This window comes from Aeromonas aquatilis (assembly GCF_054052405.1).
In genome coordinates this window covers 1-42,846 of record NZ_JBSTYP010000041.1, presented here as the reverse complement: position 1 = coordinate 42,846, position 42,846 = coordinate 1, and the positions used below count along the sequence as shown (strand labels likewise).

45 protein-coding genes and 2 pseudogenes are annotated in these 42,846 nt (G+C 50.9%); 23 read left to right on the top strand and 24 right to left on the bottom strand.

The window, feature by feature from the left end; all coding sequences use genetic code 11:
- Nucleotides 1-258 precede the first annotated feature (258 nt).
- Genes deoC through rbsK form a run of 4 tightly spaced genes read right to left on the bottom strand, consistent with a single transcriptional unit; the run spans nt 259 to nt 4,385 of the window.
- A complete protein-coding gene (gene deoC / locus ACW5W8_RS16215) occupies nt 259-1,023 on the bottom strand; it encodes a deoxyribose-phosphate aldolase (protein ID WP_498628755.1) in 765 nt (254 codons plus the stop codon).
- 54 nt (nt 1,024-1,077) lie between these two features.
- Nucleotides 1,078-2,091 carry an aldose 1-epimerase family protein gene (locus ACW5W8_RS16210; protein ID WP_498628753.1) on the bottom strand — a complete coding sequence of 338 codons (1,014 nt, stop codon included), beginning with the start codon at nt 2,089-2,091 and terminating at the stop codon, nt 1,078-1,080.
- Between the two features lie 9 nt (nt 2,092-2,100).
- Nucleotides 2,101-3,420, bottom strand: a complete 1,320-nt coding sequence (gene fucP / locus ACW5W8_RS16205; protein ID WP_040096526.1) for an L-fucose:H+ symporter permease — start codon at nt 3,418-3,420, stop codon at nt 2,101-2,103.
- Nucleotides 3,421-3,434: 14 nt separating this feature from the next.
- Nucleotides 3,435-4,385, bottom strand: a complete 951-nt coding sequence (rbsK, locus tag ACW5W8_RS16200; protein ID WP_498628751.1) for a ribokinase — start codon at nt 4,383-4,385, stop codon at nt 3,435-3,437.
- Nucleotides 4,386-4,733: 348 nt separating this feature from the next.
- Between rbsK and ACW5W8_RS16195 the strand changes: the two are divergent.
- A pseudogene (locus ACW5W8_RS16195) lies at nt 4,734-4,991 on the top strand (hypothetical protein); the annotation flags it as partial.
- Between the two features lie 42 nt (nt 4,992-5,033).
- Here ACW5W8_RS16195 and ACW5W8_RS16190 read toward each other — a convergent pair.
- Together ACW5W8_RS16190 and ACW5W8_RS16185 are read right to left on the bottom strand one after the other, a co-directional pair.
- Nucleotides 5,034-5,264, bottom strand: a pseudogene (locus tag ACW5W8_RS16190) (YqaJ viral recombinase family protein); the annotation flags it as partial.
- Nucleotides 5,265-5,357: 93 nt separating this feature from the next.
- Complete coding sequence (locus tag ACW5W8_RS16185; RefSeq protein ID WP_107682477.1) at nt 5,358-6,308, bottom strand: DUF932 domain-containing protein; 951 nt, start codon at nt 6,306-6,308, stop codon at nt 5,358-5,360.
- Between the two features lie 446 nt (nt 6,309-6,754).
- Between ACW5W8_RS16185 and ACW5W8_RS16180 the strand changes: the two genes are divergently transcribed.
- A complete protein-coding gene (locus ACW5W8_RS16180; RefSeq protein ID WP_498628748.1) occupies nt 6,755-8,032 on the top strand; it encodes a tyrosine-type recombinase/integrase in 1,278 nt (425 codons plus the stop codon).
- 76 nt (nt 8,033-8,108) lie between these two features.
- On the top strand, nt 8,109-9,128 hold the full coding sequence (locus tag ACW5W8_RS16175; RefSeq protein WP_498628746.1) for a Fic family protein: 1,020 nt from the start codon (nt 8,109-8,111) through the stop codon (nt 9,126-9,128).
- Between the two features lie 45 nt (nt 9,129-9,173).
- Here the strand turns inward: ACW5W8_RS16175 and ACW5W8_RS16170 are convergent, their stop codons facing one another.
- The 3 genes from ACW5W8_RS16170 to ACW5W8_RS16160 all read right to left on the bottom strand — a co-directional run bounded on the left by ACW5W8_RS16170 (nt 9,174) and on the right by ACW5W8_RS16160 (nt 10,419).
- Nucleotides 9,174-9,254, bottom strand: coding sequence for an SEC-C metal-binding domain-containing protein (locus ACW5W8_RS16170; protein ID WP_429041771.1), 81 nt, complete (start codon nt 9,252-9,254; stop codon nt 9,174-9,176).
- A 123-nt stretch (nt 9,255-9,377) separates the two neighbouring features.
- Nucleotides 9,378-9,821 (bottom strand): hypothetical protein, encoded by a 444-nt coding sequence (locus ACW5W8_RS16165; RefSeq protein WP_498628744.1) that lies wholly within the window; start codon nt 9,819-9,821, stop codon nt 9,378-9,380.
- A complete protein-coding gene (locus ACW5W8_RS16160) occupies nt 9,772-10,419 on the bottom strand; it encodes a winged helix-turn-helix domain-containing protein (RefSeq protein WP_498628743.1) in 648 nt (215 codons plus the stop codon). Before ACW5W8_RS16160 ends, ACW5W8_RS16165 begins: the two co-directional genes overlap by 50 nt.
- A gap of 902 nt (nt 10,420-11,321) precedes the next feature.
- Between ACW5W8_RS16160 and ACW5W8_RS16155 the strand changes: the two genes are divergently transcribed.
- The 20 genes from ACW5W8_RS16155 (at nt 11,322) to ACW5W8_RS16060 (ending at nt 36,409) form a co-directional block, all read left to right on the top strand.
- Complete coding sequence (locus ACW5W8_RS16155) at nt 11,322-12,107, top strand: ABC transporter permease (RefSeq protein WP_498628741.1); 786 nt, start codon at nt 11,322-11,324, stop codon at nt 12,105-12,107.
- A 3-nt stretch (nt 12,108-12,110) separates the two neighbouring features.
- Nucleotides 12,111-12,761: an ABC transporter ATP-binding protein gene (locus ACW5W8_RS16150; RefSeq protein WP_498628739.1), complete on the top strand. Its 651-nt coding sequence runs from the start codon at nt 12,111-12,113 to the stop codon at nt 12,759-12,761.
- A gap of 93 nt (nt 12,762-12,854) precedes the next feature.
- A complete protein-coding gene (locus ACW5W8_RS16145; protein WP_498628737.1) occupies nt 12,855-14,048 on the top strand; it encodes a KpsE/RkpR family capsule polysaccharide export protein in 1,194 nt (397 codons plus the stop codon).
- Nucleotides 14,049-14,260: 212 nt separating this feature from the next.
- Nucleotides 14,261-15,850 (top strand): polysaccharide biosynthesis/export family protein, encoded by a 1,590-nt coding sequence (locus tag ACW5W8_RS16140; protein WP_498628759.1) that lies wholly within the window; start codon nt 14,261-14,263, stop codon nt 15,848-15,850.
- 58 nt (nt 15,851-15,908) lie between these two features.
- Nucleotides 15,909-18,155, top strand: a complete 2,247-nt coding sequence (locus tag ACW5W8_RS16135) for a hypothetical protein (RefSeq protein WP_498628735.1) — start codon at nt 15,909-15,911, stop codon at nt 18,153-18,155.
- Nucleotides 18,156-18,185: 30 nt separating this feature from the next.
- Entirely contained in the window at nt 18,186-20,357 is a 2,172-nt protein-coding gene (locus ACW5W8_RS16130; protein ID WP_498628733.1) for a glycosyltransferase family 2 protein, read from the top strand.
- A gap of 4 nt (nt 20,358-20,361) precedes the next feature.
- Nucleotides 20,362-21,234, top strand: a complete 873-nt coding sequence (locus ACW5W8_RS16125; protein WP_498628731.1) for a glycosyltransferase — start codon at nt 20,362-20,364, stop codon at nt 21,232-21,234.
- Nucleotides 21,235-21,508: 274 nt separating this feature from the next.
- Nucleotides 21,509-23,521: a glycosyltransferase gene (locus ACW5W8_RS16120; RefSeq protein ID WP_498628729.1), complete on the top strand. Its 2,013-nt coding sequence runs from the start codon at nt 21,509-21,511 to the stop codon at nt 23,519-23,521.
- A 143-nt stretch (nt 23,522-23,664) separates the two neighbouring features.
- The gene (locus tag ACW5W8_RS16115) at nt 23,665-24,831 is read left to right on the top strand and encodes a nucleotide sugar dehydrogenase (RefSeq protein WP_498628727.1); all 1,167 of its coding nucleotides are present in this window, start codon (nt 23,665-23,667) and stop codon (nt 24,829-24,831) included.
- Between the two features lie 65 nt (nt 24,832-24,896).
- On the top strand, nt 24,897-25,487 hold the full coding sequence (locus tag ACW5W8_RS16110; protein ID WP_498628726.1) for a hypothetical protein: 591 nt from the start codon (nt 24,897-24,899) through the stop codon (nt 25,485-25,487).
- A 12-nt stretch (nt 25,488-25,499) separates the two neighbouring features.
- Nucleotides 25,500-27,716: a glycosyltransferase family 2 protein gene (locus tag ACW5W8_RS16105; protein WP_498628724.1), complete on the top strand. Its 2,217-nt coding sequence runs from the start codon at nt 25,500-25,502 to the stop codon at nt 27,714-27,716.
- A 7-nt stretch (nt 27,717-27,723) separates the two neighbouring features.
- Complete coding sequence (locus ACW5W8_RS16100) at nt 27,724-28,311, top strand: ATP-binding cassette domain-containing protein (RefSeq protein WP_498628722.1); 588 nt, start codon at nt 27,724-27,726, stop codon at nt 28,309-28,311.
- Between the two features lie 17 nt (nt 28,312-28,328).
- Nucleotides 28,329-29,342, top strand: a complete 1,014-nt coding sequence (locus ACW5W8_RS16095) for a hypothetical protein (protein WP_498628720.1) — start codon at nt 28,329-28,331, stop codon at nt 29,340-29,342.
- 65 nt (nt 29,343-29,407) lie between these two features.
- On the top strand, nt 29,408-30,295 hold the full coding sequence (rfbD, locus tag ACW5W8_RS16090) for a dTDP-4-dehydrorhamnose reductase (RefSeq protein ID WP_498628718.1): 888 nt from the start codon (nt 29,408-29,410) through the stop codon (nt 30,293-30,295).
- 68 nt (nt 30,296-30,363) lie between these two features.
- Nucleotides 30,364-31,242, top strand: a complete 879-nt coding sequence (gene rfbA / locus ACW5W8_RS16085) for a glucose-1-phosphate thymidylyltransferase RfbA (RefSeq protein WP_498628716.1) — start codon at nt 30,364-30,366, stop codon at nt 31,240-31,242.
- A gap of 63 nt (nt 31,243-31,305) precedes the next feature.
- Nucleotides 31,306-31,857 carry a dTDP-4-dehydrorhamnose 3,5-epimerase gene (rfbC, locus tag ACW5W8_RS16080; protein ID WP_498628714.1) on the top strand — a complete coding sequence of 184 codons (552 nt, stop codon included), beginning with the start codon at nt 31,306-31,308 and terminating at the stop codon, nt 31,855-31,857.
- 194 nt (nt 31,858-32,051) lie between these two features.
- Complete coding sequence (locus ACW5W8_RS16075) at nt 32,052-32,345, top strand: hypothetical protein (protein WP_159157245.1); 294 nt, start codon at nt 32,052-32,054, stop codon at nt 32,343-32,345.
- 90 nt (nt 32,346-32,435) lie between these two features.
- On the top strand, nt 32,436-34,535 hold the full coding sequence (locus ACW5W8_RS16070; protein ID WP_498628712.1) for a capsule polysaccharide biogenesis protein: 2,100 nt from the start codon (nt 32,436-32,438) through the stop codon (nt 34,533-34,535).
- 14 nt (nt 34,536-34,549) lie between these two features.
- On the top strand, nt 34,550-35,794 hold the full coding sequence (locus tag ACW5W8_RS16065; RefSeq protein WP_498628710.1) for a capsule polysaccharide biogenesis protein: 1,245 nt from the start codon (nt 34,550-34,552) through the stop codon (nt 35,792-35,794).
- A 111-nt stretch (nt 35,795-35,905) separates the two neighbouring features.
- Nucleotides 35,906-36,409, top strand: coding sequence for a hypothetical protein (locus tag ACW5W8_RS16060; protein WP_498628708.1), 504 nt, complete (start codon nt 35,906-35,908; stop codon nt 36,407-36,409).
- Between the two features lie 173 nt (nt 36,410-36,582).
- Here the strand turns inward: ACW5W8_RS16060 and ACW5W8_RS16055 are convergent, their stop codons facing one another.
- From ACW5W8_RS16055 to ACW5W8_RS15985, 15 genes are all read right to left on the bottom strand, one after another.
- Complete coding sequence (locus ACW5W8_RS16055; RefSeq protein WP_498628707.1) at nt 36,583-36,963, bottom strand: type IV toxin-antitoxin system YeeU family antitoxin; 381 nt, start codon at nt 36,961-36,963, stop codon at nt 36,583-36,585.
- Between the two features lie 2 nt (nt 36,964-36,965).
- On the bottom strand, nt 36,966-37,280 hold the full coding sequence (locus tag ACW5W8_RS16050) for a hypothetical protein (protein ID WP_408842377.1): 315 nt from the start codon (nt 37,278-37,280) through the stop codon (nt 36,966-36,968).
- A gap of 84 nt (nt 37,281-37,364) precedes the next feature.
- Nucleotides 37,365-37,721 carry a hypothetical protein gene (locus tag ACW5W8_RS16045; protein WP_498628705.1) on the bottom strand — a complete coding sequence of 119 codons (357 nt, stop codon included), beginning with the start codon at nt 37,719-37,721 and terminating at the stop codon, nt 37,365-37,367.
- A 1-nt stretch (nt 37,722) separates the two neighbouring features.
- Nucleotides 37,723-38,265: a hypothetical protein gene (locus tag ACW5W8_RS16040; RefSeq protein ID WP_498628703.1), complete on the bottom strand. Its 543-nt coding sequence runs from the start codon at nt 38,263-38,265 to the stop codon at nt 37,723-37,725.
- Nucleotides 38,266-38,347: 82 nt separating this feature from the next.
- Nucleotides 38,348-38,611 carry a hypothetical protein gene (locus tag ACW5W8_RS16035; protein WP_498628702.1) on the bottom strand — a complete coding sequence of 88 codons (264 nt, stop codon included), beginning with the start codon at nt 38,609-38,611 and terminating at the stop codon, nt 38,348-38,350.
- A 20-nt stretch (nt 38,612-38,631) separates the two neighbouring features.
- Nucleotides 38,632-38,994 (bottom strand): hypothetical protein, encoded by a 363-nt coding sequence (locus ACW5W8_RS16030; RefSeq protein WP_498628700.1) that lies wholly within the window; start codon nt 38,992-38,994, stop codon nt 38,632-38,634.
- Nucleotides 38,991-39,206 carry a hypothetical protein gene (locus ACW5W8_RS16025; RefSeq protein WP_498628698.1) on the bottom strand — a complete coding sequence of 72 codons (216 nt, stop codon included), beginning with the start codon at nt 39,204-39,206 and terminating at the stop codon, nt 38,991-38,993. The genes ACW5W8_RS16030 and ACW5W8_RS16025 overlap by 4 nt, the downstream gene beginning before the upstream one ends.
- Nucleotides 39,206-39,712, bottom strand: coding sequence for a hypothetical protein (locus tag ACW5W8_RS16020; protein ID WP_498628696.1), 507 nt, complete (start codon nt 39,710-39,712; stop codon nt 39,206-39,208). The genes ACW5W8_RS16025 and ACW5W8_RS16020 overlap by 1 nt, the downstream gene beginning before the upstream one ends.
- A gap of 74 nt (nt 39,713-39,786) precedes the next feature.
- Nucleotides 39,787-40,155, bottom strand: coding sequence for a hypothetical protein (locus ACW5W8_RS16015; protein WP_498628694.1), 369 nt, complete (start codon nt 40,153-40,155; stop codon nt 39,787-39,789).
- A 24-nt stretch (nt 40,156-40,179) separates the two neighbouring features.
- The gene (locus tag ACW5W8_RS16010; RefSeq protein WP_498628692.1) at nt 40,180-40,377 is read right to left on the bottom strand and encodes a hypothetical protein; all 198 of its coding nucleotides are present in this window, start codon (nt 40,375-40,377) and stop codon (nt 40,180-40,182) included.
- Nucleotides 40,374-40,871 (bottom strand): RadC family protein, encoded by a 498-nt coding sequence (gene radC / locus ACW5W8_RS16005; RefSeq protein ID WP_231721612.1) that lies wholly within the window; start codon nt 40,869-40,871, stop codon nt 40,374-40,376. Before radC ends, ACW5W8_RS16010 begins: the two co-directional genes overlap by 4 nt.
- Before the next feature lie 90 nt (nt 40,872-40,961).
- Entirely contained in the window at nt 40,962-41,264 is a 303-nt protein-coding gene (locus ACW5W8_RS16000; RefSeq protein ID WP_498628690.1) for a hypothetical protein, read from the bottom strand.
- Nucleotides 41,239-41,667: a hypothetical protein gene (locus ACW5W8_RS15995; protein WP_498628688.1), complete on the bottom strand. Its 429-nt coding sequence runs from the start codon at nt 41,665-41,667 to the stop codon at nt 41,239-41,241. The genes ACW5W8_RS16000 and ACW5W8_RS15995 overlap by 26 nt, the downstream gene beginning before the upstream one ends.
- A 10-nt stretch (nt 41,668-41,677) precedes the next feature.
- Nucleotides 41,678-42,103 carry a DUF2787 family protein gene (locus ACW5W8_RS15990; protein ID WP_498628757.1) on the bottom strand — a complete coding sequence of 142 codons (426 nt, stop codon included), beginning with the start codon at nt 42,101-42,103 and terminating at the stop codon, nt 41,678-41,680.
- Nucleotides 42,104-42,138: 35 nt separating this feature from the next.
- Complete coding sequence (locus tag ACW5W8_RS15985; RefSeq protein WP_498628686.1) at nt 42,139-42,702, bottom strand: lecithin retinol acyltransferase family protein; 564 nt, start codon at nt 42,700-42,702, stop codon at nt 42,139-42,141.
- Between the last annotated feature and the right edge of the window lie 144 nt (nt 42,703-42,846).

The following is a 42,846-nucleotide window of genomic DNA, read 5'->3' as shown; positions in this document are numbered from 1 at the left end:
AATGTCAGCCCGGCGGAGTTTAACAAGAGGTATTGGAGAACTGCTCAGGCTGCTTGATCCGGGACTGTCCGATCTTGTCAGGACACCTCATACAGTTATAAAAAAAAGAGTAAATAATTCAATACGCTAATAGTAAGTAAAGATAAGACTGGTAAGGACCCTGTAACCTAGCGAGATCCTCTGCTAGGCTGGTACTTTTGTTACCATAAGCAAACAGGCTGCGGAGGGCAGCCTGTTTGTTGAATAGCATTATGTTATTCAGTAGTCCCCCAGTACCTCTAACTTCTCACCGAGGTCAGTAAGCAGACTGCCGAGCAGACTGGATGCCCCAAACCGATAACGATCAACGGATACCCAGTTTGGCCCCATGATCTCATCGGCCATAGCCAAATAGCACGCCGCATCTTCTGCTGTTTTGACTCCTCCAGCGGCTTTAAAACCGACAGTATCCTGAACACCCATCTCTCGAATGACCTCCAGCATCGCACGTGCACTTTCTGGTGTGGCATTCACTTTGACCTTTCCTGTGGATGTTTTTATAAAATCAGCCCCCGCATTGATCGCGATAGAGGAGGCTAGGCGTATGAGGTGCTCTGACTGTAATTCTCCCGATTCAATGATGACTTTCAGCGTCACCGCGGCAGTCTCGCAGACTTCCTTACAAGCACGGACCAATTCAAATCCAATTTTCTCATTTCTCTTCATTAAGGCTCGATAAGGAAAAACCACATCGACCTCATCGGCACCATAGGCAATTGCTGCACGTGTTTCTGCAACGGCAATCTCGATGTCATCGTTCCCATTGGGAAAGTTGGTCACGGTCGCAATCCGGATATCAGGTGTGCCCTGTTCTTGCAGAGCTTTGCGTGCAACGGGGATAAAACGGGGGAAGATACAGATGGCGGCGGTGTTGCCAAAACGGGTCTTGGCCTGCTGACAAAGCTCAATGACCTTGGCGTCAGTATCATCCTCGTTGAGGGTGGTGAGATCCATCAAGGTAAGGGCACGAATACTGCTGTTCATACTTCTCTCCAAAAATATAAGGGTGGGACTTCCCACCCTTCTTACTTATTAGTCTTAGGCAATGCCGGTCGTAACTTTGAAGACTTTCGTTTCGTTTGGTGCAAGCTTAATCAGGGTGCCATTCAGATTTGCGGCCTTAAACCCTTCTGGGCGGCAGGTCGCTGGCAGCACAAAGGCCGTGACCTTCTGATCATCATTGTGCAATATCCAGCGGGTGGCATAATTGAACTCAGTGCTACTGAACCGGGTGAGAAAGGTCGTACCATCGGGTGCGGTCATGGTGAATTCCGGCTCGGCGGTATAGCAGTCCAGCTCATCGGCAAAGAACACGATCTCGGGGTCATAACACTCAGGCTGGTTCAAGCAATCCAACGTCACCCGACCATTCTGTATGGCTTGATTGAACACCGTCCATGTCGGTGTTGGTGTTACATGGGCTGGGATTGACTCACGCAAACGCCAGGCTTCAGCCGGGATGTTCTGGCCGAATGTTGCACCCGCCACATAGGCATAATTCATGTGACACATATACTGTAGCGGCATGTTGACCGAGGCCAGATTGGTGACTGACATGGAAATTTCAAAGAGTGCGCTGTCTTTATGCAGGGTAACACTGGGTTCGGCCCGGTAATGATGTCCGAATCCCATCACATACTCGATACGGCCACACAACGTCAGGGTATCCTCCGTCAGTTCTATCCAAGCCTCATCCATGGGAGCGCAGGGCATTTCACCGTGTAATGGATGGGTATCATCCGGTGCTGGGCAGCCATTTGCCAACAGTCCCGAATGATAGGCAAAGCATCCATAAGTCCCGATCACTTCGTTCACCGGCTTGGGTTGAGTAAACATATTTTTCATGGTTAGGTTGTGACCATCAAACTCTGCTCCCCATATCATCTGGCCCATCCAAGGCAAAACGATAAGATTCCCCCGTGAGTTCTTGATCTCCAGAGCCTCCACACCACTGGGATAACGACTAGCGGTGACCTGGAATGCGTCGTTTTTAAGGAGCAGATGTGGTAGTTGGGTGAACAACTCACGCCACAATGGGATATTAGTGTTCATAGCAACTCCTTACGCATTGGCACGAGTGGCTGTGGAATCTACGGCAATCTTCATTTTGTGTTCGCCGTAGAAATACATACCGACATAGACAAAGCAGCACATCGAGACCAAGAAGGACGCTTGCAGAGAGCCTACCGTATCGGCAACCAAACCCTGTATGGCAGGCACCACTGCTGCCCCCACGATGGCCATTACAATCACAGCCCCCGCCATCTCTGTGTGCTCATTGTCTACTGTGTCAAGAGTCCCAGCATAAATAGTTGCCCAGCAAGGGCCGAACAGAATCGAGACAAATACCGCCATGTAGACAGCACTAAAGTCCGGAACTAAGGCTACATAAGCTAAGGTGAAGACGCCGATAACAGCGTACAGTGCTAACACTTTTTCCGGGCTGAACTTTGTCATCAAAATGTTGGCTACAAATTTACCGACGAAGAAGCAGATGAAGCTGTACACCATGAAGTTTGACGCATCACGCTCGTTGATATTACCCAGTTCCAAGGCCAGACGGATGGTGAATGACCAAACCGCCACTTGCATACCAACATAAAGGAACTGCGCGATAATACCCTTACGGAAGCGCTTGTTAGTAGACAGGTAGCGCAGAGTGTCGGTAGCGGATGGGCGCTTACGACTAGCCGTTTGCTCAACCTTGCATTTCGGGAACTTGGTTGTAGCGAACAGAATAAACACTACCATCAGCACCATAATCATATATTTATAGGGTTCTAGAGTTTTTTCCAGCATTGCCAACTTGAAGTTGTGCAACTCCGCTCCATTCAGACTCATCATGGTAGCTTCCAAGCTATCACCGTCATGGAACACCAAGTATTTACCTAGCAGGATACCTGCAATGGCACCGATTGGGTAAAATGTCTGACTGATATTAAGGCGCAGTATGGCTGTTTCTTTCGGGCCAATCATGGAGCTATAAGTATTAGCCGCTGTTTCTAGGAAGCTTAGGCCGATCGCGATGGCAAATATGGCTGCAAGAAACATGGTATAGGTAGCCATGTGCGAGGCAGGGAAGAACATCGTACAGCCGCCAATGTAAAGTGTCAGTCCCACAAGGATGGCAAATTTATAGGTGTTCTTTTTAATTACTAGTGACGCTGGGATAGCGATCAGGAAATAACCGCCATAAAAGGCGCTCTGGACCAATGCTGAGGCAAAGTTACTAAGTTCAAACACGCTTTTGAACTGAGTAATAAGAATGTCATTTAAGGATGCCGCGCAGCCCCAAAGTGGGAATAGGCAGGACAGTAAAATGAATTGAAATATTGGTGTTTTATTGAGATAACCGTCTGGTAACTGAATAACTTTGTTCATTTGTTTATGCCTTTTTATTCATGAAGTTGGAGAAAATCATAGAATTTTTCAATCGATGGATAGGAAGCCTGCGTACCCTTTCCCATCACGCTATAGGCGGCATATAGAGATGCTTTTCTCATGGCGGTTTCAATATCACCGATATTGACATAGTAGTGGGAAAAACAGCCTATAAAAGCGTCGCCAGCACCACTTGTATCAACGGCATTCACGCGGGGAGCCGGGACATGCAATTCGGAATCCTGAGTCATCCAGAGTGACCCTTGCTGGCCAAGAGTGACAATGATGTTCTTTAATCCCTTTTTTATCAGTGTCTTGGCCGCATTTCTCACATTGTCTATACTGTTGATCGCCATGCCTGTCATGATCTCTAGTTCTGATTCATTAGGCACAAAGAAATCACACTTACAGGCATAGTTAATATCGAGGTTTTTCAAGGCTGGTGCAGGATTAAGCAAAACCTGGATGCCATGCTTATTGCCAAATTCGATTGCGTGATATACCGTCTCTAGCTTTATTTCTAGTTGAAGTACAATTAATTTACAGCGTTTCAGATCCTCGGCTGCTCTATCGATATCTTCTGGTAAGAGATAGTTGTTGGCACCTTTAATAATCAGAATGCTGTTGCTCGAGCTAGGATTGACAAAGATCGGTGCAACACCACTACTAGTGCCTTTTACTTTTTCTACATACTTTGTTTCGATACCAAATGACTCCAGGTTACGTATTGTATTATCAGCAAAAACATCATCGCCAACTTTAGTTAGCATCATGACATTCGAGCCCAGCTTTGCTGCTGCAACAGCTTGATTTGCACCCTTACCACCACATCCTAATTTGAAATCTGGCGCCTCAAGTGTTTCCCCTTCTTTTGGCATTGTATGGGTGTACGTGATCAGGTCGACCATATTTGAGCCAATAACAGCGATCATTTTTTTCTCTCTAAATATATTAATGTTCAACACGTAAAAATCTTATCAGAATAAGGATGTCGTCTTTAGTGATGGAACTCACAAACAAAGCAATTGAAAAAGAAAATGGAGATATGTGAAATTGCTGATAATCCATTGTTGCAAAAGATATGTGGGAATAAATTAATTAACATAAATAAGCGGAATAGCTACAAATAATTAAATAAAGAGACGCTTTTATATTTAAATAGGTTCTCTTTTCATCTCACAGTAACTCAGCTCGAACATATTCAGCTTTATTTAGGCTTTGTTCCGGTGTTGTTTTCCAAATCAGAGTGACCTGAATTGAACTTATGGTGGAGACGGTGATCTGATCACCAAATCCCTCTTCAAATCAGTATCATGGTCAAGTCGCTTCACGCCATATCCAACTGGTCACAGTACAACCGTTCCCTGGTCAAACGCGGCTCGCTGTTTGTGCCGCTGTGTGCACCCGACTACAGCTGCGTCAACAATCGCACCAGTACAGTGAAGGTGGCATACCGCCAGCCACCCAAGGGCAAGGTTACCGATTTGGTTATATCAATGCAGAGGAATGGCCGGCCTGCTGGCCCGAGTGAAACACTTCATGGATACCGAGTCTCCTTTCCCGGGGAATGGCTATGGGACAGCGAAGGTGTATCACTATTGGGATCAGTTATTTAGCTCAATGCCCCACAGCACCGCTTCCTTGTGGGAGATATCCTCCGGTTCCTTGCGGCCAGTCTTCTCCAACCACAGGCTGAGCGGGCATTTGTAGGGGGAGAGCCCCACTGCGACGGCGGCATCGGAGGAACCAATGCCGAGTTTACGGACAGCGAGCCACTGCTCGCGGGTTAACTGGGTAGTAGAGGCTAGCCGCAGGGCTTGGCCATATTTGGCTTTTGCTTTCATGACTATTCCTTGTTGACGGCATAACGACCTCGCCCGGATTGGCTTGCGCCAGTCCGGGTGAGGTCGTTATGCGGTTTGAATGGGGAAGCGTAATTACTGCAGCAGAGTGAGTGCCTGATTCAAGGCTTGAGATTTGAGTTGGGAGCCCTGACCAAACCAGGCGGAGTCGAGCCGGTGATCCTGGCTGCGGGCACGGCGGTGGTGATCCACGTATTCAGTGACCGCATTGACCAGCCCCCAGGCGGTATTGCGGGAGCTCGCAAGTTCTGAGCCCATGCCTGCGCCCTGATAGAGCTCATGCAGTCGTTGTACCGGCTTGGTGAGAATGATGTTCTCCTCATCGAGCGGTTGCGCCAGCAAGTCGCTGAAAAAGCGCAGCGCCTCTTCGGGGGCGACGGGCCGTTGTGCCAATTCCTTAGTCTGGACTTTGAACTCATCCCAATGGGAGAGCCCCAGTCCGAGCGACTCTTTGACGGTCGCCGCATCGAACTGAGTGGAGTGGGGTACCTTGATGGCGCCGGTAGCGCCACGCAGTGCCATCTGCAGGGTGTTATTGCAGACCACCCGCAGCGAGGTGAACTGCGCCGTGGTGCAGAGCGTGCCGTCGCAGCTGGTTGCCAGCAGCAGATAGGATTTTACCAAGTCATTACCTTTGAGCTTTAGATCCTGGCCGGTCTTAGCCAGTGCCCACAGTTTGCGGCCACCTTTGAGCGAGCCTGCGGTTTCTAGCTCAAAGCCACCGGCTTCCACTAGGTCTTGATAGAAGTGCAGCACCTCGTGAGGCTGTACCACGTTGTAGCGGCTTGAGACCACCGACAGAGGGGTGAGGGTATCGGAGCGATACAGCACCTTGCTATCGCTGTAGGGACGGATATGCAGTGCATCGGAGGCGACGTTAAACATCACGTCGCTCTGCTCGATGGTCCAATCCATCCCGGCTGCCTGCAGCCAGATATCGAGAGATTGTTGCGGGGGCAAGACATTGCCAAGGCCATGCCAAGGGGTTTGGCCGGTGTAGGCCATGGTGTCGATCAGGTGAGCCATATCTCCTCCAGGAATTGTGAAATGCAGACATTCAGCCTGCTAACTCATGTAGGTGATGTAGGTTTGAAAGTTTATTGAATAGGATGTATTTATGATTAAATTCTCATTTTTAAGGGGGGCGTTACAGCATGATTGTGTTGTGCAATGAACTGCATTGGAGGGGTACGGAGAGGGGTACGGGGCCAAAAACGACCAAGGGGTTGGCATCGTGATGATGCCAACCCCTTGTTTTATATGGCGCTCCCGACTGGAGTCGAACCAGTGGCCTGTCCCTTAGGAGGGGCGCGCCAACCTGTTTTATGCTGTCTAAAGTCATCTGTCAATTTTATTTTAAATCATTATTTATCAGTTATTTATGGGTTTTACCATCCAAGGCTGTACAAATTAATTTATCCTTATAGGATGCTAAACAAGTACGCCAGTAAGTACGCCAGATTGGAGTTTTGATGCTTAACCAAGACCGAGAGATTGCGGCCCTTACTCCACCAGAGGGGAAGGACCGGATTGTTTGTGCAGTGAAGTCTCGCTATGGCTCCGGCCTGTCCGTTGAGGCCAGGTTTGGTAGACCAACCAAGAGCTGGCTTTATCGCTATTACATCGCCGGTAAGCAGCAAAAAATGACTCTCGGAAATTATCCGGCAATGAGTTTGGCAGAAGCAAGACAAGCTCATAAAGATGCCATCGCGCTGGTGGACAGAGGGATTGATCCAAGGCTTCAGAAAGCTGAAGAAAAAGCGGCTAACGAAGCCGTGTTAACGGTCGGAGTGGTGGTGGAACGCTGGTTGGATTTTCGCGAAGAAACTGGTGATTTGAAACCCCTGACCTTGCTGCGTCACCGCCAGCGCTGGGAGCGACATCTCAAGAAGCATCTTGAGAATGTACGCCTTTCTGATCTCACTACTGCTCATCTGGCCCAAGCTTTGGAATTGGCTAGAAGGGGATCCAAGCCAGCATCAGGGAAAGCACCCAAAAGCCGTGGAGAAGAGATCCGCAAAGCACTCACGACGATCAGTCTAGCCCTCGATTATGCGAGAATTCACCATCTCATCCCGAATAATCCGGCTCGCTTATTACGGCCCAAAGATTTCAATATCGAGGCTCGGACCCGCGAACGTTGGTTGACCATCTCTGAACTGCGGCAGTTGTGGCAAGCCATTGATGGAGAGCTTGCGAATCAATCAGCGGTTGAAGGGGCCAAGCGGTTTAATCTCATCTCTCCATCCGCAGCGGCTGCGATCAAGTTGCTCATCCTGACGGGAGCACGACGTGGGGAAGTAGCTCAGATGCAACGTTCACAAGTAGTGAATGGTGTCTGGACTATTCCTGAAACCAAAAATGGCAGAGCTCACACCGTGTACCTGAGCCAACTGGCGCTAGATATCATCCAGACGCAGTGGAGTGGGGAGTTTGTGTTTGAATCAGTCAGAACCCCTGACAAACCGATATTGGAAGACTCGATCACCAGAGCACTGAGGAGACTGCATGCTAGATTGCTGCCCGATATGGAACCTTTCACCGTGCACGATCTGAGGCGTAGTGCAGCAACGAATTGGGCTGAGCGGCTTGGTGCTGAAGAACGGATAATTGAAGTCTGTCTGAATCATCAGCCGGTAAACAAGCTGGTGAGGATCTACCACCGTTCAAAGCATGAAGAGAAGACTCGGGCACTGTGGTTGCGCTGGGGAGAGCTTGTCGCCTGCGAGATAGCAAGTAGCTCTGTCTAAGCATTACGATGTGCAGGCGTCTATTCCACGCTCTGTTAAGCTACCCCTCATTTATCGTCGTATCACGGAGTCTCTCATGGCAGCTTATTCCCCCCCCTTTACCCTGACCCATGCCATGTTGAGCCGGGTTGCGGAGATTGCTGAATTGGTGGGGCAGTGGCGGTTTGCTCAGATCTCCCAGGTGCCGATGCTGCGTCGGGAGAACCGGATCCGCACGATCCAAGCCTCCCTAGCTATTGAGCACAATACCCTGAGTGTTGAGCAGGTGACGGCAGTGATAGAGGGGAAGACGGTACTTGGGCTTCCTCGCGAGATCCAGGAGGTCCGTAATGCGTTTGCTGCCTATGAGGTAATGCCTGATTGGGATCCTGCTTCACCTGACGATTTGCTTTTGGCTCACGGTCGTTTGATGCAGGGGTTATGTGACGACGCGGGGCACTGGCGCAGCAGTGGTGTGGGTATTTACCGAGGTGAGCAGTTAGTGCATATGGCACCACCGGCAAATCAGGTGCCCCATCTGATGGGGCAGTTATTGCAATGGTTGGCAGATACTGAAGCACATCCGCTGATTGCCTCTTGTTCTTTGCACTATGAGTTGGAATTTATCCATCCTTTTGCGGATGGAAATGGTCGGATGGGACGTTTGTGGCAGACGGTGATATTGAGTCGCTGGCAGCCTGTAATGGCCTTCTTGCCAGTGGAGATGGTGATCAAATCGCGACAGGAACTCTACTATCAGCAATTAAGCCAAGCTGACAAGCTCTGTGACTGTACCGGATTTATCCTGTTTTTACTTGAAGCTCTAAGGGATGCCTTAACCCAGGCAATCATCACTCAACCCGCATCGCAGGAACAAATGCGGGTAAAAATTCCGGTAGAAATGCGGGTGAAAACGCCAGAGCAGATCTTAACTGTGTTGGCAGCAGACCCCACCCTGACGCTTAAACAAGTCGCGGAGCAAATAGGGAAATCCACCAGCACAGTGGAACGCGCGGTGGCTAGGTTAAGTAATGCAGGACGGCTTCGCTTTGTCGGGCCACGTAAAGGTGGGCGGTGGGAGGTATTGCCAATAAACGATAGGTCCGTTGTCTCTTAATACAAGAGAGGGCCAATGGCCCTCTCTTGCTATCTATTTTGTTGGTTAGTGCAAACAACACGGCTTGTACTTCTTGCCGCTACCACAGGGGCACGGTTCGTTGCGGCCAATCTTGATGGGCGCCACCACAGTGTTGGCACCTCTTTGGCGTTATCTTCCCGAGGATAATTCATGCCTGTTGGGGGGTTAAATGAGGCCCTCTTGGCTGCGAGAGTTTGAACCACTGTGAATTCGATTTGGATTGTTTGGTTACCAGAGAGACTGCTTACCGAGGGTTTTGACCTTCTGGATTCGGTAGTAGGGATAAGTCATGACAATCCAGTCTTCCTTATCTTTATGAATAATCTTGGCAATATAGAGAAAGTCGTTGTGCATCACTGAATACACATTGTTATGGAGGTCGGGGTGTTCTGCTGTTCGAGTCACTTTGTTTGCAATAAAAATGACCGTATCACCACGTTTCCCTAAAAAACCTTCATGTTTGAGTACTTCACCCGTAGCCTTGTTATGCACAACGCTCTTGGCATAACCAAACTTGCAGGTTGAGTAAAATGAGAAATCATCACGCTCATATTGTTGCTGATAATCACATCCGAGCCCATTGATAAATGGCGTTACGGAATAAACTAGCAATAGAGTGAAACTAATCCATTTTATGGATTTGAAGCTGACCCAATTCTTTATCATATCCATAGAGGTAAGTTCCTTCAGATTCACCAACGGTTTGCTCAATTTTTTTTATTTCATCATCACTGAGCTCTGAATAGCCACAGAGATTTGCCTTGTTGATCTTGTTACAGTGTATTGGCGTGTCGAGAGTGGTAATGAATAATGACCATAAAACAAGAACCATGAATGTACTGTAAAAAATAATATTGGCGAGAATGGAACCTGGCTTATGGATGTTTCGTTCATGAATATAATCAGAACTTATTGCTTCAATAGAGCTGTCTTGGCTAAATACACCGTCATCTATTGGCGAGTCGGGTTCGATATTTTTATTTTGGTTCACCGCAGGGTGAAATATGTATCCTTTCCGATGACGCGTTTCAATTATGGGGCCATCGGTAATTTCTGCTAACGCTTTTCTGATGTTTTTTATAGCAACGGTCAGTGAGTTTTGCTGTACAACTTTACTTGGCCAGCCTGCCTCTAGCAAAATTTCTTTCTCTACCAGCTCATCAGGCCTTTCCAGTAGACATTGTAAAACCTGAATTTCGCTGGAGCTAAGCTGGGCAATAACTGCACCATCCCATATTAACTCTCCGCTACTTTCATTTAGCGAAATCATATTTCAGTGCCACCAGATATCAAATTATGCACCCTTTATGCGCCGTTTAACATAATGGCTAGAGATAAAGTCAGGTCCGTATTGTAGCTTGTGATCACGCTTTTTCGCAATCAACTTGGGGCAATAGGCCGATAATCGCAGGGATTGCGGGCTATCAAGCTTGTGAGTAATTACCTTGCTTGATGTGTCGTTGTGCTCATTTTTACACGACGGAAACTCTGGGGCGGTGCCTTTCGCCTGCAGCCACCGCGTCAATTGGCGAGTGAAACAGCGCTGAGTGATGGCTCGGAAACGGATGAGAATGTGCTCGCGATAGTGGAGGTCGCTGGCAGCATGGGAGAGTGCTGGGTGAGCAAAGGGTTGGTGAGCACCTCCTTGCCAGCGCTTCCACCTCATTTCTCATAACCAGGTCTGGCGCTCTGTATCTGGTCTATGACGATGGAGGTGGTGATTAATGCTGAGAAATATGTTTTTTGTGGTTTGTTAATTCACATTTCATAGAAAAACCACACTTATTTCATGTTTTTATCATGGTTTCGAGTGGAAACTAAAATGGCCTGTGGCTATATTGCCGCTCGTCGAAGAGACGGGTGATCCTAGAGAGACATCATAGGTTGCAACAGCACTAAGACAAGCGAAGAGCACGTCAGTGTTTCTTGTCTCTGGCGATGAGACTCTGCCCCTGCTCTGGCCCGACAACGGAAAATGTCATTTCCGTGCGGTAGCTATGGCAAGAGAAAATTGGATTAAAGCTTATTGTCGGGAATGTGTCATTTCCGTGCGGTAGCCATGCTATTTTACTAGCAGTCGACAGCCTGGCGTACAAACGATAGTGCTAGGTCGCTTATTCAAACTTAATGCCACATCTTTATCTATTACCAGAGGTGTTCAATCAAAGTGCAATGTTGATACAAAGACGCAGTCCTGCTGTGGTATTGAAAGATGTTACCTTCGGATTATTGATGCGGGAGTTGAAGACCCGCTTTGGCAATTATCGTATGGGATATGCCTGGGCCTTGCTGGACCCCTTGATTACTATTGCCGCATTCTGTGTCATATTTGGTCTCAGGCAGCGTAATGGTTTCGGTGGTGTTGAAGCGCCGGTTTTTATTGCCAGCGGTTATCTGCCATTTTTGATGTTTCTAAATACTACCAATCGCCTTATTTCGGCAGTCAGTGCCAATAGGGGATTGTTTTGCTATCGTCAGGTCACTGTATTTGCCACCTTGTTCTCCCGCTTTGTACTGGAGTCCATTATAGGGATATTAGTGGCTATTGTATTAATCCTGATTCTGGTCTGGTCTGGTTTTGATGCGATACCCGATGACCCGCTGGCGGTGATCATGGGGTATTGCACCCTGATGATCTTCTCATTTTGCCTCGGTACCCTGCTCTGCATTGTGAGCAGTCTGTCAGCCGAAGTGGACAAGCTAATTCCGATCTTGATGCGTCCTTTACTCTGGATATCTGCGGTCTTTTTCCCGCTGGCGGCGGTGCCGCAAAGTTATCAGCACCTGCTGCTCTGGAACCCTATCGTGCATGCACTCGAATTGATCCGCAGTGGCTGGATTGCCGGTTTTCAAACCCAGGGGGGGAGCTGGAGTTATCTGCTCGGTACCACCTTGATAATACTGGCGTTTGCGATGAGCGCCTATCGCCTGAGCCACCGTCGACTGATTGCAAGTTAAAAAATGATAACCCTCGAAAATGTCAGCAAATATTACCCCACCAAATTCGGGCGTAATTATGTCTTGAAGGATGTGAGCTTCACGCTGCCGGGAGATAAAAATATCGGCATTCTGGGTACCAACGGGGCAGGTAAATCCACCCTGTTGCGCCTGCTCGGCGGCATGGATATGCCTAGCCGGGGCAAGATCACCCGCCACAGTCGTGTCTCCTGGCCGCTGGCGCTGAATGGCGGGTTTCAGGGCAGCATGACTGGTCGTGAAAATACCCGTTTTATCTGCCGGATCCATGGCATTCATGACACGCGCCGGGTCGAGGAGTGGGTCAAGGGCTTTTCCGAGATAGGCCAGCACTTCGAATTGCCTATCCGGGGTTACTCGAGCGGGATGAAATCCAAATTCTCGTTTGCGGTCAGTATGGCGTTTGATTTTGATATCTATCTGACCGACGAGATCACCTCGGTGGGGGATGCCAGGTTCAAGCAAAAGTGCATCGATGTCTTCAACCAGAAGCGAGAAACGGCGAGCCTCATCATGGTCTCCCACGATATGAATACCCTGCGCAAACAGTGTGACATGGGGATTGTGCTGAACAATGCCAGCCTGACCCTCTACCCCGATATTAAAGAGGCCATCGCGGTCTATAAAAACCTGTAACCACAGCTATCACATTCATTTTTCAACATATTGTCACGATGCTATTTCGGTTCGCGCGATGCGGGCCGCTTGCCATCATCAATCCGGATATTCATGAACACCAGCACCATCAAGACGCAAATCGGTCGCAAGCTGCGCAAATTCAGGCGCGACCCCAAACGCTTCCTTATCGATTCAAAGGGATATCGGGCTGCCCGTTTCTCATGGAAAAAGGCCATCAGGCTGGGCAGCTTTCTCTGGGTCTTGCTCTGCTTTTGCGTGGCGACCCTCTATTACGTTGCAATCGCCAGTGATCGCTATGTCAGCGAAGCGAGCATCATCGTCAAGCAGGCCGATCAGCTCAAGATGATGCCGGATGCTCTCTCCATGCTGGGGCTGGGTGGCAGCAATCATCAGGATGTGCAGGTGCTGCATGCCTATCTGGGCTCATGGGACATGCTGCAGCGGCTCGACAAGGCGCTAGACCTCAAGGGGCACTATCAGGGCGGTCACGCTGATTGGCTGTCACGACTCCCGTGGGATGCCAGCAATGAAGAGTTTCTTGCCTACTACCGTGACCATCTCACCCTCACCCTCGACGAGCTGTCGGGGATCCTGACTATCCGGCTACAGGCATTCGAGCCCGAATATGCCCGCGAGGTTGTGGCCCTGATGCTGAAAGAGGGGGAGGGCTTTATCAACCGGCTGGGTCATCAGGTCGCGCTGGAACAGCTCACGTTTGTTGAAAGCGAGGTGGCGCGCTCTCATGAGCGGTTGCAGGCCGAGCGGGACAAGATGCTGGCGTTCCAGAATCGCCACAAGCTGATGAGCCCGGAGGCAACCAGCAGCGCCATGCTGGGGGTGGTGTCCGAGCTGGAGGCAGAGTTGGTGCGTCAGGATACCGAGCTCAAGCGGCTGCAGATCTACATGAATCCCAAGGCGCCCGATGTGGTGGCGGCCAGAGGCAGGGTCGACGCGCTGACCCGCCAGTTGGCGCAAGAGAAGCGGCGGCTGACCAGCAACGACGAACAGTCGCTTAACGAGGTCAATGCCGACTATCAGGCGGTGCAGGTGCAGACCCAGCTGGCGGCCGACATCTACAAAACTGGGCTGGTCAGTCTGGAGCAGGCCCGGGTCGAAGCCTATCGCAAGCTCAAGCACCTGCTGGTGGTGAGTACGCCAAGTGCCGCACAGGAGGCGCAATACCCGCGTCGCCTCTACAGCCTCGCCACCATTGGCGTGTTGCTCTGCCTCTTCTACGGCCTGGTGGTGATGGGGCTCGCCACCCTGCGCGAACATCAGGATTGATGCCCAGTGCCGCCCGCCAGTGCGGGTGGCTACACCAATTGATACTCGTCCTTTTCAATACCCGATGGCGCAGTGCATGCACTGGCGCCCGGCAGGAGTTTACCTTGATTTCAACCTTGATCTCTCGAACCCGTTACTGCGGACGCAACCGGCGGTTAACGTTCATCCACTTTACTATCCGCGCCGCATCGCTGGCGCTCGTTACTGGGCTGCTGATCCCGCCTGCTTACGGGCTGGGCGTCGCCCAGGAGGCGGCGCCGGTGCGCAAGGTGGTGAGCGACACCCAAACCCGCGATCCCGTCTTTGGCAACTGGCTGTTTCGCGGTGAGTTTGCCCGTGAATCATTCAACGGGTTCAACCCCGATTACCGCATCGCCATCGGCGACAAGCTGCAGGTGCAACTGTGGGGCGGGGTCGAGTTTGATCAGAGCCTGCTGGTCGATCACCAAGGCAATATCTTTCTGCCCAAGGTCGGGCCGGTCAAGGTGGCCGGGGTGCGCAACGAGCAGCTCAATGACACCCTGTTTGGCGCCATCACCCGCGTCTATCAGAAGAACGTCAGCGTCTACGCCACCCTCGATGTGAGTCAGCCGGTCAAGATCTTCGTCACCGGCTTTGTCAATCAACCCGGCCTCTATGCCGGCCAGTCGGGGGACTCCATCCTCTATTTCCTCGACAAGGCGGGTGGCATCTCCCCCGAGCGGGGCAGCTATCTGGATGTGGCGCTCAAGCGCGGTGGCAAAACTCTGCGCAATTTCAACCTCTACCAGTTTTTGCTAAACGGCACGCTGCAGCCGACCCAGTTGCGCGATGGCGATACCCTGGTGGTGGCGCCGCTGCGCTATCAGAGCACGGTGCGCGGCAAGGTGGCCAATGCCAACAAGTTTGAGCTGAGCAAACCCCATGTCACCCTGGCCGAGCTGCTGCAACTGGCCAGCCCCGATGCCGATGCCACCCATATCCGGGTTAGCCGCAATCAGGGGGAAGATATCCGGATGGACAACTATCCCCTGAAGGATGCAGCCACCCTGGCCAGGGTAATGGTCAGCAGCGGCGACACGGTAGAGGCTATCGCCGACAAGCGCTATGCCTCCATCGCGGTGCGCATTGAGGGGGAGCACGACAGCGAACAGGAGGTGGTGCTGCGCTATGGCGCGCGCTTGGGCGAAGTGCTCAATGGCCTGAAGTTGACCCGAGATGCCGATATCAGCGCCATCCAGCTCTATCGCGATTCGGTCAAGGTACGCCAGAAAGAGATGCTGGGCTCCTCCCTCAAGGCTTTTGAAGCGAGCATTCTCACCGCCCGCTCTGCCTCCGATGGGGAAGCGAGCTTGCGCAAGAGCGAGGCGGACTTGTTGATGCAGTGGGTTGCGCGGGCCAAAGAGATCGAGCCAAGCGGTCAGGTGGTGCTGGCCAACGCCCCCAATCTGGAAGAGGTACGTCTTGAGCCCGGCGATATCATCCGCATTCCGCGCCAGACCAATCTGGTGATGGTGCACGGGGATGTAATGTTCCCGAACGCCATTCTGGCGGATCAGAAACGCACCGTGGCTGACTATATCAATCTGGCCGGCGGCTTTACCCAGAAGGCGAGCAACTCGCGCATTCTGTTGCTGCATCGTGACGGCACCTTTAGCCAGATAGAGAAGAGCGAATTGGACGATAGCGATATTCGCGTCACCCCGGGCGACGAGATCTTTGTCTTGCCGCAAGTCGAAACCAAATCGCTGCAAATTACCAAAGACTTTACCAGTGTGCTTTACCAGATTGCCGTATCAGCCGGGGTGTTGGTGGCTTTATAGGTCTAATAGAGAACGCCGTCTTGCACTTATTTTCACACGCTACAACAAGTAAAAAACCATGAAAGTGAAACAGTTTAAACATCGTAAGTCGAACCCGGTTCATCGGGCTTCATCATCAACCCAGTCTGGGTTGGCTGAGTCGGAGCGTACAACGGTGATGGCAGAACCATCGCAGGTTGATGTGTCGCCAACCCGACTCATGGCAACAGAACATTCCCTGCGGCCTATATCGTCCAAAGTCATGTTTTGGCGGCCCCGTTATCTTGCCGACTCACAATGGTTGCAACATGTCCCCTTCTATTTCTGGTTGACCGATGTCCTGCGCCCAAACTTGGTGGTCGAGCCCAACCTGAATAGTGCCGTGGGCTATTTCGCCATTTGTCAGGCCATTGACAAACTGAACCATGATGGCCTGGCATATGGTGCATACGGGTCACAATGCGATATCGAGCAGGTCAGCCGCTACAACCACGAGCACTACCGTGAGTTCTCGCATCTGGTTGCATCCGATGAATTGGCATTTATCAGCGACTTTGATGACGCCAGCATTGATCTGTTGATGCTCAAACCGGGCACGCCACTGCTTGTCAGTGAGTCAGCTCAAGCCGGGTTGTCGCCACTGCTGCAAAGCAAGCTATCAGCTCATGCGGTGGTACTGATCCACGGCAGCATGCTGAGCGAACATCGCCCATTGTGCGCCTCACTGCGCAGTAACTACCCTTCGTTTGAATTGACCCAGCACAATGGCTTACTGCTGCTCTGTATGGGAAAACAGATCCCGGCCCAGCTGGAAACCCTGATCAATCAGGGACAAGATGCGCGCGCCCAACGGCTTATCCAGAACATCTATGCCCGCCTTGGCAGTGCCAATGAAGATGCCTGGCAGTGCCGGGTATATGAACAACAGGTGCATGAGTTGACGGAGCAACTGCAGGCGCAGACTCATCACATCCAGCAAATTCAAGGGGCCAAACAGTCCTTTGCTGACAAGCTGCAACAGGCGAGTCAAGACGTTGCTACCGCCAAAGCTCACCAAGCAGAGCTGGCTGCCAAGCTTGCCGCTTTGGGCGATGAAACGGCCGAAAAGCGCAAACAAAAGCAGCGGCTATTGCAGGAAAAGACCCAGCTCGAGCAAGAGCTGACTGCGCTGAAAAAGAGCCGCCAGCAGGCTGCCGCCGATATGGCCCGCTTGCAGCAGGATATCGACGTGCGATTCGATGAACTGGCCAAGCTGACCCAACTGCTGGTGGATGCCGAGTCCCGACTGGATGCCGTGCAACAGGATAACCAATCCCTGCGCCAGCAACTGAGCCAGATGCAGAGTGAGCTGGAAAAAACCAGGGCCACTAGCCAAGGCTACCAGCAGCAAGTGGGGGAACTTGACTGCAAACTCAAGCAACAGGGGGCTGAAGTTGGCAAGTTAAACGACGCGCTGACCAAAACCAGATCGCAGGAAGCTGACCTCAAGGCGACTGCCGCCAAACTTGGGGGTGAAGTCCAAAGCCTTAAGCATCAATTGAATCAAGCCAAGGCTGCCGCACAGCATGAATTGGCAACGAGTCAGGCAGCCTTGGCCAAAAGCCAGGGTGAACTGACCAGGGCGCAAGCGGAGAAATCCCAAGCCAATAACCAGAAAATAGAGGCACAAACCGAGTTAAACCAAATTCAAGCTGAACGAAGCCAGGTACAAACTCAGCTGGATAAGGCGACCGCCGAGTTGGCCACCACCCAAATGCAACTGCAAAGAGAGCGGGAGTTAACAGCGCAGCTTGAGCGTGACCAGCAGGTTGCTGCAGGCAAAATCTCAACGCTTGCGAACGCTGAGCTGGCCTTGCGACTATCTCTTAACGAGCGTTTTGATGAGCTTGCTACCCTCACCAATATGCTGCACCAACAAGATCAGCAGTATGAGGCAACCTTAAGTGAACTGCAGGCGGCCCAGTTGCAGCTCAAAGAACAGCAACACACAGCGGTGACGGATAAGCTAAAAAACACCTTTAAAACCGCCAGACAACGTCGAGCCAAAGCCAGGCAATTTGCTTTAGATGTGTCACTTATTCGCCAATCCGAGTTGTTTGACGAGGCCTGGTATCTTGAAAAGCACCCTGAGGCAGCTCACCACAAACAGGGTGCTGCCGGTCACTATCTGGAATATGGCGTGGAGCTTGGGGCAAACCCGTCCGCGACCTTTGACGCTAACTGGTATTTAAGCACCCATAGCGATGTGAAAGACGCGGGAATGAATCCGCTATTTCACTACCTGAAGTTCGGCCATAAAGAGAGCCGTTTGCTCAAATGTTTTTGATGTTCAACTGAATACAATCATCTAAATACTATGAAAAATCTGATTAAAGAAATTCAAACCAGTGGCCTGTTTGATGCTGACTGGTATCTAAAAACATATCCTGATGTAAAAAAAAGCGGTCTGTCACCAGTGGAGCATTATCTGCGGTTGGGCTGGAAAATGGGCCGAGACCCGTCACCACAATTTTCCAATCAGGGGTATTTATCACACTATGATGATGTATCCCAGTCAGGACTCAATCCGTTGGCTCATTATATTCGTTATGGTATTCATGAGGGGCGGATTAAGGCAGGGGTAAATATTAAAGCAGGAGATGATAATGTATCAGTTACAAAGAAACCATCTCTTGTAAATAGATTTGATGCCGCAACTCAACTGATGCTGCTTAATGAAGCGGGAGCAAACAACACCCCTGAATATCAGGCGCTGTTAACGCAGGTGAAATCTCAGCAAGCCAAAAAATCAGACGATGCCGAAGTAAAAGAGGTTAACCCCATTCCCGGCGACTGGCCAAAAGACTTAACGTTGCGACCATTACCTGAATCCACCAACGATTATCGGTGGGTAAAAAAATATAAAAAGAATGTACTGCCCGCCGATATAGGTTTGAGTGTGGTTATTCCCACGTTTAACCGTAGCCATATCCTGCGCGTCACCCTCGCCGCCATGCTGCATCAGCGTACCGATTATCCGTTTGAGGTCATTGTGGCCTGCGATGGCAGTCAGGAAGATATCTGCAAGGTTGTGCGTGAATTTGAGCATAAGCTCGAGGTCAAGTATGTCCGTCAAAAAGACACCGGCTATCGTTTAAGTGCGGTGCGTAATCTCGGGCTACGCACGGCCAAATATGACTATGTGTCGATTCTGGATTGCGATATGGCACCAAACCCTGACTGGGTGCAGTCCATTATCAATATTCTGATGGAGTCGGACGAGGTGGCAGTAATTGGCCCCCGTAAATATGTTGATACCAGCATGTTGGCCATCGACTATTGCGAGGCGACTCCGGACTTTTTGGCCAAGCTGCCGGAAGTGCGCACCAATAACAATGTAGCGGGTGCCGATGCCGGTGCCATCTCAGTGGATTGGCGCTTAAGTACCTTTGAAAGCACCGATAATTTGCGCCTGTGTGACTCGCCGTTCCGTTTCTTCAGTGGCGGCAATGTGGGCTTCTCCAAAAAATGGCTCGAAAAGGCAGGCTGGTTCGATGAGGAATTCGAAGCCTGGGGCGGTGAAGATGGCGAATACGGTTACCGTTTATATCGCTCCGGCGCCTTCTTTCAATCCCATATGGGAGCCATGGCCTACCATCAGGAGCCACCGGGTAAAGAAAACGAAACCGACCGCGCAGGTGGCAAGGCGATTACTGAAAAAATTCGCTTGGGCAAAGTGCCGTATTTCTATCGCAAGATAGCGCCGATTGAGCAAGCAGAGGTTAACCCTGTACCGCTGGTCTCTATCTATATTCCGGCTTACAACTGTGAGCAGTATATAGTTCGCTGCGTCGAGAGCGCGTTGAATCAAACCGTCAGCGACTTGGAAGTCTGCATTTGTGATGATGGCTCAACCGATAATACCCTCAAGGTGCTGCACCAAAACTATGGCAACCACCCTCGGGTGCGCTTTGTCTCCCAGCAAAATGGCGGCATAGGCGCAGCCTCTAATACAGCAGTCAATCTGTGCCGCGGTTTTTATATTGGTCAATTAGACTCGGACGACTTTCTCGAGCCAGATGCGGTAGAGATTTGCCTAAAAGAATTCTTTAAAGACCGTTCATTGGCTTGTATCTATACCACCAATCGTAATTTGGATGGAGAAGGAAAGTTAATCGCTAATGGCTACAACTGGCCGGTGTACTCCCGTGAAAAACTGACCACTGCCATGATCTGTCACCATTTCCGTATGTTCACTTCCAGAGCCTGGAACTTAACCGATGGCTTTGATGAACAGATCACCAATGCGGTGGATTATGATATGTACCTAAAGCTTAGTGAGGTAGGCCCATTTAAGCACGTCAATAAGATCTGTTATAACCGCGTACTCCATGGCGAGAATACGTCGATTAAGAAATTGGCAGCGCAAAAAGAAAATCATTTTAAAGTAGTTCAGATGTCTTTAAATAGGCAGATGTTGTCACAGTATAAATATCTACCAGAAACTAATTCTGATGCATGTAGAAAATATTTAATTAAAGAGGGATGAAATCGTGAGTAGATTCAGTGTTACAGCTACTGTGGTAGCTCAAAATGAAGAAGCTTGGATTGAGGCAAGTATTTTATCAATCGTGGATTTAGTCGATGAAATAGTAATTATTGATGATGCATCTGAAGATAGAACATTAGAGATTGCTACTTCACTCTCTGATAAATATGAGCATATAAAAGTACACTCATTTCCAGCGAAGTACACTATTGAAAACTATGGTGAATTAAAAAGATTTGCAATTTCTCAGAGTAAAAATGAATGGATACTTAGGTGGGATGCAGACTTTATTGCATACGATCATGATTTGAATAATATTTCAATGATGTTAGATTGTGCTATAAATGGAAGTTTTGACGTATACCTGATGCAGGGGCCAAATTTGTTCGGAGCCTCAAATAAGTTTCTAGTAGGTAAAGAAACATTCGGTTATGAGCCCTATGTTTTCAAGCGGTCGGCAGTGCGAATATACTGTGATGGTAAATTTTCTGATAGATTTAGTATCAATACAGGTTGCACTTACACAAATTACCCCAAAGCGGCTTTTTTACATATGAACTTGTTAAAGCCACTTAAAAAACAGGTCTTCAGATCAAGAATGACTGAGTTTCATATTGATATAGATAAACCTGTTGGCGTAAATACTTATTGGCAATGGTTGCATTACAAAAAATCTGGCGAAGTTATTGATGATGAATCCAAGGTAATTAACTCGGCTATTAATTATCTCAAAAAAAGAGAGTTTGAACTCGGGGATTTTGATTTCGAAAGATGGGGGCCACACCCAAAAATACTAGATAATTATTCACACCTGATTGAGAGGTATAAAGTGGTTGAGTCAAATGGCAAGTTTATTATCGACCATCCGGAAGAGTGAAATTTATAGAATGCAACTTTCAGTTCAATTAAAAACTTCCTTTTCATTAATTTATGACATACCCCTCTCCATTGTTTAAATTTAGCGAAAACACAGGGGAGCCATCTTGTTTGAATGCACCAACACTCAATCAGCTGCCGTATTGTAAGCATTACTTGCAAATACGCAGGCTGTGTTTTTCACGCCTCGATTTTAGTTGATCGTTCGAGGCTTATTATTTTCGTTCAAAATTCTTCGCTCTTAATTGCTGGGAAATATATTTAAAATGGTGTTGATGCATTCATCAAAAGATGGGGGGTTTGGTGAGTATTCCTCTTTAGATTCTATAGCTAGCAAGGCTTGCAAGAGGTACAAGGCAGACATAACTCATTCAGTCACGGTCATTGTTTCTGTTGGTAAACAGCGGCAATATTTAAGCACGGCAATTAAATCGATTCAGTCACAGACATTAACGTCAACTGAAATTCTGATTGTGCAAGATGGCTGTTCCAATATTTTTCTGCCAATAACTAATTTAGTGTTGCTAATTAACCAAGGCGCCTACGGCGCCCGTAATCATGGCCTTAAACACGCCTGCGGTGACTTTATTACCGTGCATGATGCCGATGATTGGTCCCATCCGCAAAAGCTGGAGATGCAGGTTAAGGCGCTGCTGGATAATCCCAAGGCGGTGGCCAGCGTCTCCCACTGGGCGCGCTGCACCACAGATATGCAGTTTGAAACGCGGCCAGATGGCACGGTCGTACACCGTAATATTTCGTCCCTGATGATCCGCCGCGAGGTATTTGAGCGGCTGGGCTATTGGGACAGGGTGTCGGTCAATGCCGATACCGAGTATTACTACCGGATACTCGCAGCCTATGGGCCAGAGAGCATAGTGGAAGTGCTGCCAGGGGTGCCGCTGGCACTGGGGCGCCGCCATGAGGGAAGCCTGACCATGCAGCCGGAAACCCATTGGCGGACCCAGTTTGGCGGGGTGCGCAAAGAGTATATGGATGCGGCCCATGAGTGGCATAAGGAGTGTGCCAAGACCAATGAGTGGTACATGCCTTTTGCGCCGACAGCGCGCCCTTTTCCGGTGCCCGAGCTGATTGACCGGAGCGTGCTGGAATTGGGCGAGCATGTCTGGCCCCATATCCGCGGCAAGCACCTTGCCAGAGAGGGCGACGCAGCGGTGCTCTTGTGTGGTCATGCGGCGTCAGAGATGCAGTTTGGCGCTGAGCGCAGTCTGCTTGATGTAGCCCGCGCCATCCATGCGCTGGGTTACAGACTGATCATCACCCTGCCTGAGCGCAACATGGCATACCTTGACGCGCTCAAACCCTGGTGCAGCGATATCCTGCTGATGCCGAGCCCCTGGCGACAAGATGAAGAGGTGTGGCCCATCGCGTTGGATGCCTACCGACGATTGATGACCCATTTCAATATCGCGCTGGTGCATGTCAATACCCTGGTTAATCGGGTGCCGCTGCTGGCGGCACGGGAGCTGGGGGTAAAAACGGTGCTGCATGTGCGTGAGCTGCTCGGGTGGGATAGCGCACTTGCCAAGGCGATGGGCGAGCCCTCTGACGCTGTGAATAAGCCTTTGTATTTGGCTGATCGCTTGATCGCCAACTCGGCATATACCGCTCGCTGCCTGTTGGCAACGCAGCCCCAATGGCAAAGCAAGCTCAGTATCGTGACCAATACGGTGACCCCGACAGGGGAGTCGCAGTCTGGGCAACCACTATCAAGCAGCCTGCTGATGGCAGAGAGATTGCGCGTGGGGATGGTGAGTAGCAATTTGCCCAAAAAGGGGTTGATGGATTTTATTCAGGTTGCCAGAGCTGCCCATACCATGGGTTTACCGTTGCAGTTTGTCCTGATTGGCCCCACCAATGAACACACGGACGCGATTGCCGATACACTCCCCGAGAATATCACTCTGGCCGGGTATGCTTGCTCCCCTGATGCAGCGCTGGCGCAGCTGGATATTCTGCTCAACCTGTCGCAGTTTCAGGAGTCCTTCGGTCGTACGGTTGCGGAGGCGATGTTGGCAGGTAAAGCGGTGATTGCTTACCGCTGGGGGGCATTGCCAGAGCTGGTACAAAATGGGGTCAGCGGGTTTTTAGTGCACCTGGGGGATATTGATGGGGTAGTGCAACGGCTAGCCCTGTTGTGTCGCGAGCCAGAGCGGGTTCACGAATTGGGTACTCATGCCCGGCAATTTGCCCAGGCCATCTTTAATGACACTCGCTTCCAATCAGAATTAGCGAAGGCCTATGCCGGTTTAATCCCTGCACCATAGGCATGTCAGCAATAACCAAGCTGGTTATCCAAAATAACTGCTATTGAATATTTTTATCTGCAATTCACATCTAGAAAGCATGTGTCAAATTGATTGATTTCAATTTTTCATATCTTTATTTTTACTACTATCGAGAGTTTTTTATGAAAATTGCCATTGCCGGTACTGGCTATGTTGGCCTGTCGAATGCTGTATTATTGTCCCAACATCATGATGTGATCGCGGTAGATATTATTCCTGAAAAAGTAGCAATGATTAATGATCGTCGCTCACCCATTCAGGATGCTGAAATAGAACGGTTTCTGCAAGATAAAAATCTGCGACTGCAGGCAACCCTTGATTATCACTCGGCCTACAAAGATGCCGATTTTGTGATCATCGCAACACCTACTGACTATGACCCCGAGACCAATTATTTCAATACCCGATCTGTCGAGGCGGTCATTGATAATGTGTTGGCGGTAAATCCTGATGCGGTAATGGTGATTAAGTCTACTGTGCCAGTGGGATATACAAAAAATATTAAAGCCAAGTTTGCTTGCGACAACATTATTTTCTCACCAGAATTTTTGCGTGAAGGCAAAGCACTTTATGACAACTTGTATCCTTCTCGCATTGTGGTAGGGGAGCAGAGCGAACGGGCGCAGCAATTTGCCAATTTATTGATGGAAGGTGCACTCAAAGAGGATATCCCGGTGTTATTGACGGATAGCACGGAGGCTGAAGCCATCAAGCTGTTTGCAAATACCTATCTTGCCATGCGCGTGGCCTATTTTAATGAGCTCGATACCTATGCTCAAACACATGCATTGGATAGTCGTCAAATCATTGATGGGATTGGTCTCGATCCGCGGATCGGCGCACACTATAACAATCCCTCTTTTGGCTATGGTGGTTATTGCCTGCCAAAAGATACCAAGCAGCTATTGGCGAATTATCAGGATGTACCCAATAACCTGATCGAAGCCATCGTGATGGCGAATACTACTCGCAAAGACTTTATTGCTGACAGTATCATTGCACGCGAGCCAAAGGTTGTCGGTATCTATCGCTTGGTGATGAAGGCCGGGTCCGATAATTTCCGCGCCTCAGCGATCCAGGGCATCATGAAGCGCATAAAGGCCAAAGGGTTTGAGGTGGTCGTCTATGAGCCGACATGTAAGGATGAACGGTTTTTTAATTCACGAGTCATCACCGACCTTGCAGAGTTCAAGCGCATCAGTGATGTGATCCTGTGTAACCGTAATACCGATAGACTGGCTGATGTTGCGGATAAAATCTTTACCCGTGATCTGTTTGGATCTGATTGAGGTGTGCGCAACCATGCATAGCATTTCGGGTTGGGTATTGAAGGGAATAAAGTTAAGGGTAACCAGTGTTTAAAGCATTTGAACTGACTTTTAGTCCACAATGTAGCGAGTATATTGCACGGGTTTATACCAAGCATGAGATAATTTTGGAATATGGTTCAGGTGGCTCAACCCTGTTAGCCGCTAAGGCAGGCAAGAAGGTGATCACCACCGAGACAGACCCCCGTTGGTTGGTGGAATTAATGGGGGCTTATAAAGAGCAACAACTTCCCGGCGACATCATTCCCATCTGGTCAGATATTGGCGAGACCAAAGCATGGGGATATCCTAAAGATGACAGCCAGTTTAACAGTTGGCCAGATTACTCACAAAAAGCGTGGCGCTACTGTAAGGAGCATCAACTCACACCTGACCTGATCTTGATTGATGGTCGGTTTCGGGTTGCCAGCTTTTTATCTGCATGCGTCAATATCAGTAAAACCACCACAGTGTTGTTTGACGATTATGTTGAGCGCGATCATTACCATTGTGTTGAGGCACTCTTTAAGCCAGTAGAGATCATTGGGAATCGCATGGCCGTATTCAAGATCCGGCCTAAAAAAATCAGCAGTCAGTATCTACTGAATAATATGTGCTGGTTTCTCGATCCCAGATAAAGCAGGCAATTAATGAAAGTTATCATAAAATTACTGGCTTGGTTTATTCCAACCGTAAAGTTCAGGTTGTTCCCAGATAGAGTTGTAACGCCTGAAATCGGATATCAGTGGAAGACTGGAATAAGTGGTAGTGACTTCACGCTCTTTCATCCCATCGCCAACCCAAGTGGTTGGTATATGTTAAATATAGAGTTGGCAGCAAACCAGGGGCTATTGCATCTTGAACTGCAAGTGGATTATGGCAACGGTTTTCTGAGAGAAAACGCCACACTTTTAACAATCAAAAGCAACAAGCTTAATAAACGTGTTTGTTGTTTCCAGAATAAACCCACTAGCATAAGACTGACCGTTCACAACCCTAATATGAACTTCAATGTCAGTGCATTGACATTGACAAAACTGACCGGCGACAGAGCAAGAGTACTCATGCTTAAAAAATTGCAAAGTCGCCGGGAAAGAGAAAATTTTATTTTCCTTGATAATAGTGAGCTGCTAAAAAATTATAACCTGTGTTTTGACCGCAACCATACCATGCTTACTTATAATCAGTGGCTTGAGCATTACGAGCATAAATCACTTAATCCAACAGCACTTGCTGAGGTTTATAATTCACTGACGAGCAAGCCAATTATTTCATTGGTAATGGCGACCTATAACACACCATCAGAATTACTTAAAGCGTGTATCGATTCTGTTATTGCGCAGCATTATTCACATTGGGAGTTGTGTATTGCCGACGATGCCTCGAGTGACCCCGCTGTTGCAATATTACTGGCCAGATATGCAAAACAAGATGCCCGTATTAGATTTGTGCTTCGTGAGCATAATGGTCATATATCCGCTGCAAGTAATAGTGCTTTGGCATTGGCTTATGGTGAATATATCGCACTACTTGACCATGATGATCTGCTCGCACCTCATGCGCTGTTGATGATGGTTCAAGGAATTAGTCAGAACCCATCAGTGGGGTTACTTTATTCTGATGAAGATAAAGTTGATGAATGGGGTAATCGTAGTGAACCACATTTTAAGTCAGGCTGGAATCGTGACCTTTTTTACTCTCATAATTACATTACCCATTTTTGCGTAATCAGGAGGGATATAGTTAATATCGTTGGTGGCTTTCGCGAAGATGTAGAGGGCAGTCAGGATTACGATCTCTTTTTACGGGTTATTTCTCATTTAGGAAATCGGCAAATAATTCATGTACCTCATATATTGTATCATTGGCGAGCAATACCGGGGTCAACTGCGCTGAGCGGCAATGAAAAGCAATACACTCATAATGCCGGACTTAAAGCATTACAGGATTTTTTTAAACCAACTGGCATCGGTGTTAACGTCACTAAACATGCTTTAAATAACTGCTTTCGGGTTCGATGGCCAATGCCTGAACCTGGGCCATTGGTGAGCTTGATTATCCCGACTCGAGATGGTTATGACTTACTAAAAAAATGCATTGATAGTATTTATCGATTGACCGAGTATCGTCATTTTGAAGTGCTAATTATAAATAATCAGAGCCGTTGCCCCAAGACATTGAGTTATTTTAAAGAGTTAGTTGAAAATAATATGGCCAGAGTCATTGACTTTGATGATGACTTTAACTTCTCTGCTATTAATAATGTCGGCGTGGCACATGCAAAAGGCAGCATTATTGGTCTGATTAACAATGACATTGAAATTCTTAATGATGGCTGGCTGGATGAAATGGTCAGGCAGGTGAGTAGGCCTGATATCGGCTGCGTGGGGGCCAAACTCTACTACCCTGATGGCCGTATACAGCATGGGGGCGTGATATTGGGAATTGGAGGCATTGCAGGCCATAGTCATAAATATTTTAGCAGGCATCATAATGGGTACCATTCACGTTTAAGTTTGGTACAGAACTATTCTGCAGTAACCGCTGCGGCTCTTTTGGTGCGTAAATCGGTTTATCTTGAAGTTGGAGGTCTGGACCCTGATCTTAAAGTCGCATTCAATGATGTAGATTTTTGCCTTAAAGTAAGAGAGGCGGGATATCGAAATATCTGGACTCCTTTTGCTGAGATGATTCATCACGAGTCCGTAAGTCGAGGATTCGAAAATACTCCACAAAAACAGGCTAGGTTCAATCAGGAAATCAGCTTGATGCAACAACGATGGGGGCTCAAGCTATTACGAGACCCATACTACAATCCTAATTTGACTTTAACTCATGAAGATTTTTCATGTCGTACAGGTGTGTGAGTCTTATATGGCAGATACAATAATACTTCTTCTTGGGCCCTCAGGCATTGGTAAAACAACAGTGCTGAAACATTTCACCAAGAAAGTGAAATCTATTAATGCCTTAACCATGGATAATATTACTCATCGCTTGGCAAGAGAAATGGGTTTAATTGGCCACAAAGATGATCTGAATGCACTCATCTCAGTACTGGAATATGATAGAGAGCGTTTATTAAGTTTTGGTATTGACGCTGTTAATCAACATATTGCCAATAATAAAGCCAGCCCCACAATCATCGACGTTGGCACTGGGTTTTTGGATGCCTCCAGCTCTTCAGCTTGGGTTGCATCTCATCCATCGGTCTCGATAATAGCTAGTCCAGACTGTTCTTATGACAGGTTTCGCAAAGCTCGGCAGCTTGATATCTCTTATGAACAATACCTATCTACCCAGTTTTCTAAGAGTCGTTCTGATGTTTATAACAAAGCAGGTGTCGTGCTAAAAACTGATCAATTAAGTGAAGTAGAGGTTGCCCATAAGTTTGCCTGCTGCGTGTTAGGGGTAATGCCTACCGATATTGCACGAGTTGCACTGCAAGAATGGTTAAATTAAACGAACGATTTATATATATGCTGAAGCTGATATGGTCAAAGTTGGTTGGTGTAAAAAGAACTATGCCAAATATAAATCTTGCCAACTCAACAATGATGCCAACGAAAACGTGGTTGGTAGGAAGGCTGGATACCCCCACCGTGGACTTTTATTTTCGTAGTCGTTACGAAAATCAGGTTGATTTTTATGAAGTAGATATTCATGAACTTGATGATGACGCTCATCCTTTTTGGTTAGGTAAATATGATAGAGTAGTGCTTGTTCGTGATGTTCCGATTAACTTGCTGATAAAGCTGAAAACCTCCTGTCATAAAAGGCAAGTCATCTGGTTTATAGATGATGATATCCCATCTGTGGTAGATGACCACACGCTGCCAAAAGCATATCGTAGACGGCTATCATCATGGTTTAATCAGGCCCATAATACGTTAAGCCAAATTTGTAGTGATATTTGGGTGTCTACACCTTATCTGGCTCAACGCTACCAGTTACCCAATAGCTGTATTTTACCACCACTACAGATATCCAGGATGAAACCAGCAATTGTCAAATGTTTTTACCATGGCAGCGCTAGTCATACATTGGAATGGAAATTTATTGTAAAACTTATAGATAATATTCAAAAGAAATATAAAAATGTGTCATTTGAATTAATGGGTGATCATGCCATATATAAAAAAGTGAAGCATATTCCCAGAGTCACAGTATTGCATCCCATGAGTTGGGGAAACTATCAGGCTCATATTTCAAACCGCTCCATGGATATTGGTTTCGCACCTTTATTTGCTTCGCCATTTAACTCAGCACGCTCTCACTGTAAATTGCTTGATATACAAAGGCAGGGTGCCATAGGCATTTATTCATCAATTTTCCCTAAGTCACGCGAAATAGTTGACATGACTGCTGGGATAGTTGCTGACAATAAGATTTCATCTTGGCTTGATGCGTTTGAGTATGCTTTGAATTCAGATAGAAAGTTAATTCATAAAAACTCACAGAAGATGATTAATCATCTTGTTAAATATCCTTAATTAAGAGTGATGTTTACCATTCTTAGATTGAGTCGAGTCGAGTTGAGTGACGGGAAGGGAGGTTAATGCGTATTCTGCTGTTTGGAAAAAATGGTCAGGTAGGCTGGGAGTTGCAGCGAGCACTGGCGCCGCTGGGGCGGATCACCGCCGTTGATTATGACTCGACCGACTATTGCGGCGATTTCAGCAACCCGGCGGGCGTGGCCGAAACGGTACGTCTGGTCAAGCCGGACGTGATTGTTAACGCCGCGGCTCATACCGCAGTCGACAAGGCGGAGAGCGAGCGGGAGTTTGCCAAGCTGCTCAACGCGACCTGTGTGGCGGCGATTGCCAAAGAAGCGGAAGCATTGGGTGCCTGGTTGGTGCATTACTCCACCGACTATGTGTTTGATGGCAGCGGTGAGCGCCCCTGGGTAGAAACCGATGCGACCGCGCCGCTCAACGTCTACGGCGAAACCAAGCTGGCCGGGGAACAGGGCGCCGCTCTCTGTGCTCGTCACCTGATCTTCCGTACCAGCTGGGTCTACGCCGCCCGTGGCGCCAACTTTGCCAAGACCATGCTGCGTTTTGGCAAAGAGCGTAGCGAGATGTCAGTCATCAATGACCAGTTTGGCGCCCCGACCGGTGCCGTGTTGCTGGCCGATTGCACCGCTCATGCGATCCGCGTGGCGCAGAGCAAACCCGAGGTTGCTGGGCTGTACCATCTGATAGCCTCCGGTACCACCACCTGGTTTGACTACGCCCAGTTGGTGTTTGCCAAAGCCAGAGAGGCCGGGGTTGAACTGGCGGTTACGCAACTCAATGCGGTGCCGACCAGCGCCTTCCCGACTCTGGCCAAACGCCCCCATAACTCCCGCCTTGATACCTGCAAGTTCCAGCGCACCTTCGATCTGATGCTGCCTGACTGGACGGTCGGGGTGGAGCGGATGTTGACCGAGATCCTCGGCAAGTAAATCACTGGCCAGGGATGTATTGAAGCCACCCTTTTCTTTTGCAATTAAAAAAATAAGAAACATGTTTTATGACCAAACGTAAAGGCATTATTCTGGCCGGTGGCTCAGGCACCCGTCTCTATCCGGTCACCATGGCGGTGAGCAAGCAGCTGCTGCCCATCTATGACAAGCCGATGATCTACTATCCGCTCAGCACCCTGATGCTGGCCGGTATTCGCGATATTTTGATCATCAGCACGCCGCAAGATACCCCCCGCTTTGAGCAATTGTTGGGTGATGGCAGCCAGTGGGGTCTGAACCTGCAATACAAGGTCCAGCCAAGCCCGGACGGGTTGGCACAAGCCTTTATTCTGGGTGAAGAGTTCATCGGTTCAGACTCGTGTGCGCTGGTGCTGGGTGACAACATCTTCTACGGCCACGACCTGCAGAAACAGCTGGAGTCTGCTGCGGCCAAAGAGAGCGGTGCTACCGTGTTTGCCTACCACGTGCACGACCCTGAGCGTTATGGCGTCGTGGAATTTGATAAACAGGGAACCGCCATCTCTCTGGAAGAGAAACCTAAGGTGCCCAAGAGCAATTATGCGGTCACCGGTCTCTATTTCTACGACAACAGCGTGGTGGAGATCGCCAAGAGTCTGAAGCCATCGCCGCGTGGTGAGCTGGAAATCACCGATGTGAACCGTATCTATCTGGAGCAAGGCAATCTGTCGGTGGCGATGATGGGCCGTGGCTATGCCTGGCTTGATACCGGCACCCACGAGAGCATGATTGAAGCGAGCAACTTTATTCAGACCATCGAGACCCGTCAGGGGTTGAAAGTGGCCTGCCCGGAAGAGATTGCCTATCGCCAGAAGTTCATTGGTGCCGAACAGGTCCGTGAGCTTGCAACTCCGTTGGTAAAGAATGCGTATGGCCAATATTTGTTAAGAATGGTTGCCAAAGCCTGATGTGATATGGGGGATAGGGAATATGCTCCCCCCATAAAGATTGAATTAAATGTGGATAGATAGATGAATGTAATCAAGACAGCTATTCCTGATGTGCTTATTTTCGAGCCAAAAGTATTTGGTGACGAGCGTGGTTTTTTCTTTGAGAGTTTCAACCACAAGCTGTTTGAAGAGGCAGTAGGATATCCGGTTACCTTTGTTCAGGATAATCACTCAAAGTCGTCGAAAGGGGTATTGCGCGGCTTGCACTATCAGTTACCACCCCATGCCCAAGGCAAGCTGGTACGTTGTGTGGCGGGTAAAGTATTCGATGTGGTGGTAGATATTCGCAAGAGTTCACCGACCTTTGGGCAGTGGGTTGGGGTACATCTTTCAGGCGAAAACAAACTACAGTTGTGGATCCCTGAAGGGTTTGCGCATGGATTTGTAACACTGACAGAAACGGCAGATCTTCTATATAAAACAACTAATTACTATGCGCCAGTAAGTGATAGAGGCATTGCATGGAATGATGTCGTCATTGGTATTAATTGGCCTGAACTTTGCGGGGGATTCAGAACATCAAAAAAAGATAAGATTGCAAGGGTGTTAATGGATAGTGAGTTGTTCGCATGATTAATATTGTTGTTGTTGTTTTTTTCATAAAATTAGAAATTTGAAATGTTATTTTTCAATATAATAAAAATTATCTTTTTTTGTTCGGATACCCCATGAAACCTGTTCTTGTTGTGAATTTGAAAGCGACCTATTCCGCTGGTCGTCATCCAGAAAGCTGTGCCCGCTCTTCGTGGCGAGTGGCCGCAGCTCGGGTGCCTGATATTGATACCGTTGTCGGTGTCTATGAAGGCATGGTGGTGGCGGTGATCCGTGGGTGCTCTCTGGTGCCGAGTACACCCGAGGTGGTGGGTGCGGATTGGGATGAGGGCTGTCTTGGTCGCTACTATGCGTTGGGCGGTGTGGCTTTTACCGATCGGGATGTGTCCGTCTGGTCGCTGACCCGTTGTCCACAGTTGCTGGCGCCCTTGTCGAGCGTACAAGGGATCCGTTATCTCTCGCGCGACGAGTTCGACAGGATCCCGATGGGAAATGTGCAGTTGAAGTGATCCGGATTGGCAATCCCCTTGGTAGTCGATTTAACAGATATTTTTAAACCATCCTCCTTTTATCCCGCTTACTGAAATCCGAGATTTTTCATGACTCTATGGACACAATCCAGCGGCATTCTGGCGCGCAGGCGGCAGATCTCTGCCTGTCTCGGCCAGCCATTGGCCCGACTTGAGCCCTCTTCCGAGTGCTTGCCACAAGCGGGTGATGTGCTGGTCGGCTGGGGCCAGAAGGCCAATACCGGTCAGATTAAACAGAAGGCGCAGGAACTGGGGTTGCCCTACTGGCAGCTGGAGGACGGCTTTATCGGTTATATCGGCCATCCCGCCAAGGGGGGTAAGGTGCTATCGCTTATCGCCGATCCGGTGGGCATTTACTACGATGCTCGCCAGCCCAGCCAGCTTGAACAGCTGATCGCCACCCCTTGCGAGCCCGAGATGCTGGCCCGTGCCGAGCGCTTGACTGATGATCTGGTGCGCCTTGGCATTACCAAATACAACTGCTATGCCACGCGGCCCGATGAGCTTGCTACCCAGGCGCCGTATGGTGAAGAGCAGGGGTTGCTTGTCTCTTTGGCCGAGGGGTTGCTGCAAGATAGTAGGCCAAGGGTATTGCTGGTCGATCAGGTGGCGGGGGATCTCTCCATCCCGGGAGCGTTGGCTTGTAATGCCGATTTCTTGGCGATGGTGGCCGCCGCTCGGCGCAATCATCCCGATGCCCGTCTGCTGCTGCGCACCCATCCTGATACGCGTATTGGCAAAAAGAGCGGCGTGCTGGCGCGATTGGCGCAAAAGCACCCTGAGCTTGCTGGTCTGGAGATAGTGAGCGAGCCCTGTCATCCCCATCTCCTGCTCAAAATGGTGGATTCGGTCTATACCGTCTCTTCCCAACTGGGGTTCGAGGCGTTGCTGCTTGGCAAGCCGGTCCACTGCTTTGGCATGCCTTTCTACGCCGGTTGGGGATTGACCCATGACAGCAAGCTCTGCTTGCGGCGTGTTCTGGCAAGGGCCGATGAGGCGGTTTCTCTGCCACAACTGGTAGCGGCGGCGCTTATTCGTTATCCCCGTTATTGTGATCCTGTGCTGGGAGAGCGTTGCGAAGTCGAGGATGTCGTCGAGCTGCTGGCCCGCCAGCAGATGGCGCCAGCGCGTTGGCGGCGACTTTATCTGGTGGGCTTTTCGCTCTGGAAGCGCGCCTTTATGCGCACCTTTTGTGCCCATCTGGCCGATGAGCTGCGGTTTGTCAGGCGCCCCCCCAAGCGGTTGACCGGCGATGAGCAGGTGCTGGTATGGGGCAGCCGTTACCCTGAACTGGTCTCGGCGATCCGGGTCGAAGATGGTTTTATCCGCTCGAGTGGCCTTGGTTCCAATCTCTGTCGGCCATCGTCACTCTCTATCGATCCGGTCGGGATCTACTTCGACAGTCGCCGCCCCAGTGCGCTCGAGCAACTGCTTAACTACGAACCGATCGACGAGGCTCTGTTGGCTCGGGGCAACAGGCTGCTGGCGCTGCTGCGTGAATCCCGGGTCAGCAAATACAACGTGGGTGAAGCGGAGCCATTCCTGCCGCCGCAAGATGGTCGCGAGCTGGTGCTGGTCGTGGGTCAAGTGGATGGCGATGCCTCTATCCTCTGCGGCAGTCCGGAGATCCGCAGCAATGAGCAACTGCTTTGGGCGGTGCGAGCCGCCAAACCGCAGGCGCATATTCTGTTCAAGCCTCATCCCGATGTGGTCTGCGGCAACCGGGAAGGGGCCATTTCAGCGCGCTGTTTGGCTGAATGTGTCGACAGTCAGGTGCTCCAGAGCGATCTCGCCTCGCTCTATCCCCATATCGACGAGTTGCACACCATGACCTCCCTCAGTGGCTTCGAGGCGCTGGTGCAGGGGGTCAAGGTCACTACCTGGGGACAACCCTTTTACAGCGGTTGGGGCTTGACCCGTGACATCCATCCACCAGTTAGACGCGAGCGCCCCTTACCGCTGGCGGCACTGGTCTGTCTGACCCTTGCCGCTTATCCCCGCTATATCGATTGGCAATCCGGCCTGTGGTGCAGCCCGGAACAGTTGATCCGCCAACTGGCGGCCCACAAGCCGCTCGCCATGACCAGCGCAAGTCGCTGGAGACGCTGGCAACTCAAGCTCCGTTTTCTAGTTGATACCCTCAAACCCACTCGCTCTCTGCTCTCCTGATGGACCCTCGTCGTATGAACGTGTTGTTGCTGCAGGGGCCGCTTGGTTCCTTTTATCAAACCTTGAGCCAGCATCTGGTTCGGGCTGGCCATCAGGTGGTGAAGGTCAATTTCAACGGTGGTGACGAGTGCTGGCCCTGTGCGGGTGAGAATCTCGCCTATCGGGGAGAGCCTGCTGGCTGGTATATGTTTTTCCAGATGCTGCTCAAGGAGCATGCCATTGATGGTGTGCTCTGCTATGGCGATTGCCGTTATTACCACCGGGTGGCGAGCCAGATATGTGAACTCAAAGGATTGTCATTTTGGGCGCTGGAGGAGGGCTATCTGCGCCCCGACTTTGTGACTCTGGAGCCGGGCGGCGTCAATGCGTTCAGCCCCTGGTATGAAGATCGAGCCAGACTGCCACGAATGTACTGGCCTGCCGAGTTTATTGGGCCTTTCAAGGTGGGCAAGACTTTTGCGGCCAGAGCCTGGTATGCCAGCCGCTATCACATCTGCAAAGCGATCAAACGGTCACGTTATCCCCATTTTGTCGATCACCGTCCCTGGACGCTCTGGCAGGAGGCGAGGGGCTGGCTGAGAAGTGCGTTGGTCAAATATGGCCATCGGCATCGCGATCGGGCGCTACTCAATCATCTCAAGGGACATGCCGGGCAGATCTTTTTGGTGCCGCTGCAGGTGAGTGAAGATTTCCAAATTAAAGAGCACTCCGAGTTTGGTGGCGTAGAGGAGATGATCACCGAGGTGATCGGCTCGTTCGCCCGTCACGCCAATCCGGATGATTTGCTGCTGTTCAAACATCACCCCATGGATCGGGGGTATATCAGCTACCGTGACTGTATCGATCGACTCATCGCCGAGAATGGTTTGGCGGGGCGGGTCTTTTATGGTTACGAATTGCCGCTCCCAGCCCTTTATCCGCTGCTCAAGGGGGTGGTCACCATCAATAGCACGGTTGGGCTGTCAGCCCTGCTGCATCAGGTACCCACCATCTGTTTGGGTCGCGCGCTCTATGACATCACCGGGTTGACTACCAGTGGCCCACTTTCCTTTTTCTGGCAACGCCAGAGCCGGGTCTGTGAAATGACCTTTCAGCGAGCCAGAAATTCCCTGCTGCATTTGACCCAGCTTAATGCCAGCTTCTATCGCCATTTTGATATGGGAGCCAAGGCGGTGATGGCAAGGATGCGGCTTGCCGAAACGGCGGCCAGTCATGAACCTGCGTTGCACAGAGATCCAACTCGTTCACGTGGGGCATGAATAAGCAGGGAAATTGATCACGAGAGCCATTCCCCCATAGGGACTTCGATATTTTCAACCCGCGTATTTCATTCTCTTTTGTAAAAATAAATAACCGTCAAGGATGCTGATATGAAAACTAAGCCATATATGTTGGCCATTCCGCTATTGTGCTTGCCTGTCGTTTCGATTGCCGCAGATGATTTTTCAATTTTAATCCATGGCGCAGCAATTCATAGTGATTGCACCAAAGGAAAGGGAAAAAAAAGCAAGACTTGTGATTTTAATAATTTCAATCCTGGATTAGGGTTGGCCTGGGCCTTTTGGGGCGATAATGACACAGGCAAGCTGGCGGTGCGCGGAGGGGCATATAAGGACTCTTTCAGTGAGACGGCTCTCTATGGTGCGCTCTCCTATCGCAAGGAGTGGTACTTTACCGAGCATGCTTTTGCTGGACTGGGGTTTCAGGCCGGTTATCTTAATGGTTCCGGTCTGGATGGTTTTGCTGCCTTGCCGATGGTGACGCTGGGCTACAAGTCAGTGGCGTTGGAAGTTGGATATGCGCCAAAGCTCGATTTTGCATTGGGTAGCAAGCATGTTGCCGTGACGACATTCTCTTTACGCTGGAACTTGTAATCATAAGGCATCATCAATGCTCAAATTATATGTCTGAGTATAGTAATTTAAAAACTATGCGAAGTGCATTGTGGCCATGCTTGCAGATGTATTTTAATTAGGCTTGAATTTTTAGGGGTTGATGAAAGGTCACAACATGTTGTGACCTTTCATCAACATAACGCTCAAAGCTATTAGTGATTTAGGCTGAGATAAATAGCTATATAAATATAACCATGGCTGGCCAGACTATCAGCTTCACAGATGAATTCTTTGTAGTCGAATATGACCCATTGTTGCCGTTGGGCATCCAACTCACCAGTCAGGAGCTTGCTCTCGAGTTCTTTGATGATGGTTGGGAATGACGCTTCCAGTTGGTCGATGTCTGCCTCTGCCCATTCGCCAACCAGCGAGGCGCGGTCTGACAAGATATGTAGCCGGTGATGTTCCTGGATGAGACGAGCACCAAAACGGGGCGTCACGGTATGGGGCAAACCCCACTCCGCAAAAATCCGGGTGGGCTGGTCTGGCGCTACGGGGTGTTGGTTGTTGGTGTGGGTGGTTGTCGTGGTCATGATTAGCGATACCTCAGTTGAATGTCGATGATGGTGCCGGGCACGTTGTGGCGCTGGCGTAGTCTGGTCAGGTGCTCTGGGAGTTCGGTCAGGTTTGCCAGTCGCCCTCGGTAGAGCCGGGAGAGATTGATGTAGTCAGGGTGACTCACGGTGATGGTCACCTGATGCCCTGGTTGCCAGCGACCAAACAGGCGGGCTTTGGCCTCTTTGATGGTGGTGATGCCGGGAGCGGGTAACGTTTGGCGGTTGCGCAGATGCAGTGTGTTGAGCTCGGGGGCATAGCGATGCACCTCGAGCCCAGTGATAAGACGGGTCATGTTCGGTGGTTCCAGTGATGCAAAGGGCCAGCCTGTGAGGGCTGGCCCTTTATGCTGTTTAGGGGGGAGCGAGACGGAGGGGCGTCAACGAGCGCTGTCAGCCGTCTGATTGATAACCGGTTTGCAATTGAGCCGGTCCAGCAGGTGTAGCGAGCCGTATTGAGCCACCAGCCGGTCTATGGCCATCTGGGCGCAGGCCGCTCTGCTGGGCTTATTTTCGGGTATGGCGTAACGAGCGGTGAGCCAGCCGCCGAGCAATGCGATGCGGTAGCCACTCGGGATGTGGGTGAGCGACGTTCCTATCCCCCTCCCGTGAATGAGGAAAGGCACAGCCTGCCCGCCGATGTTGATATCAATGCGCTGCCCCTTGAGCTCGAAGGTGGTGAGCTCGCCGGTTTGCGGATGTTTGCCGGGCACCTTGATAGTGATGTGCTTGGCCATTTCACACCTCCGGCTTGGCTTCAAAATGGCGGGCCACAACGCCAGCCTCTGGGTCGATGCTGATAAACGCCGGGGCTTGTGGGTGGTACTGGTAGAGCCGTGCCAGTTCAGAGCGAAACGCGTCGACGTTTGGCGCAATCACATGGTGGGTGTCGCCCTCGGCGTAGGTAAAGGTCTCCAGCCTTTCTGTGTTAATCCAGATACCGAAGTACCACGCATCTTCTTCGGTGTCGTACTGCTGCCAGCCCCGGGCCAGCAGTGTTCGGTCGTAGTAGTAGCGGTCTGCCTGATGGCTCCCTCGGTCGATGCGGCAGCCCGTCACGGTGAGCTCAGGCGGGATACGCCCTGCCTTGTGGGCTTTCTTGACTCGGCGCAGCAGCTTGAGGGCCTTGGCTCTGCTACGGCCATTACCGAGCGGTTGCGGCTGTCTGGCCCGTAATGCCAGGTGGCTCATTATCTTCGGCGCCGTGTTGTGGTTGAGCTGGCCGATAGCAATGGTGAGCTGCCGAGCGGTCAGGGTCTTGTAATCACGCAGGTCATGCATGGTGGATTCCTTCAAATGCAAACAGCCCCTCGGCGTGAGGGGCTGCATGGGGTGTGGTGTGCTGTTTTGGGGGGATGATTGTCTACAGCGATTGCTTGAGGCGGTAGATGTCTCGCTGATAGCGATGGCGGTGGCTGTGCCAAATCACCCGCTCGGCAGCGACCTCCAGCAAGGCCGTGGTCACGGTACGAGGCAGGACTAGATTTGCCCCATCCCAGTTATCCAGGTCCAGCACGCCGAAGCGCACCAGACTGGCCAGCTGCGCATCGAGCTTGCTGGTCAGCTCCAACGCGATGAACTCCTCGATATGGGCTCGGAGCCTCGCAATGGCGGCCTCTGGCGACATTGCTGGTGCTGTGGGTGTTGTCACGTGTGGCTACTCCAATCCGGCGCATCATTACTGTTGTGGTTGACGTAGGCCCCGACAATCACCCGTTGCCACTCGCCGACCGGTTGACCCGCCGAATTACAGGCACAGCGAAAGCGGGCGAAGTTAATCTCTCGCGGCAAGTGCTCACGCATATCGCGGGGACTGACAAAGAGCGTGGTCTTGTGCAGTACCGGGTTGGGCGCGACCAGCGGACCGCCAATACGCCGCCCCTCCACATCGTGGACATAGGCAAAGCTCGGCAGCATCAACTGCAGACTAATGAGCTTGGCGAGTTCCGGATGGGCGCACATGGCCTCTGCCACGGCGGCTTGGCTAAAACTGTCGGTAAATTCAATCATTGAGGTTTCTCCATTTCTGCAGGTGCGCGGTAAGCCGCAGCCACCAGCGCAAACTGTTCAATCAGATAACTGATGCTGATGCCCAGCTCATCACTGACCCCATCTCCCAGACGGTGATGCAGGTGAGCCATGTCATCGGCGATACGTTGGGCTATCTGGGCGGTTGAACTCGGTGGCGAGCTTGTCACTGTCAGTGTGATGGCGAGATTCATCACATCTCTCCCCAAGGGGCTTGTTCCCACAGGGACAGCCGGGTCAGAACGTCTTGTGCCAGCGCTTGCTGCAACTGCTGTATTACCTTCACTATCCGGGGCGCCTGTTCAGGGCTCCCGCTCCATTCGCTCGACTGGTACAGGGCGCAGCAGGTGAATTTGTAGAGGGCTACCAGTTCGGCATCGGTGAGTGGTGCCTGATGGTAGCTATGAGCCGGTTTGAGCTGCCCCAGTTTGGTCGAGCGGTGCTGACGTGGTTCCTGGTGGTCCTGCTGACGCCCCAGTTGATAGCGATGCCAGACAGCCCGCCGATTGGTGAGCATCATCAGCCGTGCTAACCGGTCAACCCGCCACGCCCAGGTACTGGTCGTGTCTGCTGGCGGTATCCACCAGAGTGTGCGCAGCAACTCAAGGGTGTAGTGCGGTGGCATCGGGGCATTGCAAAATCGGTGCAACTGCACGGCAAAGGCAAGGTAATCCTGGCGGTCAATCATGAAAGCAGACATGGGCATGGTTCCTTGAAATGCAAAAGGCCACCTGTAGTGAGGTGGCCTTGCTGGGTGATATCGGGATATCCGGATCATGGTGTTGGCGCTGATGATCCGGGTTTGGGGATGCTGGCGGGCTCTGCGTCTGGGTGAGCCGCATCGAACAGGATGGCGCAGAGCGCACAATCAATGCCGTTGACGGCATCGTGGTGCGGGTAATAGGGCTGCGCGTCTCGGGATCGCTCGAAGTAGTCGCCAAAGCAACTGAGGCACTCGCGGATCTCGATGGTGGATCCCCGCAGCAAAGCCTCTTCAAACTGCTTGGCATAACGCCGGTCATCACGAGCCTTGGTGACGGCTTTTTCCAGTAATGCCAGCGCCTCCTCGTTGCAGGCGGTAGCCAGACGATGGCGTAGCTTCCCGAGCGTTTCCTCAAAGGAATAAGGATTGGGTAATCGCATGGTGCGTGTCCCTTCTTGGGTTGGCTAATGGCGCAGCTGCAGCTGATGCAGCTGCGCATCAATAGCTTCGACACAGTCGGCCTGGGTGAGTTGGTGGCCGCTCGGCAGGTGAGCCACGATAGCGGGCGCTGCCTGCATCTGGACGTTGTCTGCAAGCCAGCAACGCAACTCGATGAGGATATCGATGACGGTGAGGTGTGATTTGCCAGGGGGAATGTTCATAGCAGGCCTCGCTCGGCCAGCGAGACTACGCCCTCGGCACCGACCACCAGATGGTCAAGCAATCGCACATCGACCAGCGCCAAGGCCTCTTTGAGGGCTTGGGTAAAGACCCGGTCAGAGTGGCTGGGTTCAGGGTCACCGCTGGGGTGATTATGCACCGCGATGATGGCCCCACAGTTGAGTAACAAGGCCCGCTTGACCACTTCCCGTGGGTAGATGCTGGCGCTGTCTAGGGTGCCGCGAAACAGTTCCTCAAAAGCCAGTACGCGGTGTTGGGAGTCAAGGAACAGTGCGCCAAACACTTCGTGCTCCCGGTCCTGCAGCAGGGTTTGCAGCCGCTCAGCGGCCTCTGTGGTACTGGTGATGGCGGTGCCTTTAGCCAAGCGCTTGCGAGCAATCTGGTTGGCGATGCGCAGCAGGTCTTGCTCGGTCACCGGTTCGGTGACGACATAGGTACCGGGGCATTCCCCGGCTTTGAGTTTGTGGTAACGCATGTGGGGTTCTCCAAATAAACAAAACCCCGGCACGCAGGAAGCATGTCGGGGTTAAAGGCAAAGAGGTTGTTGGTTCACTGTGAGGGGTGTTCAGTTGGCCGTGGTGGTGACGCCTTCCCTGGCGGTGGGTTCCTGCTTCACCGGCATTAGTGGTTCGAGGACCTGCACGGTGAGTGGGATAGCGAGTGCCAGGCTTAATCGCTCGGCCAGTTCATAGGCAGGGCCGATGGTGTCGTAGTCAGCTACCCAAGTGGCCAGCGCCAACCCACTGGCCTCCACAGCCCGTAGGTAGACGCTGTAGCCCTGAACGGTCAGACCACTGTCACGCACCACCTGCGTTTCCTCCTCTCGATTGATGGCTTCCAGCTCAACGGCTATCGGTTGTTTGGGCATCGTGTGCCTCCTCTTGGGGTAAAGGGTCACTCTCCACACGATAGCCGTGATGGACGCAGGTACGCTGCAGGTTGCTCAGAAAGCTCCCTAGTACACGGGGTTGCTCGGCGAGAGAAACCGGTCCTGCTTGGCAGCGCCAGAAACAGCGACGCGTAGGGTCAACACAGATTTCATCCACGGGCTGGCTCATGGTGCGCCAGTCCTCGGCATTGGTGAGGGAGAGCAGTTGCCACAGCACGCCAGACCAGCGCACTTGTAAGGTGACGGTGCGGGCGTTTGGGTTACCCGGAGTCAGGTGCAGCAACCAGCGCTCGCTTTGGCGAGTTGGTATCAGCTTGGCCTTGGCCGCGACCAGTCCCAGCCACTGGCGTGAGGTGTGGGAGAGCGACAGTTCGTTAGTCATCACACACCTCCTACTCCCCACTGACTATGACGGTGAAATACCCCAACTGGCCATAAGCGATGAAATTACTCTGCCACAGGGCGAACAGTTCGCGTGCTTCCACGCCGGGCTGTGGTCCCCAGCCCTGCAGATAGTGCTCGTCGCAAGAGAGGTTGAAGTCGAGCTCCTTGCAGAGCTCGGCATCCTGGCCCAGCCCCTGGTAACTGAAGTCGGTGATGTAATCGAAGACCCAGCCGTGTAATCCCCGAATAAGCCGCAGCTCTACCGGATGGACGCCACCCGTTTCAGCACTGTAGCCGGGGCTGCGAAAGTTGAAGGTCAGTGTCGAGAGGTGGGTGAGGTCGAGCAGTTGTGCCCGCACGACGCTGCGCAGTAAGTCAGGCAGCTCGGGTGAAATCGGCAGGGCCATCCCTGCCAAGTGAAATGGCATGGTCATCATGGTGTGTCCTTTCGTATCGAATGTGAGAACCGTTAATCCCTGAACCAGCGCCAGGCGCGGTAGAGGCCGTAGGTGGCGGCCAAGGGCGCCGCCAGCGAGGTGAACGAGCTCCCCAGCAACGCACCGACTGCAGCGGTCACCACAGTCGTTGCTGACGGGTTCAGTACCGTGCTGGTGGCCATGCCTGGCAGGGCCGCTAGGGTCGGCTGATGGGCCACGCTGCGAAGTGCCTGATGTGCTATACACCCCGTAGCAATGAGCTGGTTAATTTGCTGGCTGTAGTGAAAGCCCTCGATACACCAGAGCACGAAGTGCTCGCAGTTGTTAAAGAGCGTGCTGTAGTGCGCCTCTCCAAGACGGGAGTAAGCACGGTCGATACTCTCCTCCCGGTTGAAAGCTCGAGTGCTATGGTGCTGGATGCGATAGCCCCGCCCTTGGCTAAACTCGGCAAGGGTGGCGATAGCTATCTGACCGGAATGTATACCGGCACTGACCCCCTGGTAGTGGATAACCAGATGGTCCCCCAGATAGAGACCGTGGTGCTGGTAACCGGTGCGAGGGGAAACGAGGTGGTCTCCCGGTTGTGGTAATGGCATGAACCGTTCCTTAAACGAGATGCGGCATAAAACAGAGGGCACCCGAAGGTGCCCTCAGACTGCTGACAAACCCCTGGACGCCGATCCCGGGGTTTGATCTAATTGCTGCATGGTCAATAAATGGACTGCACCATGCTCAGAGAA

What these genes read in the sequence shown, in the direction of transcription:
- ACW5W8_RS15985 (WP_498628686.1), bottom strand. Translation starts at nt 42,702, where the DNA reads ATGCCATTACCACAACCGGGAGACCACCTCGTTTCCCCTCGCACCGGT.
- ACW5W8_RS16165 (WP_498628744.1), bottom strand. Translation starts at nt 9,821, where the DNA reads ATGGATATGATAAAGAATTGGGTCAGCTTCAAATCCATAAAATGGATT.
- ACW5W8_RS16015 (WP_498628694.1), bottom strand. Translation starts at nt 40,155, where the DNA reads ATGCGATTACCCAATCCTTATTCCTTTGAGGAAACGCTCGGGAAGCTA.
- ACW5W8_RS16135 (WP_498628735.1), top strand. Translation starts at nt 15,909, where the DNA reads ATGAAAGTGAAACAGTTTAAACATCGTAAGTCGAACCCGGTTCATCGG.
- ACW5W8_RS16030 (WP_498628700.1), bottom strand. Translation starts at nt 38,994, where the DNA reads ATGATTGAATTTACCGACAGTTTTAGCCAAGCCGCCGTGGCAGAGGCC.
- ACW5W8_RS16060 (WP_498628708.1), top strand. Translation starts at nt 35,906, where the DNA reads ATGAAAACTAAGCCATATATGTTGGCCATTCCGCTATTGTGCTTGCCT.
- ACW5W8_RS16065 (WP_498628710.1), top strand. Translation starts at nt 34,550, where the DNA reads ATGAACGTGTTGTTGCTGCAGGGGCCGCTTGGTTCCTTTTATCAAACC.
- ACW5W8_RS16100 (WP_498628722.1), top strand. Translation starts at nt 27,724, where the DNA reads ATGGCAGATACAATAATACTTCTTCTTGGGCCCTCAGGCATTGGTAAA.
- ACW5W8_RS15995 (WP_498628688.1), bottom strand. Translation starts at nt 41,667, where the DNA reads ATGACTAACGAACTGTCGCTCTCCCACACCTCACGCCAGTGGCTGGGA.
- ACW5W8_RS16045 (WP_498628705.1), bottom strand. Translation starts at nt 37,721, where the DNA reads ATGGCCAAGCACATCACTATCAAGGTGCCCGGCAAACATCCGCAAACC.
- deoC (WP_498628755.1), bottom strand. Translation starts at nt 1,023, where the DNA reads ATGAACAGCAGTATTCGTGCCCTTACCTTGATGGATCTCACCACCCTC.
- ACW5W8_RS16150 (WP_498628739.1), top strand. Translation starts at nt 12,111, where the DNA reads ATGATAACCCTCGAAAATGTCAGCAAATATTACCCCACCAAATTCGGG.
- ACW5W8_RS16035 (WP_498628702.1), bottom strand. Translation starts at nt 38,611, where the DNA reads ATGTCGCCAGAGGCCGCCATTGCGAGGCTCCGAGCCCATATCGAGGAG.
- ACW5W8_RS16120 (WP_498628729.1), top strand. Translation starts at nt 21,509, where the DNA reads ATGCATTCATCAAAAGATGGGGGGTTTGGTGAGTATTCCTCTTTAGAT.
- radC (WP_231721612.1), bottom strand. Translation starts at nt 40,871, where the DNA reads ATGCGTTACCACAAACTCAAAGCCGGGGAATGCCCCGGTACCTATGTC.
- rfbD (WP_498628718.1), top strand. Translation starts at nt 29,408, where the DNA reads ATGCGTATTCTGCTGTTTGGAAAAAATGGTCAGGTAGGCTGGGAGTTG.
- ACW5W8_RS16160 (WP_498628743.1), bottom strand. Translation starts at nt 10,419, where the DNA reads ATGATTTCGCTAAATGAAAGTAGCGGAGAGTTAATATGGGATGGTGCA.
- ACW5W8_RS16180 (WP_498628748.1), top strand. Translation starts at nt 6,755, where the DNA reads ATGCTTAACCAAGACCGAGAGATTGCGGCCCTTACTCCACCAGAGGGG.
- ACW5W8_RS15990 (WP_498628757.1), bottom strand. Translation starts at nt 42,103, where the DNA reads ATGACCATGCCATTTCACTTGGCAGGGATGGCCCTGCCGATTTCACCC.
- ACW5W8_RS16210 (WP_498628753.1), bottom strand. Translation starts at nt 2,091, where the DNA reads ATGAACACTAATATCCCATTGTGGCGTGAGTTGTTCACCCAACTACCA.
- ACW5W8_RS16130 (WP_498628733.1), top strand. Translation starts at nt 18,186, where the DNA reads ATGAAAAATCTGATTAAAGAAATTCAAACCAGTGGCCTGTTTGATGCT.
- ACW5W8_RS16185 (WP_107682477.1), bottom strand. Translation starts at nt 6,308, where the DNA reads ATGGCTCACCTGATCGACACCATGGCCTACACCGGCCAAACCCCTTGG.
- ACW5W8_RS16050 (WP_408842377.1), bottom strand. Translation starts at nt 37,280, where the DNA reads ATGACCCGTCTTATCACTGGGCTCGAGGTGCATCGCTATGCCCCCGAG.
- ACW5W8_RS16020 (WP_498628696.1), bottom strand. Translation starts at nt 39,712, where the DNA reads ATGTCTGCTTTCATGATTGACCGCCAGGATTACCTTGCCTTTGCCGTG.
- ACW5W8_RS16055 (WP_498628707.1), bottom strand. Translation starts at nt 36,963, where the DNA reads ATGACCACGACAACCACCCACACCAACAACCAACACCCCGTAGCGCCA.
- rfbA (WP_498628716.1), top strand. Translation starts at nt 30,364, where the DNA reads ATGACCAAACGTAAAGGCATTATTCTGGCCGGTGGCTCAGGCACCCGT.
- ACW5W8_RS16105 (WP_498628724.1), top strand. Translation starts at nt 25,500, where the DNA reads ATGAAAGTTATCATAAAATTACTGGCTTGGTTTATTCCAACCGTAAAG.
- ACW5W8_RS16040 (WP_498628703.1), bottom strand. Translation starts at nt 38,265, where the DNA reads ATGCATGACCTGCGTGATTACAAGACCCTGACCGCTCGGCAGCTCACC.
- ACW5W8_RS16155 (WP_498628741.1), top strand. Translation starts at nt 11,322, where the DNA reads ATGTTGATACAAAGACGCAGTCCTGCTGTGGTATTGAAAGATGTTACC.
- ACW5W8_RS16025 (WP_498628698.1), bottom strand. Translation starts at nt 39,206, where the DNA reads ATGAATCTCGCCATCACACTGACAGTGACAAGCTCGCCACCGAGTTCA.
- ACW5W8_RS16175 (WP_498628746.1), top strand. Translation starts at nt 8,109, where the DNA reads ATGGCAGCTTATTCCCCCCCCTTTACCCTGACCCATGCCATGTTGAGC.
- fucP (WP_040096526.1), bottom strand. Translation starts at nt 3,420, where the DNA reads ATGAACAAAGTTATTCAGTTACCAGACGGTTATCTCAATAAAACACCA.
- ACW5W8_RS16145 (WP_498628737.1), top strand. Translation starts at nt 12,855, where the DNA reads ATGAACACCAGCACCATCAAGACGCAAATCGGTCGCAAGCTGCGCAAA.
- ACW5W8_RS16010 (WP_498628692.1), bottom strand. Translation starts at nt 40,377, where the DNA reads ATGAACATTCCCCCTGGCAAATCACACCTCACCGTCATCGATATCCTC.
- ACW5W8_RS16000 (WP_498628690.1), bottom strand. Translation starts at nt 41,264, where the DNA reads ATGCCCAAACAACCGATAGCCGTTGAGCTGGAAGCCATCAATCGAGAG.
- rfbC (WP_498628714.1), top strand. Translation starts at nt 31,306, where the DNA reads ATGAATGTAATCAAGACAGCTATTCCTGATGTGCTTATTTTCGAGCCA.
- ACW5W8_RS16070 (WP_498628712.1), top strand. Translation starts at nt 32,436, where the DNA reads ATGACTCTATGGACACAATCCAGCGGCATTCTGGCGCGCAGGCGGCAG.
- ACW5W8_RS16115 (WP_498628727.1), top strand. Translation starts at nt 23,665, where the DNA reads ATGAAAATTGCCATTGCCGGTACTGGCTATGTTGGCCTGTCGAATGCT.
- ACW5W8_RS16095 (WP_498628720.1), top strand. Translation starts at nt 28,329, where the DNA reads ATGCTGAAGCTGATATGGTCAAAGTTGGTTGGTGTAAAAAGAACTATG.